45 protein-coding genes are annotated in these 46450 nt (G+C 54.6%); 27 read left to right on the plus strand and 18 right to left on the minus strand.

Annotated elements, in window-relative coordinates; translation table 11 throughout:
- Nucleotides 1-326: 326 nt before the first annotated feature.
- From KLP40_RS19260 to KLP40_RS19275, 4 genes are all read right to left on the minus strand, one after another.
- Nucleotides 327-803 (minus strand): BLUF domain-containing protein, encoded by a 477-nt coding sequence (locus tag KLP40_RS19260; protein WP_215595469.1) that lies wholly within the window; start codon nucleotides 801-803, stop codon nucleotides 327-329.
- Nucleotides 804-893: 90 nt separating this feature from the next.
- Entirely contained in the window at nucleotides 894-2546 is a 1653-nt protein-coding gene (mobV, locus tag KLP40_RS19265) for a MobV family relaxase (RefSeq protein WP_215595470.1), read from the minus strand.
- 793 nt (nucleotides 2547-3339) lie between these two features.
- Entirely contained in the window at nucleotides 3340-3696 is a 357-nt protein-coding gene (locus KLP40_RS19270) for a hypothetical protein (protein WP_215595471.1), read from the minus strand.
- Between the two features lie 82 nt (nucleotides 3697-3778).
- Nucleotides 3779-5101 (minus strand): alpha-amylase family glycosyl hydrolase, encoded by a 1323-nt coding sequence (locus KLP40_RS19275; RefSeq protein WP_215595472.1) that lies wholly within the window; start codon nucleotides 5099-5101, stop codon nucleotides 3779-3781.
- 830 nt (nucleotides 5102-5931) lie between these two features.
- Here KLP40_RS19275 and KLP40_RS19280 point away from each other — a divergent pair.
- The 3 genes from KLP40_RS19280 to KLP40_RS19290 are packed head-to-tail and all read left to right on the plus strand — an operon-like array spanning nucleotide 5932 to nucleotide 7954.
- Nucleotides 5932-6870: a replication initiation protein gene (locus KLP40_RS19280; protein ID WP_215595473.1), complete on the plus strand. Its 939-nt coding sequence runs from the start codon at nucleotides 5932-5934 to the stop codon at nucleotides 6868-6870.
- 26 nt (nucleotides 6871-6896) lie between these two features.
- Entirely contained in the window at nucleotides 6897-7187 is a 291-nt protein-coding gene (locus tag KLP40_RS19285; protein WP_215595474.1) for a hypothetical protein, read from the plus strand.
- Nucleotides 7184-7954 (plus strand): Fic family protein, encoded by a 771-nt coding sequence (locus tag KLP40_RS19290; protein WP_215595475.1) that lies wholly within the window; start codon nucleotides 7184-7186, stop codon nucleotides 7952-7954. The genes KLP40_RS19285 and KLP40_RS19290 overlap by 4 nt, the downstream gene beginning before the upstream one ends.
- 125 nt (nucleotides 7955-8079) lie before the next feature.
- On the opposite strand, the gene KLP40_RS19295 is transcribed toward KLP40_RS19290, so the two are convergent.
- Together KLP40_RS19295 and KLP40_RS19300 are read right to left on the minus strand one after the other, a co-directional pair.
- Nucleotides 8080-8391, minus strand: a complete 312-nt coding sequence (locus KLP40_RS19295; protein WP_215595476.1) for a hypothetical protein — start codon at nucleotides 8389-8391, stop codon at nucleotides 8080-8082.
- Nucleotides 8392-8470: 79 nt separating this feature from the next.
- Entirely contained in the window at nucleotides 8471-9127 is a 657-nt protein-coding gene (locus tag KLP40_RS19300) for an AAA family ATPase (protein ID WP_215595477.1), read from the minus strand.
- A 356-nt stretch (nucleotides 9128-9483) separates the two neighbouring features.
- Between KLP40_RS19300 and KLP40_RS19305 the strand changes: the two genes are divergently transcribed.
- Nucleotides 9484-10155 (plus strand): recombinase family protein, encoded by a 672-nt coding sequence (locus KLP40_RS19305; RefSeq protein ID WP_215595478.1) that lies wholly within the window; start codon nucleotides 9484-9486, stop codon nucleotides 10153-10155.
- 74 nt (nucleotides 10156-10229) lie between these two features.
- Here KLP40_RS19305 and KLP40_RS19310 read toward each other — a convergent pair whose 3' ends face one another.
- The gene (locus KLP40_RS19310) at nucleotides 10230-11135 is read right to left on the minus strand and encodes a helix-turn-helix domain-containing protein (RefSeq protein ID WP_215595479.1); all 906 of its coding nucleotides are present in this window, start codon (nucleotides 11133-11135) and stop codon (nucleotides 10230-10232) included.
- Between the two features lie 120 nt (nucleotides 11136-11255).
- Here KLP40_RS19310 and KLP40_RS19315 point away from each other — a divergent pair, with 120 nt between their 5' ends.
- From KLP40_RS19315 to KLP40_RS19385, 15 genes are all read left to right on the plus strand, one after another.
- Nucleotides 11256-11480 carry a hypothetical protein gene (locus tag KLP40_RS19315; RefSeq protein WP_215595480.1) on the plus strand — a complete coding sequence of 75 codons (225 nt, stop codon included), beginning with the start codon at nucleotides 11256-11258 and terminating at the stop codon, nucleotides 11478-11480.
- A 4-nt stretch (nucleotides 11481-11484) separates the two neighbouring features.
- On the plus strand, nucleotides 11485-12243 hold the full coding sequence (locus tag KLP40_RS19320) for a Rha family transcriptional regulator (RefSeq protein ID WP_215595481.1): 759 nt from the start codon (nucleotides 11485-11487) through the stop codon (nucleotides 12241-12243).
- Nucleotides 12244-12274: 31 nt separating this feature from the next.
- On the plus strand, nucleotides 12275-12763 hold the full coding sequence (locus KLP40_RS19325; RefSeq protein WP_215595482.1) for a hypothetical protein: 489 nt from the start codon (nucleotides 12275-12277) through the stop codon (nucleotides 12761-12763).
- Between the two features lie 52 nt (nucleotides 12764-12815).
- Nucleotides 12816-13826 (plus strand): hypothetical protein, encoded by a 1011-nt coding sequence (locus KLP40_RS19330; RefSeq protein WP_215595483.1) that lies wholly within the window; start codon nucleotides 12816-12818, stop codon nucleotides 13824-13826.
- Nucleotides 13827-14084: 258 nt separating this feature from the next.
- Entirely contained in the window at nucleotides 14085-15149 is a 1065-nt protein-coding gene (locus KLP40_RS19335) for a hypothetical protein (RefSeq protein WP_215595484.1), read from the plus strand.
- Nucleotides 15146-16594 (plus strand): replicative DNA helicase, encoded by a 1449-nt coding sequence (dnaB, locus tag KLP40_RS19340; protein ID WP_215595485.1) that lies wholly within the window; start codon nucleotides 15146-15148, stop codon nucleotides 16592-16594. The genes KLP40_RS19335 and dnaB overlap by 4 nt, the downstream gene beginning before the upstream one ends.
- Nucleotides 16595-16648: 54 nt before the next feature.
- Complete coding sequence (locus KLP40_RS19345) at nucleotides 16649-17011, plus strand: hypothetical protein (RefSeq protein WP_215595486.1); 363 nt, start codon at nucleotides 16649-16651, stop codon at nucleotides 17009-17011.
- Between the two features lie 40 nt (nucleotides 17012-17051).
- Nucleotides 17052-17921, plus strand: a complete 870-nt coding sequence (locus tag KLP40_RS19350) for a hypothetical protein (RefSeq protein WP_215595487.1) — start codon at nucleotides 17052-17054, stop codon at nucleotides 17919-17921.
- Nucleotides 17922-18448: 527 nt separating this feature from the next.
- Entirely contained in the window at nucleotides 18449-19126 is a 678-nt protein-coding gene (locus KLP40_RS19355) for a terminase small subunit (RefSeq protein ID WP_215595488.1), read from the plus strand.
- Nucleotides 19127-19176: 50 nt separating this feature from the next.
- Nucleotides 19177-19962: a terminase small subunit gene (locus KLP40_RS19360; protein WP_215595489.1), complete on the plus strand. Its 786-nt coding sequence runs from the start codon at nucleotides 19177-19179 to the stop codon at nucleotides 19960-19962.
- Nucleotides 19949-20251 carry a hypothetical protein gene (locus KLP40_RS19365; RefSeq protein WP_215595490.1) on the plus strand — a complete coding sequence of 101 codons (303 nt, stop codon included), beginning with the start codon at nucleotides 19949-19951 and terminating at the stop codon, nucleotides 20249-20251. The genes KLP40_RS19360 and KLP40_RS19365 overlap by 14 nt, the downstream gene beginning before the upstream one ends.
- Before the next feature lie 4 nt (nucleotides 20252-20255).
- A complete protein-coding gene (locus KLP40_RS19370; RefSeq protein ID WP_215595491.1) occupies nucleotides 20256-20588 on the plus strand; it encodes a hypothetical protein in 333 nt (110 codons plus the stop codon).
- 101 nt (nucleotides 20589-20689) lie between these two features.
- Nucleotides 20690-20854, plus strand: a complete 165-nt coding sequence (locus tag KLP40_RS19375; RefSeq protein ID WP_215595492.1) for a hypothetical protein — start codon at nucleotides 20690-20692, stop codon at nucleotides 20852-20854.
- A gap of 286 nt (nucleotides 20855-21140) precedes the next feature.
- The gene (locus KLP40_RS19380) at nucleotides 21141-25595 is read left to right on the plus strand and encodes a phage tail tape measure protein (protein ID WP_215595493.1); all 4455 of its coding nucleotides are present in this window, start codon (nucleotides 21141-21143) and stop codon (nucleotides 25593-25595) included.
- A 498-nt stretch (nucleotides 25596-26093) separates the two neighbouring features.
- Nucleotides 26094-26447, plus strand: a complete 354-nt coding sequence (locus KLP40_RS19385) for a hypothetical protein (protein WP_215595494.1) — start codon at nucleotides 26094-26096, stop codon at nucleotides 26445-26447.
- Nucleotides 26448-26535: 88 nt separating this feature from the next.
- On the opposite strand, the gene KLP40_RS19390 is transcribed toward KLP40_RS19385, so the two are convergent.
- Nucleotides 26536-27318 (minus strand): hypothetical protein, encoded by a 783-nt coding sequence (locus KLP40_RS19390; RefSeq protein ID WP_215595495.1) that lies wholly within the window; start codon nucleotides 27316-27318, stop codon nucleotides 26536-26538.
- A gap of 69 nt (nucleotides 27319-27387) precedes the next feature.
- On the opposite strand from KLP40_RS19390, the gene KLP40_RS19395 reads away from it, so the two are divergent.
- Nucleotides 27388-29667 carry a hypothetical protein gene (locus KLP40_RS19395; protein WP_215595496.1) on the plus strand — a complete coding sequence of 760 codons (2280 nt, stop codon included), beginning with the start codon at nucleotides 27388-27390 and terminating at the stop codon, nucleotides 29665-29667.
- Here KLP40_RS19395 and KLP40_RS19400 read toward each other — a convergent pair.
- Nucleotides 29664-30086 carry a helix-turn-helix domain-containing protein gene (locus KLP40_RS19400; protein ID WP_215595497.1) on the minus strand — a complete coding sequence of 141 codons (423 nt, stop codon included), beginning with the start codon at nucleotides 30084-30086 and terminating at the stop codon, nucleotides 29664-29666. The two genes, KLP40_RS19395 and KLP40_RS19400, sit on opposite strands and share 4 nt — an antisense overlap.
- A 245-nt stretch (nucleotides 30087-30331) precedes the next feature.
- Here KLP40_RS19400 and KLP40_RS19405 point away from each other — a divergent pair, with 245 nt between their 5' ends.
- Entirely contained in the window at nucleotides 30332-31084 is a 753-nt protein-coding gene (locus tag KLP40_RS19405; protein ID WP_215595498.1) for a helix-turn-helix domain-containing protein, read from the plus strand.
- Nucleotides 31085-31099: 15 nt separating this feature from the next.
- Here the strand turns inward: KLP40_RS19405 and KLP40_RS19410 are convergent, their stop codons facing one another.
- The 4 genes from KLP40_RS19410 to KLP40_RS19425 all read right to left on the minus strand — a co-directional run bounded on the left by KLP40_RS19410 (nucleotide 31100) and on the right by KLP40_RS19425 (nucleotide 36985).
- Nucleotides 31100-32461: a hypothetical protein gene (locus KLP40_RS19410; RefSeq protein WP_215595499.1), complete on the minus strand. Its 1362-nt coding sequence runs from the start codon at nucleotides 32459-32461 to the stop codon at nucleotides 31100-31102.
- 19 nt (nucleotides 32462-32480) lie between these two features.
- A complete protein-coding gene (locus tag KLP40_RS19415; RefSeq protein WP_215595500.1) occupies nucleotides 32481-34640 on the minus strand; it encodes a DGQHR domain-containing protein in 2160 nt (719 codons plus the stop codon).
- A gap of 7 nt (nucleotides 34641-34647) precedes the next feature.
- Entirely contained in the window at nucleotides 34648-35916 is a 1269-nt protein-coding gene (locus KLP40_RS19420) for a DNA adenine methylase (RefSeq protein WP_215595501.1), read from the minus strand.
- A gap of 136 nt (nucleotides 35917-36052) precedes the next feature.
- The gene (locus tag KLP40_RS19425; RefSeq protein WP_215595502.1) at nucleotides 36053-36985 is read right to left on the minus strand and encodes a hypothetical protein; all 933 of its coding nucleotides are present in this window, start codon (nucleotides 36983-36985) and stop codon (nucleotides 36053-36055) included.
- A 137-nt stretch (nucleotides 36986-37122) separates the two neighbouring features.
- On the opposite strand from KLP40_RS19425, the gene KLP40_RS19430 reads away from it, so the two are divergent.
- The 4 genes from KLP40_RS19430 to KLP40_RS19445 all read left to right on the plus strand — a co-directional run bounded on the left by KLP40_RS19430 (nucleotide 37123) and on the right by KLP40_RS19445 (nucleotide 39296).
- Nucleotides 37123-37455: a TfoX/Sxy family protein gene (locus tag KLP40_RS19430; RefSeq protein WP_215595503.1), complete on the plus strand. Its 333-nt coding sequence runs from the start codon at nucleotides 37123-37125 to the stop codon at nucleotides 37453-37455.
- 90 nt (nucleotides 37456-37545) lie between these two features.
- Entirely contained in the window at nucleotides 37546-37851 is a 306-nt protein-coding gene (locus KLP40_RS19435; RefSeq protein WP_215595504.1) for a hypothetical protein, read from the plus strand.
- Between the two features lie 211 nt (nucleotides 37852-38062).
- A complete protein-coding gene (locus KLP40_RS19440) occupies nucleotides 38063-38797 on the plus strand; it encodes a hypothetical protein (RefSeq protein WP_215595505.1) in 735 nt (244 codons plus the stop codon).
- 178 nt (nucleotides 38798-38975) lie between these two features.
- A complete protein-coding gene (locus KLP40_RS19445) occupies nucleotides 38976-39296 on the plus strand; it encodes a hypothetical protein (protein ID WP_215595506.1) in 321 nt (106 codons plus the stop codon).
- Between the two features lie 794 nt (nucleotides 39297-40090).
- Here the strand turns inward: KLP40_RS19445 and KLP40_RS19450 are convergent.
- From KLP40_RS19450 to KLP40_RS19460, 3 genes are all read right to left on the minus strand, one after another.
- Nucleotides 40091-40333 (minus strand): hypothetical protein, encoded by a 243-nt coding sequence (locus tag KLP40_RS19450; protein WP_215595507.1) that lies wholly within the window; start codon nucleotides 40331-40333, stop codon nucleotides 40091-40093.
- Between the two features lie 181 nt (nucleotides 40334-40514).
- On the minus strand, nucleotides 40515-40919 hold the full coding sequence (locus KLP40_RS19455; RefSeq protein WP_215595508.1) for a hypothetical protein: 405 nt from the start codon (nucleotides 40917-40919) through the stop codon (nucleotides 40515-40517).
- A gap of 63 nt (nucleotides 40920-40982) precedes the next feature.
- The gene (locus tag KLP40_RS19460) at nucleotides 40983-41429 is read right to left on the minus strand and encodes a hypothetical protein (protein ID WP_215595509.1); all 447 of its coding nucleotides are present in this window, start codon (nucleotides 41427-41429) and stop codon (nucleotides 40983-40985) included.
- Nucleotides 41430-41778: 349 nt separating this feature from the next.
- Between KLP40_RS19460 and KLP40_RS21600 the strand changes: the two genes are divergently transcribed.
- Together KLP40_RS21600 and KLP40_RS19465 are read left to right on the plus strand one after the other, a co-directional pair.
- Complete coding sequence (locus KLP40_RS21600) at nucleotides 41779-42204, plus strand: type IIL restriction-modification enzyme MmeI (RefSeq protein WP_317196800.1); 426 nt, start codon at nucleotides 41779-41781, stop codon at nucleotides 42202-42204.
- A 59-nt stretch (nucleotides 42205-42263) separates the two neighbouring features.
- Complete coding sequence (locus tag KLP40_RS19465; RefSeq protein WP_215595510.1) at nucleotides 42264-45227, plus strand: class I SAM-dependent DNA methyltransferase; 2964 nt, start codon at nucleotides 42264-42266, stop codon at nucleotides 45225-45227.
- Nucleotides 45228-45357: 130 nt separating this feature from the next.
- Here the strand turns inward: KLP40_RS19465 and KLP40_RS19470 are convergent, their stop codons facing one another.
- Nucleotides 45358-45783 carry a BLUF domain-containing protein gene (locus KLP40_RS19470; protein WP_215595511.1) on the minus strand — a complete coding sequence of 142 codons (426 nt, stop codon included), beginning with the start codon at nucleotides 45781-45783 and terminating at the stop codon, nucleotides 45358-45360.
- A 163-nt stretch (nucleotides 45784-45946) separates the two neighbouring features.
- A partial coding sequence (locus KLP40_RS19475; protein WP_215595512.1) for an ATP-binding protein occupies nucleotides 45947-46450 on the minus strand: 504 nt, incomplete at its 5' end.

The raw sequence follows: 46450 nt of genomic DNA on the forward strand, positions 1-46450 counted from the left end.
CGAGTGCCTGCATGGCCTCATTCACGAAGCCGTAGCGCAACTCGGGCCCTTCCAGGGTGGCTACTCCGGCCGGGAGCCGACGAAAAAGTTGCTCGAAAGGAAGCATACAACCACAGCTACTACCCGCTCGGAGAAAGGCGGGGCAATGACAAACAGAAAATACAACAGCGTACCTGTTCCGACGGTAAAGCAGGCCCGCCCCTGTTTCAACCGTTGAACAAGCTCTCTGGAGGGAACAGGGCCGTTAAAACGGGTAGTCACAACCAGAAGTTGGCAACTACCCGTTGATTGCCCGGTGCAACCATCCTCCCACCCGGGTTGCGGTACTACGTAGGCGTATCAGTGGAGTCACTGGGGGTAAAGGCCTGTAGGTAATTATGGGAGGCAGGAGTTCCGAGGACCGCTAGGCGCACGAGTTCCAGCAGCGTAGCGTCGGCAATGGAGAGCGTGGCGGGAACCGGCGGCAGGTGGGAAGGGGAAAGAAACGCCTGCAACGCATTAAACGCGGCCAACTGCAAGGGATGAAAGGCCATGGCCCAATTGGCAAAGCTGCGCGCGGTAATGGGCCGCTCCACCAGCTTCTGCACGTGGGAGTGGCGGCCGTCGCGGGCAATCCGTTCAAAAAGGGCGTCAACCACCGCCGGCTCGCCCTCAAAAAGCTGAGCAATATGACCGTGACTGTAAAACAGGATGCCGGTGATGCCGGTCCGGGCATTATCCTGCTGGCATTGGGTGAGCAAGACTTCCAGTTGCTGGTCTGAGAGGGGCTGAACGGCCTGACTCAAATAAACGATGTGCTTCATAGAAGGCGCAAAGGTACGGCGCGGCCAGCAAGCCTACTAAATCGAGACATTGATCAGGTTCGCGTTTGCCTCGGAGGAACTGGCTGTGGCTCACATGGACATTCCCCGATCCATTCCCTTTGGCTCCCGTTCCCGTTCAATCATGCGCACCGCACCCTCGCGCCTGTTGCGGTGCGCATAATCCTCCTGTACCTCTATACCTTCCGTTTGCCGCGCTTGGCGAAATACGGTATTGATGCTTTCCACCGTGGTCCAATTAAAGACGTAGCTCACGCTTAAAACCGTACGCTTATCAGGTAATACCGCGGCCTTCCAGACACTGGCGCCGGCCTTCTCCACCGCAGCTTCCACACGTGCTGCTTTATCCGCATGCACCGTAATGGTGGCGTGCATTGCGTGCGGGTGGCGCGCGACCTCCAGTCTCTTTTGCTGCAATTGCTCTTGCAGCTGCTCCTGCTTGGTGCGTTCGACGGCCTGCTTCATTTGTTCCTTCAGCGGCTGGCCATTGATTCGCAAGGAGACTACCATAAGCTGCACGGCAGTTTCCGACTCCCGCAGAATGAGTTTATCCTCCTTATTCCTAACGAGTTTAAAGCCGTGCTGTTCCAGCATCTCTCTTACCTGCTTCGGATCCGTTACCGGGCCCCGCAACGCGGTAGTGATCAGATGCTCCGCCCGTTGCAGGCTGCGGGCTTGTTGCTTGCTGCCAAACTCCGTCTGATTCGCGTTTAAGCCCTCCCCCTGCAGTGTCCGGACAATCAGGCGGTGGTACTGTCCCTGCACGTTGGATAAAGCCTTCTCCTTTTCCGCCAGGGCTTGCGTTTTTTGGGCCAACTGAGCTGCCACTCGCTGCTCGTGCTCCTTGCTGGTGGCCAGCTGCTTTTCCAGAATGCGAACCCGTTCCTGTGCCAGCGTATTGGCCGTGGCAATGGTCGAGACCTGCGCCAGCTTGGCATTGACGGCGGCCACCTGCCCGGCGGCGTGTTCGTTCAGCCGGGCCTGCTCCCGTTCCAGATACGCCTGCGGGCTGATTCGCTCCAGCGCCTTCATGGCCGGTAGTTGAAAGGGAACGTGCACCAGCGGCTTGGTTAACTCGGCCAGTTCCTGTTGGCTGGTTTTCTGGGCCCCATAATAGCGACGCACATCCTCGTGGATGGCGGTGCTGTACATCACGCCCCGCTTGAGTCCGTAGGGCGCCATGGCCTGGGCGTAGTCGGTTTGCAGCTGCCGTAGGGCGACGGGACTGAACAAATCCCGGGCTGACAGTCGCTCAACCGCCCCTACCCGTTCACCCTTGTGCAGGCGCTGCTGTTGGGTGATAGGGACGACCATGGCGTGTAGATGAGGAGTGCTTTCGTCCTGGTGCAGCATGCAGCCGATCACGTTCCGGACCCCATAGCGCTTCTGTAAAAAGTCCAGATTATCCTTCACCCATTGTGAGCCCCGGATGTCGGCCCGCTGGCCGGTTACCGCATCCTTGGGAAACTTCTCTTCGCTGGCCGTGAGTAAGACTTCCACGACCCGAACCGCATCCTTGCGCAAGCGCGGCAGCTGCAGCTCGGCGATGCGCTCCGTGGCTAGGTCCCAGTAGCTGCGCTGCTCGTGATTGATCAGTTCCTGGTTGAGATGGCGCAAAGCCGGGTCGGCATTGGGCGTATCCTGGGTCCGGTAATTATGATGGGCCGCGCTCTGCGCCTGCTCCCGGCTGGCAATTTTAGTGACGCGGATGATAGCAAATGCCATGAGCGAATAGATAAGATAAGTGGTATGTGAAGATGTCCTCCCTCTTAAACTAATGTGTAGTGGGTTATACATTCAACGGAAATCGTTGCGACTATGTTAACGGTTTACTCGCTTGCTTTATTGCTATGCCCTTCCGAAGGAAGTGTATATTCTCTAGCTATGATGGCTCTCGGTTTACGATTTATATGCAAGGTACCGTCCCGCTCTCTAGTCATGATCAACGGTCCAGCAGAGGGATTTTATTGTGGGATGATCGTATCGTCAGTAGGGCATTGGACAGCTTGAGTATGTTGGATTTTTTATATTCAACACTTATGCTTAGTTGTGGCGCCATGGGTATACCTCCCCTGCTCCGACGAGCAAGGATACCAATTATCTTCCCCGACTATGTATAATGTGACAGCAGTGTCATCAGAATCACCGGTTACTTAGTGGTCTTCGTAAAATTCAAATGGCTAGTATTAACAGTCAACAAAGAATCCAGCATACCAACGAACTATAGTAATACTTCTCACTATCTGTTAGGCCTTCTTATAGCAGCGGGGGGGCAAAATTGCGTTAAGCCTTCCCCAGCCTTTGCGGTCATGCGGCTCTCAAAATCCTGTTCGCCCAGGCCCAGAAAAGCACATGGGTTTGAGTTTACGAAACTCATCTCGTTTTCGCGTTTCGTAAACGTTGAATCGTAGACGGGTTCCTTAAACTCTCTCGACCATGCAGTAGGTCTCTAGCACCTGATGCTGAACTGCTGCTGGTCGTTCACGGAAAGGAGCGTATTCCTAGCTGCTCCGGCCAGTCATTCTGTTTCGTGGGGGCGGTTATACTCTGGGGCATCGACTACATAATCGACGAGGATGCTATCGCCTACTCGCAGGGCCGGGTCTCGGGAATTTCCTTCAAACCACTTACCCTGTAGCTGGAATCGATAGGAATAGGAAAACTGCTGCGAGACGGGGCTATTGCCGAAGAAGTTTTTCTTATCAATCCCTACTGCCTTGATGGTGGCCGTTTTCCTTTCAAATGCCTGTGTTATCCGGTGCCCTTGGACACAGGTGCGAAGGAAATAGCCAAGCGTCAGCACGATAACGACCAAGCCAAACCAGCCCGAAAAGTCGATAGAGGTCTTGCGGGATTTTTTTTTGATTTTCGCCAAAGTCGTTTGAGTTGGGCTCGTTCAGGGAAACGGTGGCAAGATAAACGCGCTTCGCTTGGTGAAATGAGGGTGTTATCCATCGCTAGCGCTGCCATAGGGCGTAGCCATAGGCCGGCAGGGTGAGCAAAGTACTGACAGCTACCGGCGCAGCGGTCAGCGCATTCGTCCAAGTCGCGCCTTGCACGGCCATGGGCAGGGCCACGGTCGTGGGGGTGCCCCGGACATTAACCAGTACGAGCACTTCCTCGGTGCCCAGGCGGCGGTGCACCAGCAGGACATCTGTGCTGGCCGAGAGGTCTTCCACGCTGCCCCGGCGCAGGGCCGGCAGCCGCTGGTATACGTTCAGCAGCCCGCGATAAAAAAGCCCCGCCGTCGGATCGAGGCCCCAGCGGATGGGGGTACGCTGGGCATTCATCCGGGCCGGGTCGCCTGCTTCCTGGCCGTTATAGAGCAGCGGCGTCGCCCCGAACGCCACCGTAGCCACGTACGCCGCTCGCGCTGCCGCTTCGCTGCCAAATCGCACGGCCGGTATGCCCGCTTGCACTTCGTCGTGGTTGGTGGTGAAACGCAGGCGGGTGCGTCCAGTAGCCAGCCCCTTCATCTCCTGCCGGTGAGCGGCTATCAGGCGGCTGGCCGGTTCCCGACGCACGAACACGTGGTGCAGCGCGGTGTGGAAGTCCCAGCCAAAGGCCATGTCGAAGCCGGACGCGTAGTGACTGGCCCGGCTGCCTTCGGCCAGCAGCAGCAAGTTGGGGTTGGCCTGGCGTAGCTCGAGCAGGGCCTGGCGCCAGAAGTCGTCGGGCAACAGGTCCGCCGCATCGCAGCGAAAGCCGTCAACGCCGTGCTGCGTCACCCAGAACTTCATGGATTCAATCATTTCCTGCCGCAGCCCAGCCTGGTTGTAGTCCAGGTCGGCCACGTCGGTCCACTGGGGGGTGGGGTGCACAATGCGGCCGGTGGCGTCGCGGGTGTACCAGTCGGGGTGGGTCTGAATCCACGGGTGATGAAACGAGGTGTGGTTGGCTACCCAGTCCAGCATCACACGCAGGCCCCGGGCGTGAGCGGCAGCCACCAAGGCATCAAAGGCGGCCAGGTTGCCGAATTCGGGGTTAATGCGGCGATAGTCGTCGACCGCATAGGGCGAGCCCCGGGTGGGATAAGGCGGCATGAGCCACACCACGTTGCCCCCCACCCGCCGGATAGAATCGAGCCTGGGTAGCATCCCATCCAGGGTGCCCGCGGCGCTGAAATTGGCGATAAACACTTCGTAGAGCACAGCATCGCCAGCTGCCAGGGCCGGTAGCGGGCTGATGTTGGTCGCTGGCGTGGTGGGCTGGACGGACTCCTTGCCGGCGCAGCCGGCGAAAGCCAGCAGGCCAGCGGCTGCCAGTGAAAATAACTTCATCCTGCTAAATTACAAGGGTTTCAGTTCGCAGCTACTCAGGCAAAATGAAGCTTATCAAAACGGCTTTATCATTCCGCATATGGTGTTCACTTTAACGGTGATTTCGGTAATCCGTGACTTGCAGCTACGTCTGCAAAAGGCTAGGGAAGGCTTAACGTAATTTTGCCCCCCCCGCTGCTATAAGAAGGCCTGTTAGTTGGAGTAGGAAAGGCTAAATTGAAAAACGACTTTTCATCAGTCATATCATGTTGAATAGGTGCCTCGGTACTATGGCCCCATCACAGGATATCAATTAGTCTGTGCTGACTGATAAAAAGTCGTTTTTACGTCTTGTCGGGATTCTCAAACGGATGAGTGTGATAACTATGGTCATGCACAGACAGTACATGAAGCGAGACTTTTACTAACAGCAGGAACAGATAAAGTATAATTGAGTATTAAAATAGTACAATCACTTAACCCGGTTTTGAACTTCTTTGTGCTTTCCGTTTTGCTGCTTTTCCCTCACCATTTCAAGTTATATACTCACACCTTAAAAGCTATTGTTCGGGGCTCGCGTGTGTATCAACAACTTGTGTATTTTTAGGTATTTGTCTATTTGCAGGACTCACAACTTATTGATATACTGCTAGATATGCGCTTTAAAAACGACTTTTTATCAGTTAAAAACGACTTTTTATCAGCGAACTACGACTTTTTATCAGTTAAAAACGACTTTTTATCAGTCAGCTTAGGGTGTAAAAACGACTTTTTATCAGTTAAAAACGTCCTGTGAAAACAGTTGTAGTTTTTCGTCGCTTTTCTATATTTGTGTTCTATCCCATTCCCCTATGGAAGCATCTGAATCACTGGAAGTCAGGCAGCATAATGCCATCACTACGGCCCGCTACGATTACACGGCCTGCCAGCTAGATCTGCTGTTCTTTCTGCTCTCCAAGTTACGTCGGGAAGACAAGCCCAATCAGGAGTACCAGATCCACATGAATGAGGTGGTAGCCATGACTGGGCGGGAATGGCACTACAAGCAACTGAAGGAAGCAACCGAATCCATGGGCTCGCGCATGTTCGAGGTGGAGAACGACCACTCGTACGTGCAGCTGTGGATGTTTCAGAAGGTAGAGTATGTCAAGGGCCAGGGCTACCTGCGTATCCGCCTCTCGGAAGATATTCGTCCGTACCTGTTCGAGTTGAAGAACAACTTTACCTCCTTTCAGCTATTCTCAGCTCTGAAGATATCGAGCAAATATGCCAAGCGTATCTACCAGATGGCGTCGCAATGGAAGGACATCGGAGAAACGAAGACCTACGATCTGGACGAGTTCAAGCACATGCTCAAACTCAAGGATCCGAAGGGGAAAGAGCCGGAGCAGTTTCAGCGCATTAGTGATCTGAAGGCCAAGGTACTCGACATTGCCGTGCGCCAGATCAACGAAAACACGGAACTCAAGATCGGCTACACCCTGCTTAAGCAGGGTCGCTCTTTCCACGCCGTGCGCTTCTACGTGACTAAGCAGCAACCCAGGCAGCTACCAATTCCATTCGATGAGTCCCCTGAGCAGGCCAAGATTCTGATGGCTCGCCGGCATCTGGAGTCGCTCAGCATCAAAGACCCGAAGCTGGTTGCGCAGATCATCGGGGATGAGAAACTCGTAGATGAGCTGTTTAAGTTTATGTACCGCCTCAAGACCGATAAGATCAAAGCCGACAAGAACCCGGGCGGCTTGCTGCTAACGGTGCTCGGGCTCAAATCGCCGGCCAAAAATGCTTAGTCTGGGCCCCTCTCCCCTACCCTGCCATGACCACTCATAACCAAGAAGCCTATCGCGCGCTCAGAGCCTACCTGACGCACTTACTGACTGACCCACGGGACAAGGCCCTGGAGGAAGTGCCTACACCGCTACGCGCCAGCGTAGAGGCCTTCATGCAGGGCAAGACGGTGTACCACGATGCTGCTGACCGCCCCATCATCTACGCACACGATTTGGCCGCCTGGGCGCACCAAGTCGTCCACGTCTCAGGGCTGGAGTACCCGGTCGCACTGGCTACCGTCGACGTTGACCGGCTGCGCCAAGCCATGGCGGCATGAGCGAGTGGGAGGAGATTGAGCGTCTGACTGCCTTGGTGCAACAGCTACCTGAGGCAGACAGGCTATCACGTCAGCAGTTGAACCACGTGCTGGTGTCGGCTCACTCGACGATGATTGAGGGCTCACGGGTAACGGTGCAGTCGGCCTTGGATTTCCTAGTACGCGAGGAAGCAGTCATCGACCCGACGCTTCCGTGGGACGGCTACGACATGCTGGCCGACCATGCCCAAGCGTTGGATATGGCCCTGCAGTGGGCCGATGAGAAACGGCCCGTCTCCGCGCAGTTGTTGCAGGAGCTGGCCGGCGCCGTGATGCGGACCACCGGATTGCGGACCTACAGCATCTTGGGCAGTACCGATGCCGCCCGCGGTGACTTCCGCGTCGATAAAGTATCCATCATGGGGGCCAGTTCGTTTCCGAACGCCCAGAAGGTCCCGACACTGGTTGAGCAGCTTATCCGGCAACTCCGGCAGCGTATGGCTACAGCCACAACATTACAGGATCAGCTGCACATCGCCTTTGATGCGCACCAGCAACTGGTAAGTATCCATCCGTTCAACGACGGCAATGGCCGCACGTCCCGGCTGTTGATGAACTTCATTCAGCACTACTTCAAGCAACCCCTCACCGTTGTGTTCCGGGAAGATAAGAAGGAGTACTTCGCTGCGCTGGAAAGCAGCCGCCAGACGGATGACTTAGAAGTATTCCGTGTATTCATGACGACTCAACACATCAAGTCGCTGAACCATCAGTTGTTGAGCACTTAGTTTACAACTAAAACAACAACTCTTATTAGTTCTTCTATAAGTTGCCATAAACACCCTTTAAAGACTGATATTACGGGTTGTGAAAGGCGTAGCATCTGCAATCGGTTTTACAACTAAAGCACCAACTACTTCGAGTTGCTCTTTTTTGTCATTTTCCCAATCTTCTCTTTCACGGCGGCCAGGACAAAGTCGTGAATGGAAATACGGTCCCGCTTTGGTAGCGTGTCCTGAATGGCACGTATCTGGGCCAGTTCGCTTTCGTAGATTTTGAACGTAAAGGATTTGAGTTTATCCTCCTCGGGTGTGATCTTGGCAGCGGCTGCTACCGGTGACTCCAGCACGGAGCCGCCTTTATTGATCATCTCCTGCATGGCCGCATTGGACAGGGAGGCTGGAGGCGTAGGAGGGAGGCCGAGCTTCGGTTTCTTGGTGGCCATAGGGTACGTGTAATGTTGTGGTACAACACCTATTTACACAAGCTTATTCAGTTGTAAAACAGGTTGTGATTTCAGAATTCTACTTGGTTGTCGAAACAGCAGCCTGTACGCTTGCACACAGCTCGTTAACTTCAGTAACGGCTTTTTCATCAGCCGGCTTTATTTCCAGCACACCTAGACCGACAGCGGCAGCATTGGCAAAGGAAATACGGTTGCCTACTGATGTCTCCAGAAACTGCAGGTACTCGGAACCCCGCAACAGTTCGGCCGCCTCCTCCTTGTACGTACCACGGGCATCGGCCTTATTGATGAAGGTGAGCGAACGGAGACCCGGGTTGAAAGGCGCCACCTCGGCAATGAGGTTCTCCACTTTGCGTAGCGTCCAGATGTCGAGCGAGCGGGGAGCGAACGGAACCAGGTATACATGGGAGATCGTCAGGGCCGACCGCTGGCTGACCGTATCACGCCCACCGGTATCAATGACAATGTCGTCGCACTTGGTGGCCAGGCGCTGCACCTGGGCGTTGAGCTCGCGGCCCGTTACTTTAACGGCGGTGTAGCCCAGGTCGCCATCAAGCGACTGGTGACGAAAGGACGTGAAGTCCGTAGCCGACTCCTGATCGTCGGCATCAATGAGGATGACGTCGCGGCCTTGCTGGAGCAGGTAGATCGTCAGATTCGTTGCGATAGTGGTCTTACCACTGCCTCCCTTAATGCCGCCTACCGTGTAGATCATGTTGTCGTGGTTGAACTGCCTTGGGTTGTTAATTTAGTTGTAAAACTAGTTGTTATGATTGAGTAAACGATAGAAGGTGTTCTTCTTCCCAAAAGGGGATTTACACGCTAAGCCCACTTATCAAAAAGAGTGATCAAGTAATAGACGAAAAAAAGACGATCATAAGGAGTACAGGAGGGGGTGCGAGTAGCTTATCAAAAATAGTTTCCTGGCGATGGTATAATGCGGGGTGAACTGGACGCGCAAGTAAAGGGCCGACGGGCACAAACGGGCCTTGGGAACATTTTATAAACGCTCGTTTATAAAATGTTCCCGGGGCCCTATCTTGTCGCCCCCACTTGCTACTTGCCTGTTTTATGCCTCCTCTTCAGTATGTGCCCTACTACCGGGTATCCACCCAGCGGCAGGGCCAATCCGGCCTCGGTCTGGAAGCCCAGCGCGCCGCCGTGCATGCCTTCGCTCCCCAGCCGGGCCAGTTGCTCCCTGAGTTTATCGAGATAGAAAGCGGCCGGAAGAATCACCGGCCCCAGCTGCTGGCCGCCATCGACTCGGCCCGCCGGCAGGGCGCGACCCTGCTCATTGCTAAGCTTGACCGGCTTTCGCGCAATGCGGCCTTCGTGCTGACCCTGCGCGACAGTGGGGTGGACTTCGTCTGCTGCGACATTCCCGACGCCAACACGCTTACCGTGGGCATGTTTGCCATCATCGCCCAGCACGAGCGGGAAACCGGTTCCCGCCGCACCCGCGAGGCCCTGGCCGCCAAGAAGGCCCGCGGCGCCCAACTCGGCACGCCGGCCAACCTGACGGCCGCCGCTATTGAGAAGGGCCGCCAGGTACGCCAGGCCAACGCGCAGGACAACCAGCAAAACCGGCAGGCGGCCCGGCTGGCCTCGCTGCTCCACGCGCAGGGCTTCAACAATGAGCAGATTGCCCAGGAACTCAACGAGTCCGGCTACCGTACCCGCCGGGGCAAAGAGTTCTTCCGGATATCGGTGCACCGGCTGCTCCAGCGAGCCTTGAAAAAATAACGCGAGCCACTGAGGGCTTTGTTTAACTCGGGCGCCCTACCGCATCGGGTGGGCTGGCAATGGCATAGGCAGAGCTATTTGGTGGTGTCGGAGTTGGTATTCGTATTGGGCAGCAGGATGCTTTCCTCTGGCAACGTGGCGGCGTACGCGCGGGCTTCGCGCTGGATCATGGCCAAATAATCTTCCTGATCTTCAACGGGGCCGTTGTCACGCTCAAACAAGGGGAGCAACTGCAGGGCCAGGCCACGCAGGTAGCTATCCGATTTTACTTCCGGATGGTAAACATCACCGATGAAGGTGTAGAGCATCTGCCGCCATACCGGCTCGTCTTTCGTGCGCTCGATACGCTGGCGCCGGAGCTGGGCGTTGCGGGCCTGCTTGAGTGTTTGTGTAATAGAAGCCATAGCAGGAGCAGGTCTTGCCGCTGGGCGGCCCACTGCTACCTGCGGCTTCGGCATTTGCGGGCGGTCTTTGCTGCCATCTCCCCGAATAATATAGAGTAGATCTATCTCATAGTGCGCATCAAGCATATAGACTAGTTTAAGCGTGCAGTGGTACCGCCCGGACTGTATCTCCGAAATGATACTGCGGTGGGCCTGTAATACAGTGGCCAGCTCGGAATAAGTGTTGAAGGCACCCTCATATCGCAGGCGCTGTACCTCTTCCATAAACCGGGCGTCTACATCCGCCTGACTGAAGGTAATAGTCGGTGCCGGGACCGGTTCCATCATCATGTTCGGATCCCTTTTCAGCATATCACCATCTCCTCCCAGCAGCCAATCTGCACGCAGTTCCGGATAAGCAGCCACGATTTTGGCTAGAATTTCATAGCCAGGTTTACTTTGGCGCTTGCCTAAGATGTCCCCGATGGTACCGGTTCGGACACCAATCTTTCTCGCAAAGGCTGCCTGCGAGCCTTTTTCCAAGTTATCAATCAAATGCTGAATGCGCTGATTGACAGTCAATTCAAGTGTGTTCATAGATTGTTTTTGGTTTTTTGACCGAAATATCTTGCTCTTTCGACTTCCAGAACGTTCATTTGCATTAGTATTAATAATATCAAAGAACGGCCGCAATGTACGGCATTTCTTAAAACCGCTATGGCACCAAAAGTCCCAACCATCCGCGAACTGATGCCCGAGGGGTTTCTGCGCGAGTTGACTGCGCGTACGAAATGCAGACAGTCTGCTTATCTGTCCAACATTGTGCTCTGCGAATCCGTGGGCTCGAAGTACTGGCCTGCCGTCGAGGCTCTGGCGCAGGAAACGAATCCGGAAGGTTTTGCCAGCTGGAAAGCCAATCAGGACGAACCTGTTAGCGCCTAAGGCCATGCAAGAGCTCGTGTTCCCCACCGAGGCTGGCAATGCTGCAACGGATACGTTGCGGGTAGCCGCCGCATTTGAGAAGCAACACGAAAACGTTCTGCGCATCTACGACGAACTGAAGTTGCTGCCGGCTATCCGCAGCTGCCACTTCGGCGAAGGCTTCTATACCGATGAGTGCAATGAGCGCCGGCGCAGTGTCCTGATGACCTGCACTGGCTTCAAAAGCTTGGTGAACGGGTTTTCGGGTAAGAATTACGCCCACATAAAACGGATGTTCCTGGCCGAGTTCGAGCGGCTGGAAGCCCAATTGTGCGGCTACGTTCAGCCCCTGCAGGCACTTCCCCTGCTGGGGCTGACCACCCGGGCCAAGCAGGTAGAAGCTGAAACCGGGCTGGCTGAGCACCTACTGGAGCACCCCGCCGGGGCGAAGGGCCTGGCGGCCTATCACAACAACATCATGCGCTGCCTAACGGGTAAAACTGCCTCAGAATACGTGCAGGCAGGTGTTTTCGCGGGCATCTGCCCGCCCTCTACCTCGGGGCGGGAGCTGTTGCGGCAGCTGGAACCGGCCAAAGCCGCTACGGCGGCGTGGATGGATGATCAGATGCGCCGCGGCCGCAGCCTGACCCAGATGACTAAAGCCGGCGTGCACAAGTACCTACCTCTGGCTTTCGAAGCCATGCTGCGCGCCGGCATCGCACCGGCGGAACTGCAATTAGAATCACTCTCAACTCTCGGCGGCTGGCCCCGCCTTAACGCTTAATCAACCCAACCACATTTCAATTCTTCACCTTATGAAAGCTTCTCAAAAAATTGCCAAGGCCACGTCTGTCGCCACCAATGATGCCCCGGCTGCTTCGTCCAAGCCGAAGCGCGCGCCCCGTCCGAAGCGGGCCAGCCGCACGGCGGCAGTTCCGCAATATCTGGTTGTGACGCCGGAAGGCAAGAAGGTTCCGCTCTCGACGGTACGGCCGGGTGATCAGCTGGCCGTGTATACCCTGACAGGTAGCCCGAGCGTTGCTCCAGTGCACACCACGCCGGCACCGATCATCGGTTGGGCCCGCACCAGCACCGGCATTTCCCTGTACCTGCCTGGCTCCACCAACTCTTCATTCCGCTCCGCGCTGGAGGAAGATGGCCTAGTGGAAGAATGCTTTTTCACACCGGCTACGCCTACCACCCTCTGCGAAGTAGCTATCCAGGAGCATAGCGTCGGCGAGTTGGTGTACTACCCGGCAGCCGGACAAACCGCCTATGTAACGACGTCTACGCTACGGGCCTAACCGGGCAAAAAAAACGGGCGCCCCTGGCCGGGCGCCCGCATTTCAATTCTTCATGAGCGGTAAACTCACCACAAAGAAAATGAAATCTCACCAGATCAACGTATCCACGTCGCAACACGCTACCGGTTCATCGGCAAAAGCTCTGAACCCCGATTTTATCAGCATGCCCGGAATGCCGGATTCTTCGGCTCCGGAAGAGCCTGAGTTGTTGCAGCAGTGGCTAAAGGACTCCCTGGAATACATGGCTGACACATCGGCCATCGGGCTTCCGGAAGCTCGCCGGGTAAGCGAGCTGATCGCCCGGCCAGGTTTCACCCAGCAGGCGGGACTGCAACTGCAACAGGCCCTCATTGCCTGCATCCAACAGGCCGACGTCGCGCGGAGCCTGCAACTGAAAAAGCGCATTGTCGACCGTATCCATGCGCACCCGCGCTTGTTTATTCAGACGGTCTTCGGTAGCTGCCGGGCATCATCTTATTTAAGTTCTATTTCCAATCCGTACGTTACCCGTCGGCAGTTGGAACGTATCGATGCCCAGTCAGAAGAAGTGCTCGAGGCCTGGCTCGATTTGTACGCCCTGATTGATATGGCCTTGGTAGATGGGGAGAAGCTGCAACAGCAGATGCGCCGGGCCCTGCGCCGGCCGGGCACTACGGAGGCCGAAGATCAGGCCACGATTGCCCAGCACCTGGAGCGCTTCATCAAAGGCCGCGCCGGCCAGGGAACTTTCAATATGATGGATTCAGCCCGGCACCTCTACGAGATGCTGCTGGATGCGAAAGATCCCAAGCGCTTCATTGAGCTGGTTTTGCTCCAGCTCACCACAATGCAGAATACGACCGGGGTAATGGAGCCCGCCGCCGGCACCACTTCCACGCTGGTCGATGTAGCCCGCCTGAAAGCGCTGGTGCAGCATCTGTTCGTGGGCTATTCCGACAAGGCCAAATCCGATGCTATTTACCGGCTTATTTCAAAGATCTACTGCAATCTGATGGGTGTATCCGAGCAGAACACTTCGATAGATGCCATTAAGCAACTGATAAAGGATTACGAGGCCAGATAGGACCTCCCGAACGTTCACCAACAACGACTGGTAGCCTATGATGCTTGCCCCCCCGAAGTCGCCAATGGATGGCTTCCTATTCTCTCTGCTTCGCCCTATGGACACTGCTCAACCTCTGAGGGCATCCAGCTGAGTAGGAAATCAGCTCCACCGCAATTCTTTCCATAGTTCAATTCCCTGCGGTAACAGGATTGACGACTCTCCTACCCTTGGTCCCGCGGCTGACCCTCCACCAGCCGCGGGCCTATTGCCTGCCTCATGTCCACCGACACCTCCAACCGCGCCTTAATCATCCCGCCCGAAGTGCTGGCCCTGCCCATCGACCTGATCACCTGGTCGGCGCGGCTGGTACTGTCGGAGATCATCGACCTGCATCGACCGCATCACTACGTCTTTGCCATGGATGATCATTTCGCGGAGCGGTGCCTGATGAAGAAGCGCACGGTGGAAGATGCCATGACCCAGCTGCACAAGGCGGGGCTCATTCTGCGGGACGTGGATCAGAAGCGGCCGTACTGGTGCCGGCGCATCATCACCCCCCAGGTGCCCGGCTTGGTGTTCGGCCCACCCACGGCAAAGGAGAAGTTGGCTTACGCGCCCACGGCGAGCAAGGATAAGGGTGCTTCCCTACCTACCGCAGAATCTGCGGTAGGTCTGTCGGAGACAGAGACGGGTAAGGCCCCGGAACTACCTACCGCAGATATTGCGGTAGCCCCTCAGCAACTAGCGCAGCCATCGCCCCTAGCTCCCGCAATATCTGCGGTAGGTATGGGCGACCTCCCGCAAAATCTGCGGCAGGCTCCCGCAATATCTGCGGTTGACCTACCGCAGAATCTGCGGCAAGCTCCCGCAATATCTGCGGACATAAATAACAGTTTAAATACAAGGGTAAATACCAAGGAAGAACCTATACCTACCGCGGCTTCGCCGGCGGGTAGTGGCGAGTCTTCTTTGGAGGGTGAGGAGCTGGCGGCTGAACAGAAGAAAATTCAGGAGCGCTTTGCCAGATGGCAGGCCTGGGCAAAGGAGAATGCCCCGCAGGTGTTGAAAATGAAAGTGCCACTGACGGCTGACAAATTCAACGACCTGCGCAGCAAGTGGGGTGTGACCATGCTGCAGGAAGTGTTTTCGGACATGGACAACTGGGCGCCGCTGCTCACCAAAAACCGCAACGCGTGGAAAACCGCCGACACCTGGTGCCGGAAACGGAAAGAACAGCCTCTGCCACAAAAGGGAAAAATAACCCAGGGCATCACCCCGACCCGGACCTCCGATAGTCTGGCGGATAAGATTCACGGCCAACAAACCAAAGTCATCGAATGAAAACGCCCCAACGCACCGAAACGCTGTCCCCGCCCAGTGATAGCAAACTGGAGGCGTCCTTTCTCGGCGCTATGCTGCTGGAAAAATCCGGTTTGCAGGCCGGTATGTCCCTGTTCCGTAGCAACCACGAGGTTTTCTACGAGGATAAGCACCAGTATATCTTCCAGGCTATCTGCAAGCTCTACAACGTCGGCCAGGCGGTGGACATCCTCACCGTCACCCACCAGCTGAAGGCCGACGGCCGCCTGGATCAGGTCGGAGGCCCGCACTACGTCGCCCAGCTTACCTTCTCGGTGAACGGGGCCGCCAACCTGCAGACCCACGGCGTATTTCTGATGGAGCTGTACTCCAAACGGAAGATGGCCGATGTGGCCCGCCGGATCCTGGCCAAGGCGTATACCCCAACCTACGACGCCCACCAGCTGATCAGTGACTCCTACACGGAGATGAACACCCTGCATGACGTGCTCCAGATCAAGCGGCCCAAGTTCGTATGGGAGCTGCTGGACGAGACGGTAGACAAAATCGAATACGCCGCGCAGCAGCCGGGCGGCCTGACCGGCGTTACCAGCGGGCTTACGACCGTTGACCGGATTACCGGCGGCTGGCAGGCCCCCGACCTGATTATTGTCGCGGCCCGCCCGTCCATGGGCAAAACCACCTGGGCCCTATACATGGCCCGGGCCGCCGCGTCGGCCGGCCTGCCCGGCATATTTTTCTCACTGGAGATGAGCGATGTGCAGCTCATCACCAAGATGATCGGGACCGTAACCAGCTACTCGACGAGCCGCCTGACGCGGGGCGACTTTCGCGGCGGCCTGGATGAGGCCCGCACGATCCGGCCCAAAGCCGAGCCGCTGCGCCACCTGCCCATGCTCATCGACCAAACCCCGGGGCTTTCCATTGGCGAGTTTCGGGCGAAGGCCACCAAGCTCAAAGCCGAGCATAATATTCGGTGGATCGTAGTAGACTACCTCCAGCTAATGACGGGGGCCCGGAACGGGGGCAGTCGCGAGCAGGAGGTAGCCAGCATCTCCCGGGCCCTGAAGGAAGTAGCCAAGGAGCTGAACGTACCGGTGCTGGCCCTCTCCCAGCTCAGCCGGGATGTAGCCAAGCGCGACGGGGACAAGGAGCCAGTGCTTTCCGACCTGCGCGAATCAGGCTCCATCGAGCAGGATGCCGACGTGGTAGCCTTCGTGCACCGCCCAGAGTACTACAAGATCATGGAAGATTCTATGGGCGTTTCCACCGCCAACACTACCAAGATCATCTTCGCCAAGCACCGCAATGGCCCGCTGGAAGATGTCGTGCTGTTCTCGGACCTGCGCTACGGCCGCTACGAGGATATGAACCAGGCGCCGGCCGCGTTGGAGTACAGCAGTTCCACCCGCTTCGTCGGTGCCGCAGCTCCCAGCGCGCCGGATGATGATCAGGACCCTTTCTAGCCCGATCCACCTCCCATTTTCACCCATCCCATTTACCTCCAACTACCTCCTATCATGGCCACCACGAACCTCGATTACCTGACCCGCCTGCAGAATGTGCTGATCGAAACCAAGCAGGAGTACGACGTTTTACAGTACATCTCCATCGATGGCATGGTGGATGTCACGGTCAGCTCGGTAAAGCGCACGGTGAAAATAGCTATCCAGCCCGGCCCGGCCGTGTCGGTTTTTACCGAGCTGTCCCAGGCCGTCTACCAGCGCATTCTGGACCTGGAAAAGGAGCTGGCTTCGGCCATTGAGGAATTTCAGGACGAGATTGGGGCTGATCATCCAATGATCATCATGGCCCGCGCCCTGGCCAACGGAGAGTCTGTCGCTGTGCAGTCCACCGCCCCCACCTCCCGGGCCGCCGCGTAGCCCGCTGCCCTTTTCCGCTCACTTCATCTTCTTTCTGGCCATGCGTTACCGTATCCTGGAACCCCTACAAGCCGACGACACGTTGGCCCAACTTTTCAACACCTACCTCCGCGGCCTCTCCACCTACGAAATCGTAACGGTTCCCCGCGAAACCATGCGCGAGTACCAGCAGGAGATGAAGCAGGAGCTGGCAGTAGAAGCAGTTGATACGCCTTCGTCCCTCATCGACCGTTCCCTGCGCTACTATGAGCTGGTCGTACTGCGCAACTCCCTGCATGGGCTGCACCGCAGCGTAGTGCAAGCGCTGGGCACGCTCAACGGATTTTTCACCACCTACGAGGGCGACCTGACGCGCTTCGCCATTGAGAACAGGATCAGGTCGCTGCAGGAGTATGGCGACGGGGAAGATGATGACTGGCAGTGGAGCGGGGAAGGCGACAAGAATGACAACACCACCTGGAAGCCGACCTACAAGGACGATCCGGAAAGCATCCGGCCCTACTCGCTACATCAGGAGCTGGCTGGCTGCTTCGACGGCTACGACGGCCGGGAAGAGTACATCGGCACCAGTGCGCCGGCCCACTTCGAAATGTTCAGCCAGATCGTGGCTACTCAAACCGAGCTGTCCTTCCGTCGGATCATGGGCTCGCAGTTGGGGGAAGATATTCCGGTATACCGGGCAGAGCCGGGGGGAGAGTTTGCCCCGCTGTCCTTGGCTGATCAGATAGAGCATGAGCTGAACGAGGATCTGGCCAACGCCCGGATCGTCGAGAGGTTCAAGGGGGTACTGGTGCTGGGGGCCGATTTGCTGGAGCTATACCAGACCATGGACCAAACCAAAGTGGAGCCTTACTACCGCCTGCGGGCGTTGCTGGAATGGATGTTGGAGGCATCCTACCGAAAGCCATAGCGGCGGCCACCGTCGGCCAGCACAGCACCTGGGGGCGTCGGCTACCATTACGGCAAGGTAACGGTCACCACCGGCTGCCAGACCGAAGTAACGGAAGCGCACGAATGCTCTATACAGGCCACCCTGCAGCCACGTCGGCGCCCAGGGGTGGCCTGTTCCGTTGACGCTGCTGAAACACTTCCCAATCGTCGGTAACGGCCATTCCAGCATCGTAGCCCCGGTACAGCGGTGGTAGTGCAGCAGCTGAACAACCAAAGTCAGGAATCCGGACCTTGCCCCAACACCTCACAGCCTCGCTCGCGCAACCTCCCTTTTCCGCCCAGCACCACTTCCGCCCGCGTTACTTTTCGTTACCTAATACACGATTCACCGAATCACACTCCCGTTTTTCTACTCTCCATTCCTCAACTCGCCATGAGCTTCGGACTGTTATTGAACCTATTTTGACCACTTGCAAAGAATAATCGGCTTGTTTTGCATTAAATTGCGTTAATTAATAACCATCCCACACCATCTGTTTTCCTAATATGTCCTCATCAGTTCCCGCCACCGCCTTATCCCGTCGCAAAAAGCGCTTCATTGATCTGTTTGCTGAGAGTGGGCAAGCGGTCGAGTCGGTAGAGAAGGCCGGGTATAGCCCCCGCCGCTCCGCCGAGATAGCAAAGGAGTTCCTGAAAGACCCTGCCATCCTTGCCGCCGTCGAGCAGCGCACCCGCATGGCCAGCATCACCCGACCCGAAGCCCTGATGCGCCTGACCGAGATCGGCCGCGGCAGCATGCAGTCTTTCTTGGAAGTGGTGAGCACCCCGGCCGGCGAGCAGGTCCGTATCAACCTCACCAGCGAAGAAGCCCAGCAGAACCTGCACCTGATTAAGTCGGTAAGCCAGCAGTGCTACACCATGCAAACCGCCGATGGGCCGGTGGAGGTAGTAGAAACCGGCCTGGAGCTGCACTGCGCTATGACGGCCATCGATCATATCCTGCACCTGCTCGGCGAGTACCCGGCCCAGAAATACGATTACACCACCAACGGGCAACCCATCAACACGGTGCTGGACATCGGCCGCGTCGCCCGGCAGCTGGGAATTGCCGATGAGCACGTGGCCGGCTTCGTTACGGCCGTCAATGCGGCTGTGCAGGCCCTGCCGTCGGAGAGTAACCACGACACTCCGGGAACCGCTACTCCTGCTGCCGCTGCTGCCTAGCAGCGGCTTTCCCCGCTTATCTACTTGCCGATTATTACCCCCTGTCTCTGATGGCTACCCAGCAGCCCCCACCGTCTGATATACCCGCCGATACCAAGCCCCTGACGCCCCAGCAGCAGCGGTTTGTGGAAGAGTATGCCCAGCATTGGAAGGGAGCCCAGGCCGCCCGCGAGGCCAACTACAGCGTTGCCCGCGCCAAACAGACTGCCCGCGACCTGTTGAAGGATGAGCGGATTCTGGCCGCCATCAAGGCCCGGGCTATCGACTTGGGCATGAGCCAGGAGGAAGCCACGGTACGCATGAGCCAGTGGGGCCGGGCCTCCATTGAGGACGTGATGGAGAAGGTGGTTGTAGAGTACACCCCGCGCATCCACAAGCCCCTGCGCGATATCGTCGCCGAGTTCAAGGACCAGATGGAGTTTGAGCAGGAGTTTGCCATTGCGGCCGAAGCCCTGATAACCGATAAGAAGTTGCAGACGAAGTTCCGGAAGAAGCAAGCGGTTATTCATGCTCTGCGCAAGGTTGAGCTGCTGCGCATGGAAATGGAACTGGCCCGTAAGCCCGATGCCAAACGCTGGGTAAGCGGCGAGACGATTCCGAAGGAGGAAGTTCGCCTGAGCCTGGTGAAGGTGCTGGAGGCCAAAGCCGGCGGCCTGATCAAGAAGATTACCCCTACCCGCTACGGACTCTCGGTAGAGATGCACGACGCGAAGGATGCCACCACGACCATGCTCAAGGTTCACGGTGCCTTCGCGCCGGTAAAGGTGGACCATACCACCAACGGCAACGACATGCCCGGTTCCAACATCATGATGCCCGACAATGGCCGCGACTGATCTGCTGGATGATTGGACTTGTGCGGCCCGCTGGGCGGTAGAAGAGGAAGTGGCCGCCGGCTTTGCCGAGGCTCGCCGGGTTGTGGCTTCGTCGGTGCTGGCCGCCGCTGCCCGCCTCAATGAGCAGGAAGCCCAGATACATGCAAGCTTCTTCGCCCAATACGACCAATGGCTGTTCTGCCAGCATGGCGACCGGCGCAACGGGGGCGAGGGGCTGGGGCCCTGGAGCAGCCGCCACGTTCGGGAAATGCTCTCTCCTGGCTGGCACGGCTGGCATAGTAAATCGTAATTCCATGAGCCACACGCAACCCAACGACCTCACCCCGGCGGTTCACCAGGCCGACCACTTCCACCCCGGCTATCAGGCGGTGCACCGCTGGTTCGGCCTGAGCTACGCCAACTACCTCGTTCTGCCCCGCGCGCAGCTTCAGTCGATGCCGGAGCAGTGGCAGCAGCGCTTCGCTTCCTGCCTGCAGGAGTTCAGGGCCGCCTTCGCCGGCAGCGAGCAGGCCCGCAGCTACCAGATCCGGGCAGTGGACGCGGAAGGCTACTTTGTCAAGGATCCAGTACCGCACTACGATGGCGGCCGGATCCTTCTTCCGATCAATCCTGCTGGCCATGAGTAGCCTGCGCCTGCTTCGGCTACTGCCGGCGCGTGGGGCCGTATTCTGTGCGGTACCGCCTCTCGACTAAGCATTTCAGCGTTTCCCACCTGCTCGCTTTTACAATGAACATCTTCACATCACCCCGTAAGCGCCTGGCCACTCGACGGAGCCAGCAACGTCTGCTCGTACTGGCAACCAATACCGACCGCCTGTTTGCGTTCTACGCCAAGGCCTACGCCGAGCGCCCCCATTATATCATGCCGCAACGGGCGCTACTCCAGCTGTAAGACCGCAAGGCCTCTTTACGATGGCCCGTCTTTCGATGAAACTAGGATGGCCCGTCTTTCGATGAAACTAGAGAAGTCTAGTTTTATGAGAGCACAACCCCGATAGTCCGGCTACTCATTCTGAAAGCCCCCCTGCTACAGGGGGGCTTTTTTAGATTCAAAGTGTGTCGTATTGAGCATAATCTACACGCTCGTACAGGGCAGGAACCGCTTTCCTGACCGAATCATGCCGCAATCTTGTGGTATTACCGTATCTTACGTTAATTAAATCAAACCCCTGTGCACGATGTCTGGACCAGTTTCTTATAATGAGCTCTTTGATGGCCTGGGACCTGGGGCTGAGGAGCTTTTGAACTTCACCAAGAATGTAAAAGGCCTCAACACCAGCTACAAAACCTTTGCAAAAAATCTGCAGAGCGATTCAGACAAGATTGCGGCGGGACTGGCTGTCGTGCTGGCGGCTATCAACGGTACCAAAGCCAAGTTCGAGGACGTCAACGTTGTCAGCCGCAAGAGCCGCACTACGCTGGACGAGCTGAGCGGCACCATTGCCAAGCTGGCCAAGGAGCAGCAGGATCTGAAGGATCGGATGGCTGGCCTCGGCAAGGTTCAGAAGGATACGGAGGCATCCACCAAGGGCCTCAACTCGGCGCTGAAGCAGCAGCAGGACGCGCTGAAGAAGGCATTTGCGGCCGGTGATCTGGAGGCGGCCAAAGCAGCGGCCCGCGAAATCATCAAGCTCAAGGCCGAAACCGACAACCTGAGCCGGGCCCTGCGCGGGGCCAACTCCGACTTCACCGCGGCGGCCGGCAGCTTCCGGGCCATGGAGAATGAGGCGCGGCAGTTGGATGCGAAGCTGAAGAGCCTCGCCGGCGGCATGGACAACAACAGCGCGGAGGCCCAGCAGCTCAAAGCGCAGTTAGCAGAGGTAAACGAGAAGCTGCGCACTTTCACCCAGGAAACCGGCGTGGGCTACCGCAACGTGGGCCGGTACGCCGAGAGCTTGCGGGAAGGTGTTTCAGCCCTCAGTGCCCAGCGTACGGAACTACTGGCCAACGCCGCTGCCCTGCGCACTCAGATGCAGGCCACCGGCTTATCAGCCGAGCAGCAGGAGCGCCTGCAACAGGAGCTCAGGCAGACCGATGCGGAGCTTGCCAAGAATACCAATGCCCTGAAGCAGTATGGCGTCGGGGTAAAAAGTGGCGGCGTGTCCACCACGGGCCTGACCAGCAACCTCGGCGGGCTGACGCAGAGCCTGGCCGGGGCTTATTACGGCATTCAGGGCGTGGCTACGGCCCTGCAGCAGGGCTTCGAGTCCAACCTGAAGTACAGTTCCTCGCTGGCTGATGTACGCAAGACAACGGGCCTTACAGCCGATGCTGCTGAAGAACTGGCCGACAGCCTGAAGCAGATCCCTACCTCTACCTCCCTCTCCGGCTTGTTGGACATAGCCAAGGTAGGGGGACAGTTGGGTATCGCGAAAGAGAACATACGGGACTTCACCGCCGCGATCGATATTGCCAACCAGGCATTGGGTGACGACTTCGGGGCCGATCCGGAGCGTATCGCGACTGAGCTGGGCAAGATTGCCAACGTGTTCAAGAAGGACCTGGGCCCGGACATTGCCAAGAACCTGCTCTCCATCGGCTCAGCGGTGAATGAGATCGGCGCCCAAGGAGCCAGTACGGCACCCTTCCTCACCGACGTAGCCCTGCGCGTCGGGCAGATGTCGGCGGCCTACGGCGTCGGGCTAAAAAACGTGATTGCCTATGCGGCGGTGCTCGAGGAGAGTGGTAGTTCAGCAGAACGGGCCGGCACGAGCTTGAATAGGCTGTTCTCAACAATTGCGGGCAAAACCAAAGCCTCCTTCGAAATTGCCAAGCTCGGGGATACCAACCTTACGCTGAAACAGTTCACCAAACTGGTAAATTCAGACTTCAATTCTGCCATCCAAGCCTTCCTTCGGGGGTTGAACGCCGGTGGAACCTCGACGACGAAAGTCAACCAGCTGCTCGGGACACTGAAGCTTCAGAGTGGCGAAGCGAAAAACACTATTCTGGCCCTGGCGCAGAATACGGAACTGTTTGCCCAACGGCAGTCCACGGCCAACGATCAGTTGGAGAAGGCGACCAGCTTAGGGGCGGAAGCCGCTATCAAGGTCGATACGCTGGATGGTTCCTGGAGTAAATTCAAGAACACGCTTTCCAATTTCGTTACCAACGGCCAGGTGGGCGGCTTCCTGAAAAGCATGCTCAATGGCGTCAACAACCTCATTGGTGACCTGGGCAAGTTCAACAAAACAGCGAAGGATACTACTGCCGCTACCCTGGCCACTGCGGAGTCAAACCGCGTGGCGGCTGACTCCGCGAATGCGTTGCTCAAGCGCTACGAGGCACTTACGGCCAAAGGGGTGAAGCCCACGGCCAAAAGCAAGGAGGAACTGGGGCTGATCACCGAGCAGCTGACCCAATCGCTGGGTAACTCCGTCTCTTCCATCGATAAGGAGACGGGAGCCCTCATTCTGAATGAGAAAGCGGCCCGCGACGCTATCAAACAGAAGATCCTACTTAGCAACCAGGCCGTTTCCACGCTTATTCTGGAAGCGGATCAGATCGACGAAAACCGGAAGAAGGAGGAGTTGGCTATCAAAACCCTGCAAAGCCGGATCAAAAACCAGGAGAAGCTGCTGGGCATCACGGCAGAGCAGGCGAAGCAGCGGGTAGTTGATTTCACCGTCAATACCGTTGATGGTAAGTTGGATGAGAGCACCAAAAAGGCCGATCAGCTCTACAAGAACAGCATCGCCCTGAATGATTCGCGTCGGGAGCTTGTCCGGCTCACGAACGAGTACAATAAGAAGCTGGAGGCCATGGACAAGCTGGGCGCGAAAAGCGCCTACCTGGCCGGGGGCTTCACTAAACCGGTTGTCGATGCCAACAAGGACCTGACCAAGTCCATTGAAGATACGATTGAGGCCGATAAGGAAAAGAAGAAATCCATCGCCGACGTGGCCGCCGAAGAATTTAAACGGCGTAAGCAGCTGCTCGAATTTGAGGCCGAAAACTTAGCGCGTCAGGCGAAGAATCCGGCCAATACCGAAGCCATCCGTCTGCAGGCCTTGCAAAAGGAGAAGGATGTCCGGATACAGATTGCCGAGTTGGACCGCAAAGAGGGCATCCGTCTGGCCGTGCAATCCAACAAGGATAAGATCGGTGGGGAGCAGGCCGCCAACGTTGCCCGCCTGACCCTTACCGAGAAGTACAACAACGAGGTGCGGCAGTTGGGCCTGAAGCTCAGCAAGGACGAACTCGCCCTGCACAATGCGACTCTGGAAGCCCTCTCCCAGACCGACCGGGCCAACATCGAGCAGCAGATCAAGCTGGCCGAGGACGCTCGCGACAACATCAATAAAACCTACGAGGAGCGGCAGCAGGCCGCGCAAGATGTTTCCGACTATCAGGTGATGCTGGCCCAGCTTACCCGGGACTCGGAAATACGGTCGGCTGAAGGGGCACTGGATAAGATAGCCGCCGCCAATCAGAAGTTTGAACAGGCGAAGGATAATGCCCGCAAAGGGGTGAAATTCTTCGACTCGGACAAGGCCATCGATGACATCGAGAAGGATTACGTCCGGCAACAGTTGGCGCTGGAAGATGCGCGGGGTAAGCAGCTCATTACCGAGAAAGAGTACCGGCAGAAGCTGGACGCCTTGGACTATCAGCGTGAGTACACCATCATTGAGGCGCTGGAGCGGGAGTATGGCATTACGGAAGACACCTTGCGCCGCAAAGCAGAGCTGCGGAAGAAGTACAATGAAAAGGAGTTGGAGGATGAGCAGGAGGCGTTTGATAAACGCATGGAGCTTATTCAGATGGGCCTGGACTTCGTGCAGGAGGCGGGCAACGCGGGCTTCCAGGCAAAGGCTGACTCGCTGAGTCGGGAGCAGGACCTGAACGAAAAAACCTACGAGTCGGCCACCAAAGCAGCCGGTGAAAACTCGCTGCTGAAGCAACAGGCCGAGGAGCAGTACTTCAAAAAGAAGAATGAGCTGACTCGTAAGCAGTTTGAGAATGATAAGAAGGCTGCCCTGTTTCAGATTGCGCTTTCGACGGCGATGGGTGTTGCATCGGTACTCTCCACCGGCGGCCCGGCTCGTTACGCTGACGCCGGTATTGGCGCCGGCATCCTGATTGCCGGGGTACTTGCTACCGGCGTAGCGCAGGCGGCCGTGGTGCTGTCCCGTCAGCCGCCCCTGCCCGAGTATTTCAAGGGGCGCGACGGTGGCCCCGCTGAGTTTGCCTGGGTAGCCGAACGCGGGCCGGAGCTTATCGAGGGTAAGAGTGGCGGTAGTCGGCTGGTAGAAAAAAAGCAGGTTACCTACCTGCAGGAGGGTGACAAGGTGCACACGGCCGACAAGACCCGCCAGATGCTGGCCCATGTGCCCAAGCTTCGAGAGCCAGCGGCGGCGGCTCGCAGGGATGTCGAGAATACCACAGCGTACACCCAGCGGCTTCAGCAGCAGACCCAGCAGTACCTATCCCCTTATGCTCACCAGGAGCGCGACACACAGATGGCCAGAACCATCGTTGACGGGGTAGTAGGTGGGGTAGTCGCCGGCACCCGTCAGGCCCTGCACGATCAGCCCGCGTACCAGGTGACGGAGAAAGGCATCTTCTTGTATACCAAGTCGGCTTCATCGGTCACGAAGCATCTCAACAGCCGCCACCGGCGCAACGGATAGCATCGGGTATATCAACCATCCCCACCCATAAAACCGGAAATTCCCGGTTTTACGAAAAAGCCCCTTCTCGTGGTGAGAAGGGGCTTTTTGCTTTTAAGGATCAGCCTGCGTCGGGCGCCGCCGGCTTGTTCAGGGCCAGCGTTTCAACCACGTACTCACTGATGCCCCGGTTTGCAGCCTGGGCCAGCTCGCCCAGCCGCTTCCACTCCTCATCGGTCATGGAGATGTTGTGCCCGCGCTTATGCCGTGCTGGGTCTTTCGTCGGCCGTCCTTGGCGCCTGGGTGCTTGTTCCATATTCCAAAGGTAGATGTATTCCTGTTTTTCCTGGTGTTTATCTTGTGCAAAATAAATAGTTGCAAATGTTTTTCTTGCACAAGATAAGTAAGTACGTTTGCATCGTTCTGAAAGTGAAAGAGGCTACCCGCGACAACGAGTAGCCTCCCGATTCAGAGCCGGGGCGACAACCCCGATTTTCTCACCTATCTAACTGCGAAGGTATGAAAACCTCTCTGCATGCTGCGGCCCCGCTGAAGGTGGCCGCCGCCCTGCCGGCGTATGCCGGTTCTATCACCAACTTCCTGCAGAAGCAGGCCGAAGCCCAGGCCGCCGAGTCGCGGCGGGTGGCGGTGCTCAATGAGCTGCGCCGCGGTATTCTGGTCGCTGTGGCCGATCCGTACTTCTTCAACCCGGACGAACAGCAGCGCACTCAGAGCAGCGTCGCCCGCACCCAGTGCGCCGACCAGCTGCAGCGGTGGCTGCGCAACGTGACCCGCGTTGCTGATGAGCGCGAAACCGCCCTGCGTATGTCCTTCGCCGACGGCACCTGCACGTTCCTGCTCGTGAGCCGATAAGTGCGCCGGCAAACAACCGCATCACCCCAAATGAAGAGGGGCCGCTACGACTTGCGTAGCGGCCCCTCTTCGTTGATAGTATGGCCAGCTACTCGCTCAGCCTGTTCTTGGGTGCCATCTTCTTCGTTATATAATCCAACCTCCCTTGAAAGGAGAACAACGTCATCTTCTCCGGTTCCGGGGTGCCGTGATCCGCCATCACCCCGCAGAGTTGCGAGAAGGCAATGCGACGTAGCACCAGGGCATTTTCCGGATGCCCCGTCTCGAATACTTCCGGCTCCATCATGTCCAGCAGCGCATTGTCCACATCCTCGATGGTTTTCAGGTGCTTCGGGTCCTCAGTCAGCAGGTAGTCGCACAACGCCAGCGCCCGCCGCTTCAGGTGAATCGCCTTGTTCATCTCCTGGCCATTCTGGTCGTATCGGGACGGGAAGTGCTCGGCCAACTCATTGCCAAATGCTTCGTGGACGGAATCCAGGCACTCTTCTACCTGCTCATCTGTCAGGCCCAGCACCTTAAGTCTGGTAAGCAGGGATTCCAACCCATACTCTGTGAGGTCGGTCGCCGCTACTCCATCCACGCTCTCTACCAGCACGGCAAACGCCATTCGCCGCGCGGAGAAGTTCGTGTCAACAAAATGCTGGGCGTAGTGGGCATTGCACTTCTCCAAAAACTCCTCATGCTCCTTCCCCTGCCGGGCACCGAAGCGAGCGGCCAGCTGCTCGTGACGCGCCACGTCCTCGGGGGTTGAGCCAACGCCGGCATCCAACGCCATGTAGCACTGGTATTCCATGTGCCGCCCGGCTGGCAGTTCCATGATGGATTGATAGTAACGAAGGCTGTGTTGGGGGCTGAGCTGTATCGTACGCATGGGAGAAAGGAAGATGCAAGATTGTGTAATAAAGGTGGTAATTTACGACAAAATACACGATTTTACGTCATGCTAGGTACCAACGCTCCCCAGTTTCGCTTCATTCTAAGCTCTGACATCTTTACCCCAGGCCGCAAGCTGCTGCAGCACGATCCGATCGGATGGGATAGCATGGGCCTGACGATCCACCGGGATCAGAAGTACCACGGTATTGCCACCGAGTACAACAGCGAAACCCTGGGCTTTATCAAGGACGGTAAGCAATACCTGGAGCAAGCCAAGGAGCACCGGGGGATCGAAGCTGATATTGATCTGGAGGTGCAGATATTTCGGCCGAATGAGTTCTATTGGGACACCTACCGGCATTACCGGCTCGACCTGACTGCGGCGGAAGAAACGGCCACGGAATTTCGGTGTGGGCTGGACAACTCGGGCCTGATGCAGAAGTTCCTCAACCGCGACGATACGAAAGTGGATCTGCTGGGCCGTGATAGTATCGGTAACTCGGCATCCTCCCCACCGACGCCGCTGGCCCTGGAGCTGCACTCACGCGCCATTTACCAGCGCTTCGACTCGCGCATCACGGATTTATCGGTGAAGGCGGCCCCGAACTTCATTACGGATGGGGAATCCCGGTTTCAGATAATGTATTTCGGCTTTGGTGAGCCGACCATCAATGATTTCAAGCTGGAGCCGGTGCACGGCGGGTTTTTCACCCAGCCATCCGGCGTAAATAATGCCGAGCAGCCTATCTACACTACGAAGGAGGCGGGAATGTTTGATATCAAAATCAACATTCTTTGTCAGCTCATCGTCAGCCGTAGCGGTAATGGATTCGGGGATTTCGATAAGGTTTCCGGAGAAATATTCTTCCGTGTCAATGATGAGCCTCCTACGCGGCTTCTCAGCTTTCAGGATTCGGCCAACGGCGGTAGCGTCTTCCAGCGTCAGATTTCCGCCTCCTACCCCGTATACCGCCGTCTGAATATCGGGGACAAGATCTATCTGTATGGCCGAATTCATGTATTCGACATCAACGAGGGCGTTTTCGGCTATCGTTTTCAGATCGATGCCAACTTTTTGCCTGGCTCGTTTATGACGATCAACGCCGAAAGCACTACTACGCCGACGGTGGCCAACGGGCTACTCATCTACGAGGCGCTGGAAAAGCTTGCCCGCGACATTACCGACGAGCACAATACGTTCCGTTCCACCTTCTTCGGCCGCACCGATTCTGTCCATCCGTATCCGGTCGATGGCCCCGGCAGCCTGTTATTCGTGACGGGAGGCTTCCAGCTGCGCGGGTTTCCTCTGGATAAGAAATCCCTCTTTGCCAGCTGGCAGGAGTTGATTGACTCGCTCAGTGCCATCTACAACCTGGGCGTGGGCGTAGAAAAGCTGCCTGACGGGCGGGAAGTGATTGTCGTCGAAGAGATGTCCTACTTCTACTCGGATGAGATTGTACTGGACCTGACTAACCCGGATGATGGCTACAGTCACACGCGCTTACCCGACACGGCCGGCGAAGATGGGCAGGAGGCCAAAAAGGTTACTGTTGCTGCCGACCACTACAATTCGGTTGATATCGGCTATCAAAAATGGCGCCCCAACCAGATCAACGGTCTGGAGGAGTTCAACACCCGTCACGAGTACGCCTTGCCCCTGACGCAGGTGAAAAACAAGTATACTCAGCTCAGCAGCTACATCACGGCCGGCCATTACATTGAGACGGTGCGCCGGGACCGGTACGATATTACCGCCACCACCGATACCGGGTCGGATGATGAGGGCTTTCTGATCTGTGTGCTTCGCACTAATGACATCCTCAAGCCCTTCGAAACAGAGCGCGATCAGCTGGTTATGGAGCCAATAGAAGGTCTTTTTTCTTCCGACACCGTGTACAACCTGCGCCTCAGCCCGAAACGCATGCTGTTGCGCCACGCACAAACCCTTGCGGCCGGGCTGATCAGGAGAGAAGATGAGCTGATAAAATTCACGTTCGGCGAGGGCAACACGGAGCTTAAAAGTAAGCTTGTGGGGGAAGATCTACCCATCAGGGAGAAGGTGGATGTGCGTATGACTGCCCTGCAGAACAGTCCGCCGCAATATCAGGAGAACAACCTGAGCATGCTCCAACCGCTGTGGCTTCCAATGCAGTACAGCTTCGATCATCCACTGCGACATACGCAGGTGCAGCGCGTGCTGGAAAATCCGCGCGGCCGGGTACGTTTCCGCGACTACCGGGGCCGCGCCTGCGAGGGTTGGATCATCGATCTGAAGCATGATGCCGCCAAAAACATGGCCTCCTTCACCCTGAAGGCCTGCGCTCATTTAGTTGGAGGTAATTAAGAGCCTTTGCGACCTGCGCGACGGCGGGCACGGCGCAATCCGATTGCAACTAATTTTTCATCAAACTCTCTCTGCTCAGCTTGATTTAGAGTGTCTATCAAATTACGCTGTTGCCAAGCCTGCACGTCGCTCAACCGAATGCGCCTACCTCTGCTAGTATCGGTGCATTCAACAAATGGTAGACGACGAATATGTCCTAAAGGCTTTTTGAGATAAGAACGAACAGTGTTGGAATCAAGACAGAGTAAGCGTGCTACTTCTTGAACAGTGTATTGAGGGTCAGGCTTGGGGCATTTTGCAAAGTGCTCTTGAACCAATCGTTCTAGTGTTTGCTCGATAAAAGCCTGAAATGGCTCATCTATCTTTTCTACCAACGATCTCAATGTCTCATCCAAAAAGGACGCATTACGCTTTGCCATATGTATCAATCAGTTGCAGACGGTGAAATATTTTTTGGCAATAAAAGCAGCAACCCATAAATTTCATATCTGACTGCTCAATATTAAGCTTGGCATAGGCTCGATATGATCAATTACGGTGGTACAGTCGCCATGAATGAAGCATTCATATGGGATGCATGCTCACGCGTAATCTTCTCACGCTCTACTTTTAGAACCTAGTGCTTTACCCGCATAGTTATTAGAACAGTTTCGTATAGAGGGGCATGAGCACTTCCCCTGCTATCGAACTGTCAGCTGCCGAGCAAGCGCAGCTGCACGAGTTGGTGCGCAAAGGCACCACGCCGGCCCGGCAACTGAACCGGGCGCGCTTCCTGCAATTCAGCCACCAGGGCCATGCGCCCGATACCATTGTGGCCTTGCTGGGCGTGAGCCGGGCCACGGTCTACAATTTGCGCCGCCGCTACCGCCAGCAGGGGCTGGCCGCGGCCCTGACGGAAAAGCCCCGCAGTGGCCAGCCCCGCAAGGTGACGCCCGCCGTCGAGGCCACCATCACGTCGCTGGCCTGCACCGATGCCCCGGACGGCTCGTCGCGCTGGAGCATCCGGTTGCTGCGCGGACGCCTGATCGAGTTGGGCATGGGTGTACAGCACTCCAACAACTTCGAGACGCTGCGACTATATGTAAATAGTGAGGAAGACGCTGACCGTTATACTGGGGCACTAGTCTTTGAAGTAGAAGGGGACTCCATGGAGCCGCTTCTCCGAATTGGGGAGAAGGTCATTGCCTGGCAGGTTCCAGAAGGCAAGTGGGAGCAGGTCTACAACCAGGTATGCGTAGTCGCCTACGATGATACAGTAACAATAAAGGCAGTGCGCGAGAACGAGTTGTTCACGCGCAACCTGCTCACCCTATATGCTCAGAACCCTGCAGCTGGGTTCCTCCCAGTACAACGCCAGCAGATTCAGAGCTTGTGGCGGGTAGAGGAGTTCTTTGACCGGCCGAAGATTCGGCTCTAGTCAGACATTTGATTGTTAAGCCAAATTCCACAGCCCAACTCGTTGCAGCTGACTAAGTATTCTAGCCTCATTAGGCATATCAACATTAAATTTATTTAGCGTAATATTCCCAATATTATTTTCTACCCACTCTTTTATATATTCAAGTGTGTACAATATATCTGAATCAAGCTCTCTTAATGACCCTGGCAATGGCCCATTAACGTAACCTAAATCATTACATATAGTATGAGTCCAAAAACTTAGGTCACTAGCACTTATCGTGGCCGATTTTAATAAATTAATTGCCACACCAGTAGAGATTCTAAGCATTAATAATGCTCTGGAAATTACTGGCAGAGGAGAACTAGAATACAGAAAAGGCACGTCAACAGATTTCGCTGCTTCATCTAGTACAGGCAGATTGGCTAAGTCAGCGTTTTTGCTGTATAAAAACCTATATATATTTTCCGGAACTCCCCCTATATTTTCTGATGCGGTAGTAACTAACTCCTTTATAGAAGGAATAGAACTTCCTTTATGTATCACTTTCAAGTAATTACGCAACTCTTTAAATAAAAGCCTAAGCAGATATTTATCTATTATAGAAAATGCATCTACAGCAGAAGGTAATACAGATTCCCAACTTGATGAGATAAAATCTAGAGTAGGCGCAAAATCTAATGGAAGCGCGAAGTTTTTCATGCTACCCGATTGATAGCTAACGGAGTTTCGAGATTCGTGGTCATGCCCAAACACCTTTAAGTCCATACTCCAAGTACGTAACCATGAACGTACAAGCTTCTGTGCTTCTAATGGTGTCACTCGGCCTGTAGAAGACATCCAATCTGTGAATGTTCTCCCATAGAAAGAAAATGAATCTAGAAGGTTCATTGCACCCTTGGGATTTTTAATCCAAGATTCTAATGCATGCCACAAAAAAGTATGCGTTGCTTTTTCAAAATATCCTATACCTGCTGTACTGGTCACAGAGAGATTGTGTTTGCTAAAGCTACCTATGCCCTCAGATGCTAAGATGCTCTTCGTGGCTCTTAATTCTGCATAGTATGCCAAATGAACAGATAACGATCTATTCCCTGCCAACAGCTGGCTTGTAGCAGCAGATAAATAGCTCCAAGCATCAAAACAATCCAATAGTGTTGATGCAGCTAAGTATGAACTTAGCTGATCTTCTGTTAAATTAAAAGCACTCTTTTTACTTACATGGTCCTCAGCGGTAGCCATAGGATCATGCGATAGAGGGTTAGAAGAATCTATAAAGTTTCGATGGGAAAAATTACTTTTTAAACTTGGCGCAATAATTTCTATTTTTCCTTTTGATGCATTAATTATAAATGCATCAAGATTTGCTTGGTCAGTTGCACTAAGAGCCTTCATTTATCAGAATCGAATATCATTAGATGTATAATTTATTAGCAAATTCCGAAAAAACATTATCACTTATGAATATTTCTCTCAGTTCTTTACGTATAGTACTGTATCCAGAACTACCTTTTAATGCCATCTGCCGGACTCTATCGGCATCATTGCTAAAGTGAGCAGATGAAGTTCTCCAGTCAAATTCACAGATTTTCTTTGCAAACTGACTGACATACGACTGTAATTGATCATAAGATTTAAAATCATTTATAGCAATCAATAGACCCATGTCTTCAATTTGCTTTTCATCGATATCATCATTCCAAGAGAATGTATTCAAATCTATATCTGATTCATTAGCAAGAGTATAAAATAGATCATTTGCAAATCCTAATATACCAGTAACCCCTTGGTCACGCGATAACAATGAATTTTTACCTGCGAATGCTTTGTCAAATTTTGAATCTATTTCTCCTTCTTCTGTACGCAGAGAAACCGCCCATTCATTATTAGAGCTTCTCACCGCTTCTTCAATTTCCATCCATAAAAATATTATGAATGCCGCCTGCTGTGTTCGATTCCAATAAAGAACTTGGCTCTGCTTCTTAGTAAACGCCTCTCCAAATAACCCACCAACAGAATTTGATTTGGAATCGGCTCTCTTAAGGAAAGATGTCGTAATAGCCCTTACAAACGCAGCTTGGCTAATTAAAGCACCACCCTTATCCCCAACCATATTTATTCTATTCTTCCAGGGGCTTTCTGGATAAAGCCATAATGCTTCAACCATCTCTTGGGCACGCGTCTCTCTATATATTTTCAAACCATCTTTTGACTGCTCAAGCCACTCCTGAGTACGTAGTAAAGGATATAAATCATATCCCAAACTAGTGTTTATTTTTGTTGGTTTAATATTTATTGTATAAAACAAATATGCTTGCCACGTCAAATCTAAATTATGGTATGCAACTACAGGCAATTCGTAATTACCTTCTAATTCAATATTCTCATCGAATGCCCATAACCGATGTTGACCGTCTATAATCTCTATAGGGAATAATGAAGGATTCCAATTATTGTCAAATACATTATCAGGTAGAACCAATTTGCACGTATCATCGCCCAAATCTTCTATAGTTATAGCATTTTCAGGTTGCAGCTCTAAATGATTCCTTTTAGAATTAGGTGTTAAAATATTAGCAATGATTGCAGTGGGCATGAGCCCTGGCATCTTTAAGGAAGCAAATTCAGGATTTTCTCTTTGTTGTTCATTCAAAGTTGACCATGGAAATCCTCCCTTGATATATCTTTCTATCTCGTCAACCCGGCTATCTGTACGCCCTCTTTGAATTGAAGTATCGTTCTTGCGAAGTCCTGATGCTTTCCTGCGATGAACGTCAGCCAGCCTGCGTAGCATTCTAGCATCCAGCTTAAACATATAAAAATAGGCATCAGGCTTAGAACGGGTAGGCGAAGTAAAATTCACTGCATCCCACTCATTTAACCATTGCTTTACTTTAACAGCATTAATACTTTTATATATTTTTAATTTTTCATCAAACTCTTCGACTGATTCGTACCTTGTTTCTAAAGAGCTACCTTCTAACCATGATTTAAACTCATATTCTGTTAAACCTAAAGCTTTGTGAAAGTCAAAGTGAAAACATGTTTTATAAAAGTCTTGAGATTTATCCCAACCTATTTTAAGCAATCGATTAACAATAACTTTTTTGAATAATAATCCTACTTCTCCTGACGAATACAACTTAGCAAAATTGTAAGGAACAGTTGTTTCTCTTCTGTATCTTCTTAGGCTCGCTTCTGATTCAACTAAAGCACTTCTAATATTTGTATGCCGTTTACTACCCTGCTCCAATATGAATTTACCACCCATATCAGCAGTACTGAATAGGTTAGCAAAGTCTCTGATATTATCATGATGTGTAAAAAGTGCTGCTACTAAAGTAAACAGTTTAATTTGTTCAGGATACTCATGAATATCTACCCAATAACTTGGTATTTCACTGTCCAACGATATGCCTAAAACTGATTTCAGAGTAGGTTTATCAATACTTTTTTCACCATATAGATATGCCTCGACTTGATTATTGTATACGATGTCAATTATTTTGACTACGTCGTATTTAGTCCAAGACGACTTAAGTCGATTTAGGTCTGGAAAGAGCTCAGGATTCATAATTCTGCTATTTAATGCTGGCTAAGATGAGGTACTCTTTGACTTTACGACCTTTGTCTTCTGACCTACCCATAGTACTGTGGTTGTAATCTATATCCCGGCAGGTAATATTGTGAGTCAATTTTAACTCGCTTTTACAGAGTAGTAGTAGGTTGTCTAGTGATATCATCCCATTGTCGCTATAACTGAGCACAAGATTTGCCCTCTTGTTTTTCACACCAGTTAGTATTGCCTGGAATGCTGGCTTCACCTTGGTCGTAGTGCAGAAAGGCGATTGGTGCCGGTCTTGCCGATAGCGGCCCTTGAACTGTACTTGAGGGTAGTCGTACTTTACTAGGGTTTCCAAAGCATGATAAAACCGTGAGTAATGGACAGCCCCATAAGGAGGGTCGGCGTATACCGTGCCTCCTTTAGGGATGACTGCAAGGCAATCCTTATAGTCCATCGTAGTTGCTTTGTGATTATTTATCTTAGATGGAGTCATCAATAGTAGTTCATTGAACTTACTTTGAAATAAAAATAGTATGTTCTTTCTACGATATTTTAGAATATCGATGAATGATTCTTCTGTAGCAGCATCTCTATACTGTGCAAAATGGCCTGTACTTTGAGCACTGTATGACATAGCATACATTAGGCTAGCTAGTATTTGGTTATAGATTGGTTGATTTTTGAATCTATTAGACGCTTCGACTATAGAATCTATCCACATACACTGGTCCACTGACCAATAGGTACCAGAATAGTTTTTGGTAAATAGATGTGAGCCAACTTCCCCAAATTCTTTATGTAGGAAATCTCTGTGCTGCGATTCAATTTTTAGGTATTCTTCCCTAGGCAGCGAAAGGTGATGATCAACTAACTCAGAACCACAAGCAGAGGCAAGCTTAGTATATTGCTTCTGAGAGTCCGTCAGCACACGATCAAGGGTTCCGTTGTCCACGATGGGCTTCGACGAGAGGTACAGTTCAGCCATCACCTTCGAGTACGCTTGCATATCGTTAGAGTGAATAGGCATCACTGACGCCAAGGCCCCTGACAGAACTGCAGTGCCAGCGAACAAATCGCACAATTGCCCCCCTGTGTGAACCTCTTTAATCCCATCGATCACAAAATCAAGTATTTGCCTTTTAGCACCCATATACTTGACCAAATGGGGCACGCTCTCTCTCCTCTTCCCCCAGTCCACAGAGTTGCCCGTGGTATCTGCAGGGATTGAGTAATTCATTAGTGAGTCTCTGTTTCCATCCACTACACTAGCATTCAATGTAACCATTTTGCAAACTTAGCGACTATAACCCAGATATGATGGCCACGTTATAACAACCATTAGAATGCTCAAAATCAGATATTTAAATGAAAATCAATCAACTCTAGTTGCACACATAATTTACTGTTCTTCACATATATATCTACTCTTCAAACAACGGCAGCTGGGCCGATGGCACTCCTCCCGGGTAGTGATTCAGTACCCGACTAATCCCATACTCTGTTCGTAGAGCCCCACGATCCGTGCGATACTGCCTTCTGGTCAGTTCCGCACGGATCGCGTCGTTATGGCCAAAGGTTACTTCCCGCGTGCGCACCCGCTCAGCAAACGACTCATCCGTTACCCGGGCGTTGAACTTGCTCGTCCCATCGGTCACCTCCCACCGTGGCGTCGCATCGCTCAGGTCCGGCCGTACGATCTGCAACAGCGTGGTCGACGTGTCCTCGGTGGGCCCACTGTCCGTGGCCTGCACCGCGAAGGCCGGTACGTCGTCCTCAGTAATGGGCACCGGTGCTGCGGCTTCTCCTACCTGCCGGCGCACCACAAAAGAAGTGATGCCCTCCCGCTCCAGGGGTCGCACTACGCGGGCTACGTCTTGCTTGATGCGAGCATCGGTGGCCAGCTGCAATACCAGCGGGCTCGTACGCACCGTGCTGCCGAACGCATTCGACACCTGCACACTGCTCATCGAGGTGCGCTCTGTCTCCTGAGGTGCCTGGCCACCGAGAAACTTGAGCAGCTGAAACAGACCCAGCGTGTGGCCACCGTCCCAGAGTATATCCAGGATGCGGCTGAGCGTGCTCGTATCGGTACCAGCGAAAAGAGGCATAGCATCTGCTGAGGCTGCCGTAGTCTGCAGGTCTAGGTTGATCGTTAGCGAGCCCCGCTTGGCAGCGCGGAAGTGCAGGTGCACCGGTGGGTTGTCGTGACTGAGCCGGTGGTTGATCTGTTCGACCAGGTTGCTCAGGGCAAGTAGGGCCGGCGCTAGGTCGCGGGTATCCATTAGGCCTTCGCGTAGAGAAGGGCCATCATAGATGATTTGGAAGCCGAGGCGGGTAGGTTGAGCAGTAGGCATGAGTGACAAGTTACAGGTTGCAGAACCAACTGGGTACAGCTGTCTGCCTTACCAGCAGTGCCCAGCAGACAACCAGCATACCGGAATGCGGAACTATGCGCTTATCTTTTGCCCATCCTCCATACACATTTCCCTTTATGGCTTCCGATCAGGCCTTCGTCGACTTCATCCTCGATCAGCTACAGCCCACTGGTCCAGTAAGCGCCCGAAAAATGTTCGGCGAATACGGCCTCTACTGGGACGACAAACTCTTCGCTCTCGTCTGCGACAATAAACTCTTCGTAAAGCCCACCGCCGCCGGCCGGGCCTACCTGGCACCCGCTTTGGTGGAAGCGCCGCCCTACCCGGGAGCAAAGCCTAGCTTGCTTATAGAGGAAGGCTTGGACGACCGCGCCTGGCTGCAACAATTGGTGCGCCTGACCGTGGCTGCACTGCCGCCACCAAAGCTTAAAAAGAATAAGGTGAAGTAAAGCAGGCACTGTTGGCAGCTGCCAACTAAATTTTATCAATCGAGGGTTTGAAATAACACATCCGTATATCGGAAAGTAATAGACATCGTGATGAGTGAAAACAATGAAAATATGGAGCAGCTACAAGCAGAGCTCCAGCAGTTACTACTGAAAACCAAATCATTGCTTGATCAGAAATATGATTTGGATGTACAATCGAATCTAGCAGAAGCGGAGGTCATCGGCCTGATCGAGCTCAACATCAATGTGCTTGAGAGTCGCCTAGCGTTCTACCAAGATGCGCTAGCTTATCATCGAGGGCGGATGAAAGAACGAGTAGCAGCTATGGAGCGAGCTAAAGTCCCTGAGAGATATCAAACTCGTCTGTATCTCATTCCTAGTCAGGAAAATTCATAACCTACTGTTTTGCAAAAAGTTGCTTAAGGCTTTAGTGTCAAATTACGAGTAGGCAGTATGTCTGTTCGCACAGTAGAACCGTCGTAGATGATCTAGAAGCCGAGGTTGGCGATAGAAGGAAGCGTCGAGTTATGGTAAGCGGATGCGGTGAAGTAACCGATTCTCCCTAATATGAGCAGACTTTCGCCTTCATCGCTAACCTTACTAGCTAATGGATAATACCGTTGTAACCACGGTAAACATCGTTTTATCACTCCTTTACACTGCAGCCGTCATATGGGGTGCAGTCTTTCTGAAGAAGCAGGTAGATCAGCTAAAAGAGCAGGTCAACTCACAAAAGGAGCTGCTGAATAACTCCAAGACCTACTTCGAGATATTTGACCTAAATAAAATCAAAGAGTACGCAAAACTGACCGAAGAAAACGAACGACTCAAAGGAGAGAAGAAGTTGGAGGAGCTAAGCAAACAAATCCAAGAGAAAGAAGAACAAGCTCGCCTACTCGCGACCAAACATGAAGCATTGGAACAAGAGAATGAGGCTCTTGAAAAGCGGAAAGACAGATTAGAGCAAACGCTGTCTGGATTCGAAGAAAGAATGCGAGACGTTGAGGCACGCACGCGCTTTCCCCAGTTCTATAATATTCGCCCTAGTTCTGGATGGGAGCGCGATAAAGGTTCTTCGTTCGGTGAAGATGTGAGAAACATCGTATGCAAATACATGGATGAGCACTATCCTCACGGTTCTCCAAGCCCATCCGCACTAGATGTTGAGGATGATTTGGAAGCTTATGTACTAGCGAACAATAGTTTCTATAGGGATTATCATAACCGAGATAGTGAGGCTAAGGAAAGCCATATGGTTCGTTTTGCTTCTCAGAAAATAATTCGTGGGTGGGCTATTGACTATGTTGAAATCCGGAAGATCTTAAATAGGCCTTCATTATAACATTCTTACCTCTGGCATCAGCTATTACGATGGAATCCCTACTATCCTGTCTACAGACAGGATCCTCTACCACACAACGAGTGGAGCACGAGAACCACCTCGTCAACCAATACACCGCCCGCAAACTGACAGCAGCTGCCACTCTGCCCAGTAACGATACCGCATCAATTCCTACTCCATGAGCATCCCTACATTCATCCAGATCGGCGAGAGTGCCGAAACTATCTTCAATACCTCGCATATCACGGCTATTAAGCGGGAATCCTTCCCAATTACTGACCGGAACAAAGAATCTTACGCCGCCTTCCCACATACTGTAGAAGCGGGTGTTGCTCACTCCATTCTGGTCAATGTAGTGGGCGGCCGTGGTGGTATGGAGTATATCTATTCCAGTGAGGCCAAGCGCAACGCCAAGTTCGAAGAGATCAGAACGTATCTGCATTCTATCACGATTGCGAATGCCCCCTGGTCGGAGCCGGACACGGAATCAAAATCGTAGTATCTACGGAATAGAGTGACACCTTAAAACTAATGAGCACAGACCATCCGGCCGGGGCTTCTTCTATCTTAGGGCTCAGCTAACCCTATCCCTTCGTGAAGAAACACCTACTCCTCTGGCTCCTGTGCCTGTTACCATTCGCACTATCCGCACAAGTAGTCGACACCGTAGCCCAAGAAGCAGACAGTGAGCAAACCCAGCCCTACCGCTACGTCAACGCCTCCGCCCTCACCTTACGGGCACTACCTTCCGCCTCTGCCCTGGCACTGGCCAAGATCGACGGCGCTAGCCGGGTGACGGTCCTCACCGATCGCCCCGACGGTTGGACCAAAGTACAGATCAACGAGCACTTAGGCTACGTCAAGTCGGAGTACCTGGTCGAGCAGCAGCAGGACGTCACGGCCGAGTCGGTAGACTGGTCGCTGGTGGAGGCTGCCGGCGGAGCGGACTACACGAACGTGAGCGCCGTGGAGGTTCGGGCTGCATTACCGCAAGCATCCGCAGCGCGGCCGGCCGTACGCCGGGCAGCTCCGAGAGCGTCTGCAGGACCGAAGGTATACATCTGCAATAACGGCCGCACGGAGGTATACCACAGCAGTGAGAGCTGCTCGGCGATGAACCGGTGCACCTATGCAACCAAGGTGGCCAGTACAAGTGAGGCGCGTGGCCTGGGGCTGCGGGAATGTATGAAGTGTTACTAGATGAGAGGTGATTTGACCTACAGCAAGAAGACCTGACCATCCGGCTGGGGCTCATTTAGTTAAGAGTAGCCCAAGCAGGTAACAGCATGAGGGTTATAGCGGCAGTCCCAGCGCCCGGTGCACGCAGCCGCTTACCACCTCCCGACCAACGCGCTCTACCTCCTCCGGATACTCCAGCAGATAGCGATCCACTACATAGCTGATGGCTTGACTAGGGCCCATCGCTTGCCATCCCAACCGGCTGATGGCGACGTGGGCGGGGTGATTATTGAAGAAGTCGCGCTGAAACTCGAAGACGAGCGGATCGGCGCCGGCATCGAGGGTGCGGACGGCCAAGACGAAATGAACGGAAGAATTTTCTACCATGATAGTTAGTATTTACACTCAATATACTAATGTTAGTAGCATGAACTACGCCGTATTATGACTTCTTCACCATTCATTCAACTCGGAAACGATTTTAATCTTTAGACATTCGTCTTCAGTCAAGGCTGAGTTGCCAATGTAGCACGATATATCAAAAGGGGGCAGTAGACCAGACACGCGCCTGCTCAATCGTAGTAAAGAACTGACTGGTAAGTCTCGTGTTCGGGATTACAGTGGCCACCAACGCAGAGACGCCCATCCGATTCATCGCATCCAGCGATTCGACAGCGGCAAAGCGCTGGCCCCCCATGGCGCTCAGGCCCTTGAAAACGAGTTCGCCCCCAAACTCCAAGTCAGCTTGACGCAGGGCGCGCAGCAGCCGGTTGTCGGCAATCAGCGCCCGGATGTTGTGCAGACGCGCTAGACGCATCGCTTCTTCCAGGGCAGCTCGAAAGTCGGCACTAGGTACAAAATCCAACCATTGCAGTTCAAGTGTTTGATGGGTCGTACGATGCAAGTAGATGCGCAGGTACTGGTTACTTAGAAGGATTTCCATCAGTAGAAAGATAGCAAGTGAGCTTACCGCAGCGTACCAGCCAAGTAGTAGATGGATAGGTGGTTAGAAGATAGACTTCCACCTGGCGCGGGCTTCCTGCTGCGCGCCTGCTTTGGCTTCTTCCAGCGAGGTATAGTAAGTGACGCCTAGCACGGAGGTGCTTGTTGCCGTTTGTTGCTCGTACCGCTGAGTGGCAATCTGGCCAAAAATACTTTCTGCCACCACGACGCTCACGACGCGCAGACCAGCGGCCAAGGCGCGGGGATTAAATTCGTTCTGCAGCCAGCGTTGGGCCTCTTCGGGGATAGCGCCCATATGGCGCACGTCCCCTATCCAGCCCCACGGTCGCTCGGCGGTCGCCTGCTGTTCAAAGTACACCAGTGCCGCGTCCTGCAAAGCGATAAATTCCGTTTTGTTGGCAAAGCCATGCCACTGGGTGATGACGCAGGGCACGGCACTGTCAGCCAGTGCCGTGCCATAGGAGGTAGATAAGATAATTTGTTCACTCATGGAAGGTCACTTTTCAACGGAAGTCCGTCATATACGCTCCTCCCCTCTCTATGTTTACTTAGGCACTATAACTACCGGGGCAGAATAAAGAAGTGAGTTCATCGGGAACAGACCAGTCACCAGATACCACCGAGGCAGCCCGTGGCAGCTGCTGGCAGGAGAGAGTGTAAGCCGGGGTGGTCAACTATACCGGTAAGACTATAGAGTGCTGATACGAAACAAAAACAGGCTCGTTAGCGCGCAAATGATGTTTCCTGTGAGATTAGCTTTTGCCCTATTCCTCACACCTTGCGTAGTCAGCGCTTTTCTAGCTTTATTCGTGCTTTAACTTATCTAACACCACTTCCTCGTGACCTATCTCGAATTTGAAGACCGCTGGCGCGTATCCGGTGGCGCCGAGCGGGCCAACTACGGTCTGTTCCTACAAGATCTCTGCGACCTGCTACAGGTGCCGCGACCAAACCCGACGACTGATCGGCCGGCGGAAGATGCCTACGTGCTGGAGCGCGCGGTGCAGTTCAACGATGGAGCAAAAAAGAGCACTGGTCGTATTGATTTGTACAAAAGGGGCTGCTTTGTATTGGAAACGAAGCAAGGCGTTGGTACCTTTGCCGGCTTAAATTATACGGAGCACGGAGCACGGAGCACGGAGCACGGAGCACGGAGCACGGAGCACGGAGCACGGAGCACGGAGCACGGAGCACGGAGCACGGAGCACGGAGCACGGAGCACGGAGCACGGAGCACGGAAGATGAAAGGCGGGAGCTGGGCCTAGCCCCAGAGAAACGCCGCGCCGGGCATGCCACCCGCGGCACGGCCAAATGGGAGCAGGTCATGCAGACCGCCCGCCAACAGGCCCTTAATTACGTCCGTGCTCTGCCGGCCGACGAACCCCGCCCCCTCTTCCTCCTGGTCGTTGATGTCGGCTATTGCATCGATATCTACAGCAACTTCGTAGGCGTCGGGGACTCGTTCATCCCCTTCCCCGATCAGAGCAGCTTCCGCCTGCTGCTGCCAGCCTTGGCCGAGGAAAGTAACCGTGAACTGCTGCGGCAGATCTTCCTGGACCCGCAGCAGCTGGACCCCAGCCGCCGGGCCGCCCGCGTGACCCGGGAGTTGGCCGGCTACCTGGCTGGTGTTTCCTCCCAACTTGAACGCGCCGGCCACTCCCCCGACCTGGTCGCGCAGTTTCTCATGCGCTGCCTGTTTACCATGTTCAGCGAGGACGTCGGGTTGATTCCGAAGGCCTCCTTCACCGGCTTACTGCAGCAATATGCTACCCCTGAGCTGCGGCAGCACCTGCCGGATGCGCTGCAAAGCCTCTGGCACAAGATGGACACCGGTGGCTTCTCTACCGAGCTCAAGGCCCGGGTACCGCGCTTCAACGGCAAGCTCTTCCACGACGCGACGGCTCTGCCGCTCACGGCCGCGCAGATCGAATTGTTGTTGAAGGCGGCCGAAGCCGATTGGACGGAAGTCGAGCCGGCTATCTTCGGCACGTTGCTGGAGCGGGCCCTCGATCCAAAGGAACGCCACCGGCTGGGTGCCCACTATACCCCACGGCGCTATGTGGAGCGGCTGATCCTGCCGACCGTGCTGGACCCGCTACGGCGCGAGTGGGCCGCGGCACAAGCCGCCAGTGCCCGGCGCCTGGAAGACGACAAGCCCAAGGAGGCCCGGGCCGAGCTCGTACGCTTCCACAAGCGGTTGACGAGCTTGCGGATTCTGGATCCTGCCTGTGGGTCGGGCAACTTCCTCTACGTGACGCTGGAGCACCTCAAACGCTTGGAAGGGGAAGTATTGACCGCCATCAACAGCTACGGGCACACGGGCCTGCTTGATCTAGGCGGAGGTACCACCGTGGGGCCGCAGCAGTTCCTGGGCTTGGAGTTGAACCCGCGCGCGGCAACAGTGGCGGATGTGGTGCTGCGCATTGGATACCTGCAATGGCACCTGCGCACCTACGGCCCCTCCGAGCTACGCGAGCCGCTTCTGGATGAGTATCAGAACATCCGCCAGCAAGATGCGGTATTGACCCACGACGGAGGCTTCCAGAACGCTAAGCCAACCGAGTGGCCGAAGGCAGACTTCATTATTGGCAATCCGCCATTTGTGGGCGATAAGGCCATGCGCGCCGCGTTGGGCGATCCCTACGTGGACGCGCTGCGCAAAACGTACAAAGGGGTAGTGCCCGAATCAGCCGACTTAGTGATGTATTGGTGGGAGAAGGCGGCCGAAACCGTGCGACAGGGCAAAGCCGAGGCATTCGGATTCATCACTACCAACTCTATTACCCAAACCTTCAACCGCCGCCTGATTCAGCGGCATCTAGAGGCCACTCCGCCGCTGTATCTGACTTATGCCATTGCCGACCATCCGTGGGTGGACAGTGCGCAAGGTGCTGCTGTACGCATTGCTATGAGTGTGGGGCGTGTTGATACGCCCATCGGCAAATTGATGAAGCTAGTAGGTGAAGTTGCCACTACAGAGGATGATGCACACGCAGTAGAACTAGTGGAAATAGAAGGCGCTATTAACGCTGACTTCACTGTGGGTGCTGATGTAGCGGCAGCGGCTCCGTTACAAGCAAACATGGGCGTGACCAGCAATGGTATGATGCTGGCAGGGGCTGGATTCATTGTCACCGAGGAACAAGCACAGCAACTTGGACGTGGGCGAATTACAGGGTTGGAAGAACGGATTCGCCCTTATCGTAACGGCAAAGACTTAACCGCTCGTCCTCGTGGGGTATTTCTGATTGACTTGTTTGGCTTAACTGAATCAGAAGTCATTTCGCAATTCCCGGAAGTCTATCAGCATGTTTTCACAGAAGTGAAGCCAGATAGGGACACGAACAACCGTAAAAAACTGAAGGAGTTCTGGTGGCAGTTTGCTGAAACGCGTAAGGGCTTACGGTCAGCTATAAAGGGGCTCACACGTTACATTGCTACCGCCGAAACTGCTAAGCACCGCATGTTTCAGTTTCTTGATGCTGATATAGCACCTGACCATATGCTAGTAGCTCTGGCTTTAGAAGATGCCTACGAGCTAGGTATATTATCAAGTCGACTGCACCTAGTTTGGGCATTAGCAACTGGTGGGACTTTGGAAGACCGACCGCGCTACAATAGCTCCCGGTGTTTTCAAACGTTCCCCTTCCCGGCGGCCACGGCGGAGCAGCAGGCGCACATCCGGGAACTAGCCGAACAGCTCGACGCCCACCGCAAGCGCCAGCAGACCCAGCACCCTACCCTCACCCTCACCGACCTCTATAACGTGGTGGAGAAGCTGCGCGCCAGCCAGCCCCTCACCACGCCCAAAGAGCAAACCATCAACCAGCAGGGCCTGGCCTCCGTTGTGTTGAGCCTGCACCAGCAACTCGATACAGCCGTTGCTACCGCCTATGGCTGGCCCACCGACCTCCCCGACGCCGAAGTCCTTACCCGCCTGGTGCGCCTCAACCACGAGCGGGCCCGGGAAGAGCAAGCTGGCCACGTACGTTACCTGCGCCCTACCTATCAGGCTCCTGAGCTACAGCAGTCGGCTCTGTCGTTACCGACCATTACGGCAACGGATGCTACGACCATCGTCACGGACATGCAGCCCTGGCCGGCCGAGTTGGCCGAACAAATGCAGGCCGTATGGGCAATGGTTCAACAAGCGGGGCAGCCAGTCGATCCGGCGCAAATTGCCAAGCGATTCCGGCGAACGAAGCCTGAGAAGGTACGCCCGCTATTGGATACCCTTACCACGTTAGCACTCTTGAGGAAGACTCAGCAAGGTGCTTATATAGCATAATTTGTGGCTAATTTCTTCCGATCGGGCGGATTTGCACGTTAAGAATGTGCATCTTCACATGTAGGAGAAAAAACCAGCTTGCATCCTATAAGGCATTGTGCATTGTGCATTATAGCTCTATGCGCACTACTCAGGAAGACTTCTTTAAAACAAAGGATTGCATCATTTCCAGCAATAAGGCATCCGCCGCACTCATCGTAGGTTTTTGCAATTCCAGCTGTTCGGGCGCCGTGTACGCCCTAAGCTTGCGAAACTCCTCGGGGGAGGCCACCTGAAAGGCCATCGACCAGGAAGCAAAACTCCGCTGGCTGATCTGCTTGTCCGCCAGCTTCACCACGCTGGTATGGCGCGGGTCGTTCAACAGCTTCGCGTACAGCCGGGCCAGGCTGGCCTCTTCGCCTTCGATAATCTGCATGAATTGCTGGTCGCCATAGATCAGCACGCCGGTGATGCCCTGCGCAGCATTGGCCTGCTGAGCCTGCACCAGAAGGTGCTTGAGCTCGGGCTCCTGCAGCGGTTGAGCCTCGCGGCTCATGTAAATAAGGTGATGGAGCATTGGCTTTTACGGTTGTGAATGCGCTGGAGGGGGATGAACAGAGAAGGGCTAACCACGACGAAGTGCCACAGGAGCAAACCGGCTCATCATTAGATGATACGCGCGTAGCTGATTGCGAGTCAACAAGCCTCCCGCCTGCCCTGGTAGATGCGGGCGGGAGGGCTTACGAGTTTTTCCAGTGAATGGTGAACGTGGTGCCTTCCTGCAGGGTGCTGGTTACCGTCACCTGCCCGCCGTTGCTGCGCACAATGCGCTGCACCAGGTACAGGCCCACCCCGGTTCCCTCGATGGCCGGGTGCTGGCGGCTGAAGAGCTGGAAGACGGGGTTGAAGGGGTCCTGCAGGTTCATGCCCAGGCCGTTGTCGGCTACTTCCAGGGCCGGGTGCCCCTGCGGCGTGAGGTAGGTGCGCAGCCGCAGCCGGAGCGGGCGGGCGGGGTGGGCGAACTTGAGGGCGTTGCTGACCAGGTTGTGCACGACCGAGCGCAGGTTGGCCCGGCTGTAGTACAGGCCGGGGGCCTGGGTCACCTCCACCTCCACCAGGGCCTGTTGGTCGATGATCTGCCCGCGCAATCCCAGCAGCACTTCTTCCAGCAGCAGGCCCATGTCCAGCAACTCCACCGGGTCCTGGTGCGCGCGTTGCGTCTGTACGGTCTGGGCCAGATCCAG

This window comes from Hymenobacter piscis (assembly GCF_018760735.1).
Taxonomy (GTDB): domain Bacteria; phylum Bacteroidota; class Bacteroidia; order Cytophagales; family Hymenobacteraceae; genus Hymenobacter; species Hymenobacter piscis.

Excerpts from the sequence above, each read along its gene's own strand:
- KLP40_RS19310 (WP_215595479.1), bottom strand. The coding sequence starts at position 11,135 with ATGAACACACTTGAATTGACTGTCAATCAGCGCATTCAGCATTTGATT.
- KLP40_RS19360 (WP_215595489.1), top strand. The coding sequence starts at position 19,177 with ATGGCTACCCAGCAGCCCCCACCGTCTGATATACCCGCCGATACCAAG.
- KLP40_RS19415 (WP_215595500.1), bottom strand. The coding sequence starts at position 34,640 with ATGAATCCTGAGCTCTTTCCAGACCTAAATCGACTTAAGTCGTCTTGG.
- KLP40_RS19400 (WP_215595497.1), bottom strand. The coding sequence starts at position 30,086 with ATGGCAAAGCGTAATGCGTCCTTTTTGGATGAGACATTGAGATCGTTG.
- KLP40_RS19295 (WP_215595476.1), bottom strand. The coding sequence starts at position 8,391 with ATGGCCACCAAGAAACCGAAGCTCGGCCTCCCTCCTACGCCTCCAGCC.
- KLP40_RS19345 (WP_215595486.1), top strand. The coding sequence starts at position 16,649 with ATGGCCACCACGAACCTCGATTACCTGACCCGCCTGCAGAATGTGCTG.
- KLP40_RS19285 (WP_215595474.1), top strand. The coding sequence starts at position 6,897 with ATGACCACTCATAACCAAGAAGCCTATCGCGCGCTCAGAGCCTACCTG.
- KLP40_RS19320 (WP_215595481.1), top strand. The coding sequence starts at position 11,485 with ATGCAAGAGCTCGTGTTCCCCACCGAGGCTGGCAATGCTGCAACGGAT.
- KLP40_RS19355 (WP_215595488.1), top strand. The coding sequence starts at position 18,449 with ATGTCCTCATCAGTTCCCGCCACCGCCTTATCCCGTCGCAAAAAGCGC.
- KLP40_RS19315 (WP_215595480.1), top strand. The coding sequence starts at position 11,256 with ATGGCACCAAAAGTCCCAACCATCCGCGAACTGATGCCCGAGGGGTTT.
- KLP40_RS19365 (WP_215595490.1), top strand. The coding sequence starts at position 19,949 with ATGGCCGCGACTGATCTGCTGGATGATTGGACTTGTGCGGCCCGCTGG.
- KLP40_RS19445 (WP_215595506.1), top strand. The coding sequence starts at position 38,976 with ATGAGCATCCCTACATTCATCCAGATCGGCGAGAGTGCCGAAACTATC.
- KLP40_RS19385 (WP_215595494.1), top strand. The coding sequence starts at position 26,094 with ATGAAAACCTCTCTGCATGCTGCGGCCCCGCTGAAGGTGGCCGCCGCC.
- KLP40_RS19410 (WP_215595499.1), bottom strand. The coding sequence starts at position 32,461 with ATGAAGGCTCTTAGTGCAACTGACCAAGCAAATCTTGATGCATTTATA.
- KLP40_RS19380 (WP_215595493.1), top strand. The coding sequence starts at position 21,141 with ATGTCTGGACCAGTTTCTTATAATGAGCTCTTTGATGGCCTGGGACCT.
- KLP40_RS19370 (WP_215595491.1), top strand. The coding sequence starts at position 20,256 with ATGAGCCACACGCAACCCAACGACCTCACCCCGGCGGTTCACCAGGCC.
- KLP40_RS19290 (WP_215595475.1), top strand. The coding sequence starts at position 7,184 with ATGAGCGAGTGGGAGGAGATTGAGCGTCTGACTGCCTTGGTGCAACAG.
- KLP40_RS19465 (WP_215595510.1), top strand. The coding sequence starts at position 42,264 with ATGCAGACCGCCCGCCAACAGGCCCTTAATTACGTCCGTGCTCTGCCG.
- KLP40_RS19420 (WP_215595501.1), bottom strand. The coding sequence starts at position 35,916 with ATGGTTACATTGAATGCTAGTGTAGTGGATGGAAACAGAGACTCACTA.
- dnaB (WP_215595485.1), top strand. The coding sequence starts at position 15,146 with ATGAAAACGCCCCAACGCACCGAAACGCTGTCCCCGCCCAGTGATAGC.
- KLP40_RS19395 (WP_215595496.1), top strand. The coding sequence starts at position 27,388 with ATGCTAGGTACCAACGCTCCCCAGTTTCGCTTCATTCTAAGCTCTGAC.
- KLP40_RS19375 (WP_215595492.1), top strand. The coding sequence starts at position 20,690 with ATGAACATCTTCACATCACCCCGTAAGCGCCTGGCCACTCGACGGAGC.
- KLP40_RS19470 (WP_215595511.1), bottom strand. The coding sequence starts at position 45,783 with ATGCTCCATCACCTTATTTACATGAGCCGCGAGGCTCAACCGCTGCAG.
- KLP40_RS19305 (WP_215595478.1), top strand. The coding sequence starts at position 9,484 with ATGCCTCCTCTTCAGTATGTGCCCTACTACCGGGTATCCACCCAGCGG.
- KLP40_RS19440 (WP_215595505.1), top strand. The coding sequence starts at position 38,063 with ATGGATAATACCGTTGTAACCACGGTAAACATCGTTTTATCACTCCTT.
- KLP40_RS19430 (WP_215595503.1), top strand. The coding sequence starts at position 37,123 with ATGGCTTCCGATCAGGCCTTCGTCGACTTCATCCTCGATCAGCTACAG.
- KLP40_RS19390 (WP_215595495.1), bottom strand. The coding sequence starts at position 27,318 with ATGCGTACGATACAGCTCAGCCCCCAACACAGCCTTCGTTACTATCAA.
- KLP40_RS19455 (WP_215595508.1), bottom strand. The coding sequence starts at position 40,919 with ATGGAAATCCTTCTAAGTAACCAGTACCTGCGCATCTACTTGCATCGT.
- KLP40_RS19405 (WP_215595498.1), top strand. The coding sequence starts at position 30,332 with ATGAGCACTTCCCCTGCTATCGAACTGTCAGCTGCCGAGCAAGCGCAG.
- KLP40_RS19275 (WP_215595472.1), bottom strand. The coding sequence starts at position 5,101 with ATGAAGTTATTTTCACTGGCAGCCGCTGGCCTGCTGGCTTTCGCCGGC.
- KLP40_RS19300 (WP_215595477.1), bottom strand. The coding sequence starts at position 9,127 with ATGATCTACACGGTAGGCGGCATTAAGGGAGGCAGTGGTAAGACCACT.
- KLP40_RS19325 (WP_215595482.1), top strand. The coding sequence starts at position 12,275 with ATGAAAGCTTCTCAAAAAATTGCCAAGGCCACGTCTGTCGCCACCAAT.
- KLP40_RS19460 (WP_215595509.1), bottom strand. The coding sequence starts at position 41,429 with ATGAGTGAACAAATTATCTTATCTACCTCCTATGGCACGGCACTGGCT.
- KLP40_RS19435 (WP_215595504.1), top strand. The coding sequence starts at position 37,546 with ATGAGTGAAAACAATGAAAATATGGAGCAGCTACAAGCAGAGCTCCAG.
- KLP40_RS19425 (WP_215595502.1), bottom strand. The coding sequence starts at position 36,985 with ATGCCTACTGCTCAACCTACCCGCCTCGGCTTCCAAATCATCTATGAT.
- KLP40_RS19335 (WP_215595484.1), top strand. The coding sequence starts at position 14,085 with ATGTCCACCGACACCTCCAACCGCGCCTTAATCATCCCGCCCGAAGTG.
- mobV (WP_215595470.1), bottom strand. The coding sequence starts at position 2,546 with ATGGCATTTGCTATCATCCGCGTCACTAAAATTGCCAGCCGGGAGCAG.
- KLP40_RS19280 (WP_215595473.1), top strand. The coding sequence starts at position 5,932 with ATGGAAGCATCTGAATCACTGGAAGTCAGGCAGCATAATGCCATCACT.
- KLP40_RS19330 (WP_215595483.1), top strand. The coding sequence starts at position 12,816 with ATGAGCGGTAAACTCACCACAAAGAAAATGAAATCTCACCAGATCAAC.
- KLP40_RS19350 (WP_215595487.1), top strand. The coding sequence starts at position 17,052 with ATGCGTTACCGTATCCTGGAACCCCTACAAGCCGACGACACGTTGGCC.
- KLP40_RS19260 (WP_215595469.1), bottom strand. The coding sequence starts at position 803 with ATGAAGCACATCGTTTATTTGAGTCAGGCCGTTCAGCCCCTCTCAGAC.